Source organism: Streptomyces sp. NPDC039462, from assembly GCF_055639375.1.
This window is the reverse complement of sequence record NZ_JBVKAO010000005.1, coordinates 112,314-168,016: the sequence shown is the minus strand read 5'-3', so window position 1 is coordinate 168,016 and position 55,703 is coordinate 112,314. Positions and strand designations below refer to the sequence as shown.

48 protein-coding genes and 1 pseudogene (1 of these 49 only partly in view) are annotated in these 55,703 nt (G+C 72.5%); 23 read left to right on the top strand and 26 right to left on the bottom strand.

Going from position 1 to position 55,703, the window contains the following annotated elements; genetic code table 11:
* Positions 1-149: 149 nt before the first annotated feature.
* Complete coding sequence (locus tag ACZ7LU_RS26505; protein WP_471918211.1) at positions 150-1,805, bottom strand: FAD-binding dehydrogenase; 1,656 nt, start codon at positions 1,803-1,805, stop codon at positions 150-152.
* Between the two features lie 153 nt (positions 1,806-1,958).
* Between ACZ7LU_RS26505 and ACZ7LU_RS26500 the strand changes: the two genes are divergently transcribed.
* Positions 1,959-2,603: a TetR/AcrR family transcriptional regulator gene (locus ACZ7LU_RS26500; RefSeq protein WP_471918210.1), complete on the top strand. Its 645-nt coding sequence runs from the start codon at positions 1,959-1,961 to the stop codon at positions 2,601-2,603.
* Positions 2,604-2,644: 41 nt separating this feature from the next.
* The gene (locus ACZ7LU_RS26495; protein WP_471918209.1) at positions 2,645-3,415 is read left to right on the top strand and encodes a glucose 1-dehydrogenase; all 771 of its coding nucleotides are present in this window, start codon (positions 2,645-2,647) and stop codon (positions 3,413-3,415) included.
* Positions 3,416-3,453: 38 nt separating this feature from the next.
* On the opposite strand, the gene ACZ7LU_RS26490 is transcribed toward ACZ7LU_RS26495, so the two are convergent.
* Positions 3,454-3,633, bottom strand: coding sequence for a hypothetical protein (locus tag ACZ7LU_RS26490; RefSeq protein WP_471918208.1), 180 nt, complete (start codon positions 3,631-3,633; stop codon positions 3,454-3,456).
* A 134-nt stretch (positions 3,634-3,767) separates the two neighbouring features.
* On the opposite strand from ACZ7LU_RS26490, the gene ACZ7LU_RS26485 reads away from it, so the two are divergent.
* From ACZ7LU_RS26485 to ACZ7LU_RS26475, 3 genes are read left to right on the top strand one after another with little or no spacing between them, the layout of a single operon-like run.
* Positions 3,768-4,304 carry an NUDIX hydrolase gene (locus ACZ7LU_RS26485; protein ID WP_470983052.1) on the top strand — a complete coding sequence of 179 codons (537 nt, stop codon included), beginning with the start codon at positions 3,768-3,770 and terminating at the stop codon, positions 4,302-4,304.
* 38 nt (positions 4,305-4,342) lie between these two features.
* The gene (locus ACZ7LU_RS26480; protein ID WP_398309891.1) at positions 4,343-4,735 is read left to right on the top strand and encodes a YidH family protein; all 393 of its coding nucleotides are present in this window, start codon (positions 4,343-4,345) and stop codon (positions 4,733-4,735) included.
* On the top strand, positions 4,723-5,061 hold the full coding sequence (locus ACZ7LU_RS26475; protein ID WP_398309894.1) for a DUF202 domain-containing protein: 339 nt from the start codon (positions 4,723-4,725) through the stop codon (positions 5,059-5,061). The genes ACZ7LU_RS26480 and ACZ7LU_RS26475 overlap by 13 nt, the downstream gene beginning before the upstream one ends.
* Positions 5,062-5,135: 74 nt before the next feature.
* On the opposite strand, the gene ACZ7LU_RS26470 is transcribed toward ACZ7LU_RS26475, so the two are convergent.
* Positions 5,136-6,071 (bottom strand): NADP-dependent oxidoreductase, encoded by a 936-nt coding sequence (locus ACZ7LU_RS26470; RefSeq protein ID WP_471918207.1) that lies wholly within the window; start codon positions 6,069-6,071, stop codon positions 5,136-5,138.
* 200 nt (positions 6,072-6,271) lie between these two features.
* On the opposite strand from ACZ7LU_RS26470, the gene ACZ7LU_RS26465 reads away from it, so the two are divergent.
* From ACZ7LU_RS26465 to ACZ7LU_RS26455, 3 genes are all read left to right on the top strand, one after another.
* A complete protein-coding gene (locus ACZ7LU_RS26465) occupies positions 6,272-6,568 on the top strand; it encodes a hypothetical protein (protein WP_398309900.1) in 297 nt (98 codons plus the stop codon).
* 119 nt (positions 6,569-6,687) lie between these two features.
* Positions 6,688-7,710, top strand: coding sequence for a phosphotransferase family protein (locus ACZ7LU_RS26460; RefSeq protein WP_471150261.1), 1,023 nt, complete (start codon positions 6,688-6,690; stop codon positions 7,708-7,710).
* 6 nt (positions 7,711-7,716) lie between these two features.
* A complete protein-coding gene (locus ACZ7LU_RS26455) occupies positions 7,717-8,931 on the top strand; it encodes an acyl-CoA dehydrogenase family protein (protein ID WP_471918206.1) in 1,215 nt (404 codons plus the stop codon).
* Between the two features lie 88 nt (positions 8,932-9,019).
* Here ACZ7LU_RS26455 and ACZ7LU_RS26450 read toward each other — a convergent pair whose 3' ends face one another.
* The 4 genes and pseudogenes from ACZ7LU_RS26450 to ACZ7LU_RS26435 all read right to left on the bottom strand — a co-directional run bounded on the left by ACZ7LU_RS26450 (position 9,020) and on the right by ACZ7LU_RS26435 (position 13,308).
* Positions 9,020-9,616, bottom strand: a complete 597-nt coding sequence (locus tag ACZ7LU_RS26450) for a TetR/AcrR family transcriptional regulator (RefSeq protein WP_398309909.1) — start codon at positions 9,614-9,616, stop codon at positions 9,020-9,022.
* Between the two features lie 21 nt (positions 9,617-9,637).
* Positions 9,638-11,296 (bottom strand): annotated as a pseudogene (locus ACZ7LU_RS26445) (class I adenylate-forming enzyme family protein); the annotation flags it as partial.
* 443 nt (positions 11,297-11,739) lie between these two features.
* On the bottom strand, positions 11,740-12,507 hold the full coding sequence (locus tag ACZ7LU_RS26440; RefSeq protein WP_471918365.1) for an SDR family oxidoreductase: 768 nt from the start codon (positions 12,505-12,507) through the stop codon (positions 11,740-11,742).
* Positions 12,508-12,609: 102 nt separating this feature from the next.
* On the bottom strand, positions 12,610-13,308 hold the full coding sequence (locus tag ACZ7LU_RS26435; protein WP_398309912.1) for an alpha/beta fold hydrolase: 699 nt from the start codon (positions 13,306-13,308) through the stop codon (positions 12,610-12,612).
* Positions 13,309-13,444: 136 nt separating this feature from the next.
* Here ACZ7LU_RS26435 and ACZ7LU_RS26430 point away from each other — a divergent pair, with 136 nt between their 5' ends.
* The 3 genes from ACZ7LU_RS26430 to ACZ7LU_RS26420 all read left to right on the top strand — a co-directional run bounded on the left by ACZ7LU_RS26430 (position 13,445) and on the right by ACZ7LU_RS26420 (position 17,522).
* Complete coding sequence (locus tag ACZ7LU_RS26430) at positions 13,445-14,773, top strand: erythromycin esterase family protein (RefSeq protein WP_471918205.1); 1,329 nt, start codon at positions 13,445-13,447, stop codon at positions 14,771-14,773.
* Between the two features lie 155 nt (positions 14,774-14,928).
* Positions 14,929-16,182, top strand: coding sequence for an MFS transporter (locus tag ACZ7LU_RS26425; RefSeq protein WP_471918364.1), 1,254 nt, complete (start codon positions 14,929-14,931; stop codon positions 16,180-16,182).
* 68 nt (positions 16,183-16,250) lie between these two features.
* On the top strand, positions 16,251-17,522 hold the full coding sequence (locus ACZ7LU_RS26420; protein ID WP_468314792.1) for a serine-threonine protein kinase: 1,272 nt from the start codon (positions 16,251-16,253) through the stop codon (positions 17,520-17,522).
* Positions 17,523-17,532: 10 nt separating this feature from the next.
* Here the strand turns inward: ACZ7LU_RS26420 and ACZ7LU_RS26415 are convergent, their stop codons facing one another.
* Positions 17,533-20,358, bottom strand: a complete 2,826-nt coding sequence (locus tag ACZ7LU_RS26415; RefSeq protein WP_471918204.1) for a penicillin acylase family protein — start codon at positions 20,356-20,358, stop codon at positions 17,533-17,535.
* A gap of 305 nt (positions 20,359-20,663) precedes the next feature.
* Here ACZ7LU_RS26415 and ACZ7LU_RS26410 point away from each other — a divergent pair, with 305 nt between their 5' ends.
* Positions 20,664-21,272 carry a hypothetical protein gene (locus tag ACZ7LU_RS26410; protein ID WP_398309924.1) on the top strand — a complete coding sequence of 203 codons (609 nt, stop codon included), beginning with the start codon at positions 20,664-20,666 and terminating at the stop codon, positions 21,270-21,272.
* Positions 21,273-21,370: 98 nt separating this feature from the next.
* Here the strand turns inward: ACZ7LU_RS26410 and afsR are convergent, their stop codons facing one another.
* The 4 genes from afsR to ACZ7LU_RS26390 all read right to left on the bottom strand — a co-directional run bounded on the left by afsR (position 21,371) and on the right by ACZ7LU_RS26390 (position 27,074).
* Positions 21,371-24,343, bottom strand: coding sequence for an SARP-family global regulator AfsR (gene afsR / locus ACZ7LU_RS26405; RefSeq protein WP_471918363.1), 2,973 nt, complete (start codon positions 24,341-24,343; stop codon positions 21,371-21,373).
* A gap of 994 nt (positions 24,344-25,337) precedes the next feature.
* Positions 25,338-26,162 carry a S1 family peptidase gene (locus ACZ7LU_RS26400; protein ID WP_468561607.1) on the bottom strand — a complete coding sequence of 275 codons (825 nt, stop codon included), beginning with the start codon at positions 26,160-26,162 and terminating at the stop codon, positions 25,338-25,340.
* Complete coding sequence (locus tag ACZ7LU_RS26395; RefSeq protein ID WP_468314803.1) at positions 26,159-26,470, bottom strand: CU044_2847 family protein; 312 nt, start codon at positions 26,468-26,470, stop codon at positions 26,159-26,161. The genes ACZ7LU_RS26400 and ACZ7LU_RS26395 overlap by 4 nt, the downstream gene beginning before the upstream one ends.
* Positions 26,471-26,555: 85 nt before the next feature.
* The gene (locus ACZ7LU_RS26390) at positions 26,556-27,074 is read right to left on the bottom strand and encodes a hypothetical protein (RefSeq protein WP_468314806.1); all 519 of its coding nucleotides are present in this window, start codon (positions 27,072-27,074) and stop codon (positions 26,556-26,558) included.
* Positions 27,075-27,303: 229 nt separating this feature from the next.
* Between ACZ7LU_RS26390 and ACZ7LU_RS26385 the strand changes: the two genes are divergently transcribed.
* Entirely contained in the window at positions 27,304-28,371 is a 1,068-nt protein-coding gene (locus ACZ7LU_RS26385; RefSeq protein ID WP_471918203.1) for an RNA ligase (ATP), read from the top strand.
* On the opposite strand, the gene soxR is transcribed toward ACZ7LU_RS26385, so the two are convergent.
* On the bottom strand, positions 28,325-28,864 hold the full coding sequence (gene soxR / locus ACZ7LU_RS26380) for a redox-sensitive transcriptional activator SoxR (protein WP_398309933.1): 540 nt from the start codon (positions 28,862-28,864) through the stop codon (positions 28,325-28,327). The genes ACZ7LU_RS26385 and soxR overlap by 47 nt on opposite strands.
* Positions 28,865-28,971: 107 nt before the next feature.
* On the opposite strand from soxR, the gene ACZ7LU_RS26375 reads away from it, so the two are divergent.
* The gene (locus ACZ7LU_RS26375) at positions 28,972-29,436 is read left to right on the top strand and encodes a MaoC family dehydratase (protein WP_398309935.1); all 465 of its coding nucleotides are present in this window, start codon (positions 28,972-28,974) and stop codon (positions 29,434-29,436) included.
* Positions 29,437-29,489: 53 nt separating this feature from the next.
* Here ACZ7LU_RS26375 and ACZ7LU_RS26370 read toward each other — a convergent pair whose 3' ends face one another.
* The 3 genes from ACZ7LU_RS26370 to ACZ7LU_RS26360 all read right to left on the bottom strand — a co-directional run bounded on the left by ACZ7LU_RS26370 (position 29,490) and on the right by ACZ7LU_RS26360 (position 31,738).
* The gene (locus tag ACZ7LU_RS26370) at positions 29,490-30,128 is read right to left on the bottom strand and encodes a TetR/AcrR family transcriptional regulator (protein ID WP_398309938.1); all 639 of its coding nucleotides are present in this window, start codon (positions 30,126-30,128) and stop codon (positions 29,490-29,492) included.
* A 78-nt stretch (positions 30,129-30,206) separates the two neighbouring features.
* Entirely contained in the window at positions 30,207-30,494 is a 288-nt protein-coding gene (locus ACZ7LU_RS26365) for a YiaA/YiaB family inner membrane protein (protein ID WP_398309941.1), read from the bottom strand.
* A gap of 92 nt (positions 30,495-30,586) precedes the next feature.
* On the bottom strand, positions 30,587-31,738 hold the full coding sequence (locus ACZ7LU_RS26360; RefSeq protein WP_398309943.1) for an acyl-CoA dehydrogenase family protein: 1,152 nt from the start codon (positions 31,736-31,738) through the stop codon (positions 30,587-30,589).
* A 134-nt stretch (positions 31,739-31,872) separates the two neighbouring features.
* Here ACZ7LU_RS26360 and ACZ7LU_RS26355 point away from each other — a divergent pair, with 134 nt between their 5' ends.
* Both ACZ7LU_RS26355 and ACZ7LU_RS26350 read left to right on the top strand, forming a co-directional pair.
* Positions 31,873-32,523: a TetR/AcrR family transcriptional regulator gene (locus tag ACZ7LU_RS26355; protein ID WP_398309946.1), complete on the top strand. Its 651-nt coding sequence runs from the start codon at positions 31,873-31,875 to the stop codon at positions 32,521-32,523.
* A gap of 100 nt (positions 32,524-32,623) precedes the next feature.
* Positions 32,624-33,334, top strand: a complete 711-nt coding sequence (locus ACZ7LU_RS26350) for an ArsR/SmtB family transcription factor (RefSeq protein ID WP_471918202.1) — start codon at positions 32,624-32,626, stop codon at positions 33,332-33,334.
* A gap of 7 nt (positions 33,335-33,341) precedes the next feature.
* Here the strand turns inward: ACZ7LU_RS26350 and ACZ7LU_RS26345 are convergent, their stop codons facing one another.
* Positions 33,342-33,917, bottom strand: coding sequence for a TetR/AcrR family transcriptional regulator (locus ACZ7LU_RS26345; RefSeq protein WP_471918201.1), 576 nt, complete (start codon positions 33,915-33,917; stop codon positions 33,342-33,344).
* Between the two features lie 252 nt (positions 33,918-34,169).
* On the opposite strand from ACZ7LU_RS26345, the gene ACZ7LU_RS26340 reads away from it, so the two are divergent.
* Positions 34,170-35,111, top strand: coding sequence for an urea transporter (locus ACZ7LU_RS26340; RefSeq protein WP_471918362.1), 942 nt, complete (start codon positions 34,170-34,172; stop codon positions 35,109-35,111).
* Between the two features lie 61 nt (positions 35,112-35,172).
* Here the strand turns inward: ACZ7LU_RS26340 and ACZ7LU_RS26335 are convergent, their stop codons facing one another.
* Both ACZ7LU_RS26335 and ACZ7LU_RS26330 read right to left on the bottom strand, forming a co-directional pair.
* On the bottom strand, positions 35,173-36,252 hold the full coding sequence (locus ACZ7LU_RS26335; RefSeq protein WP_398310265.1) for a Zn-dependent alcohol dehydrogenase: 1,080 nt from the start codon (positions 36,250-36,252) through the stop codon (positions 35,173-35,175).
* A 60-nt stretch (positions 36,253-36,312) separates the two neighbouring features.
* Positions 36,313-37,701 carry an aldehyde dehydrogenase family protein gene (locus ACZ7LU_RS26330; RefSeq protein ID WP_471150274.1) on the bottom strand — a complete coding sequence of 463 codons (1,389 nt, stop codon included), beginning with the start codon at positions 37,699-37,701 and terminating at the stop codon, positions 36,313-36,315.
* A gap of 472 nt (positions 37,702-38,173) precedes the next feature.
* Here ACZ7LU_RS26330 and ACZ7LU_RS26325 point away from each other — a divergent pair, with 472 nt between their 5' ends.
* Positions 38,174-39,388 carry a S8 family peptidase gene (locus ACZ7LU_RS26325; protein ID WP_398309960.1) on the top strand — a complete coding sequence of 405 codons (1,215 nt, stop codon included), beginning with the start codon at positions 38,174-38,176 and terminating at the stop codon, positions 39,386-39,388.
* On the opposite strand, the gene ACZ7LU_RS26320 is transcribed toward ACZ7LU_RS26325, so the two are convergent.
* From ACZ7LU_RS26320 to ACZ7LU_RS26300, 5 genes are all read right to left on the bottom strand, one after another.
* Positions 39,372-40,694: an MFS transporter gene (locus tag ACZ7LU_RS26320; protein WP_471918200.1), complete on the bottom strand. Its 1,323-nt coding sequence runs from the start codon at positions 40,692-40,694 to the stop codon at positions 39,372-39,374. The two genes, ACZ7LU_RS26325 and ACZ7LU_RS26320, sit on opposite strands and share 17 nt — an antisense overlap.
* Positions 40,694-42,148: a CitMHS family transporter gene (locus ACZ7LU_RS26315; RefSeq protein ID WP_471918199.1), complete on the bottom strand. Its 1,455-nt coding sequence runs from the start codon at positions 42,146-42,148 to the stop codon at positions 40,694-40,696. Before ACZ7LU_RS26315 ends, ACZ7LU_RS26320 begins: the two co-directional genes overlap by 1 nt.
* 121 nt (positions 42,149-42,269) lie before the next feature.
* On the bottom strand, positions 42,270-47,711 hold the full coding sequence (locus ACZ7LU_RS26310; protein WP_471918198.1) for a caspase family protein: 5,442 nt from the start codon (positions 47,709-47,711) through the stop codon (positions 42,270-42,272).
* Positions 47,701-48,558: a hypothetical protein gene (locus tag ACZ7LU_RS26305; protein WP_471918197.1), complete on the bottom strand. Its 858-nt coding sequence runs from the start codon at positions 48,556-48,558 to the stop codon at positions 47,701-47,703. Before ACZ7LU_RS26305 ends, ACZ7LU_RS26310 begins: the two co-directional genes overlap by 11 nt.
* 105 nt (positions 48,559-48,663) lie before the next feature.
* Positions 48,664-49,338, bottom strand: a complete 675-nt coding sequence (locus ACZ7LU_RS26300) for a TetR/AcrR family transcriptional regulator (protein ID WP_471918196.1) — start codon at positions 49,336-49,338, stop codon at positions 48,664-48,666.
* 101 nt (positions 49,339-49,439) lie between these two features.
* Between ACZ7LU_RS26300 and hmgA the strand changes: the two genes are divergently transcribed.
* Genes hmgA through ACZ7LU_RS26285 form a run of 3 tightly spaced genes read left to right on the top strand, consistent with a single transcriptional unit; the run spans position 49,440 to position 52,795 of the window.
* A complete protein-coding gene (gene hmgA, locus ACZ7LU_RS26295) occupies positions 49,440-50,789 on the top strand; it encodes a homogentisate 1,2-dioxygenase (protein ID WP_398309978.1) in 1,350 nt (449 codons plus the stop codon).
* Positions 50,790-50,817: 28 nt separating this feature from the next.
* Positions 50,818-51,567, top strand: a complete 750-nt coding sequence (locus ACZ7LU_RS26290; RefSeq protein ID WP_398309981.1) for a GntR family transcriptional regulator — start codon at positions 50,818-50,820, stop codon at positions 51,565-51,567.
* 25 nt (positions 51,568-51,592) lie between these two features.
* Positions 51,593-52,795 (top strand): type ISP restriction/modification enzyme, encoded by a 1,203-nt coding sequence (locus tag ACZ7LU_RS26285; protein ID WP_471918195.1) that lies wholly within the window; start codon positions 51,593-51,595, stop codon positions 52,793-52,795.
* A gap of 20 nt (positions 52,796-52,815) precedes the next feature.
* Here the strand turns inward: ACZ7LU_RS26285 and ACZ7LU_RS26280 are convergent, their stop codons facing one another.
* Together ACZ7LU_RS26280 and ACZ7LU_RS26275 are read right to left on the bottom strand one after the other, a co-directional pair.
* On the bottom strand, positions 52,816-53,085 hold the full coding sequence (locus tag ACZ7LU_RS26280; RefSeq protein WP_398310267.1) for a DUF1905 domain-containing protein: 270 nt from the start codon (positions 53,083-53,085) through the stop codon (positions 52,816-52,818).
* 56 nt (positions 53,086-53,141) lie between these two features.
* Positions 53,142-53,873: a TetR/AcrR family transcriptional regulator C-terminal domain-containing protein gene (locus ACZ7LU_RS26275; RefSeq protein ID WP_398309986.1), complete on the bottom strand. Its 732-nt coding sequence runs from the start codon at positions 53,871-53,873 to the stop codon at positions 53,142-53,144.
* Between the two features lie 63 nt (positions 53,874-53,936).
* On the opposite strand from ACZ7LU_RS26275, the gene ACZ7LU_RS26270 reads away from it, so the two are divergent.
* Positions 53,937-54,869, top strand: a complete 933-nt coding sequence (locus ACZ7LU_RS26270) for an ATP-binding cassette domain-containing protein (protein ID WP_471918194.1) — start codon at positions 53,937-53,939, stop codon at positions 54,867-54,869.
* A 62-nt stretch (positions 54,870-54,931) separates the two neighbouring features.
* A protein-coding gene (locus tag ACZ7LU_RS26265; RefSeq protein WP_471918193.1) for an ABC transporter permease crosses the window boundary here: on the top strand, positions 54,932-55,703 show its 5' portion. It continues 11 nt past the right edge of the window; only the first 772 of its 783 coding nucleotides appear in the window; its start codon is at positions 54,932-54,934; its stop codon lies off the right edge, out of view.

The window sequence follows — 55,703 nt, the reverse complement described above, 5'->3', positions numbered from 1 at the left end:
AAAGCGGTAGGCACTGCTCCACGTCAAGGCCCGGCGGTGCCCCGCCTTCACCAACTCGTCTCAAAATCCGCAGACTTCGCCCGTCACCCGGGACGGGCTCCCCTACCCTCCGCCGGTCGAGAGCCGCTCAACCCCCGCTGGAGTCCTGGTCAGTTCACCGCTCGGGCGGCCGCGCGGCCCGCCGTGCGTCCCGAGAAGAGGCAGCCGCCGAGGAAGGTGCCTTCGAGGGAGCGGTAGCCGTGCACTCCCCCGCCGCCGAATCCGGCGGCCTCCCCCGCCGCGTACACGCCCGGCAGGGGCTCGCCGCCCTCGGTCAGGACGCGTGAGGAGAGGTCGGTCTCCAGGCCGCCGAGGGTCTTGCGGGTGAGGATGTTGAGGCGGACGGCGACGAGCGGGCCGGCCTTGGGGTCGAGGAGGCGGTGCGGGGCGGCGGCGCGGATGAGGCGGTCGCCGAGGAACTTGCGGGCGCCGCGGACGGCCGTCACCTGGAGGTCCTTCGTGAAGGGGTTGGCGATCTCGCGGTCGCGGGCGGCGATGGTGCGGTGCAGGTCGTCCTCGTCGATGAGGGCCTTCTCGGCCAGCGCGTTCATGCCGCGCACCAGGGCGCCGAGGTCCTTCTCGACGACGAAGTCGACGCCGTGGTCCATGAACGCCTTGACGGGGCCCGGCACTTCGGACCTGGCCCGGTCGACGACGCCGCGCACCGACTTGCCGGTCAGGTCGGGGTTCTGCTCGGAGCCGCTGAGGGTGAACTCCTTGCCGATGATGCGCTGGTTGAGCACGAACCAGGTGTAGTCGCAGCCGGTCTTCATGATGTGGTCGAGGGTGCCGAGCGTGTCGAAGCCGGGGAAGAGCGGCACGGGCAGGCGCTTGCCCTGCGCGTCGAGCCAGAGGGAGGAGGGGCCCGGCAGGATGCGGATGCCGTGCCGTTCCCAGATGGGGTTCCAGTTCTCGATGCCCTCGGTGTAGTGCCACATGCGGTCGCGGTTGATGAGGCGGGCCCCGGCGTCCTCCGTGATGCCGAGCATCCTGCCGTCCACGTGCGCGGGGACTCCGGAGATCATCTTCCGGGGCGGGGTGCCGAGCCGCTCGGGCCAGTTGGCGCGGACGAGGTCGTGGTTGCCGCCGATGCCACCGGAGGTGACGATCACCGCCTGGGCGCGGAGTTCGAAGCTTCCGGTCACCTCGCGGCTGCTGGCCTTGCCCCGCTCCACGGTCGACGGCTCCAGGATCTCGCCGGTGACCGTGTCGACGCTGCCGCCGGTGCGCGAGAGTCCGGTGACGCGGTGCCGGAACCGCAGCTCGACGAGGCCGCGCGCGGCCCCCTCGCGCACCCGCCGCACGAACGGCGCGAGCAGCCCCGGGCCCGTCCCCCAGGTGATGTGGAAGCGGGGGACCGAGTTGCCGTGGCCCTGCGCGTCGTAGCCGCCGCGCTCGGCCCAGCCGACGACGGGGAAGAACCTGACGCCCTGGCCGTGCAGCCAGGGCCGCTTCTCCCCCGCGGCGAAGTCGACGTACGCCTCGGCCCACTTGCGCGGCCAGTGGTCCTCCGGCCTGTCGAAGGCCGCCGTCCCCATCCAGTCCTGGAGGGCGAGCGCGTGGGAGTCCTTGATCCGCATTCGCCGCTGCTCGGGCGAGTTCACGAAGAAGAGGCCACCGAAGGACCAGTGCGCCTGACCGCCGAGCGATTGCTCCGGCTCCTGGTCGAGAAGGATGACCCGGCGGCCCGCGTCGACGAGCTCCGCGGTCGCCGCCAGTCCGGCGAGCCCTGCCCCGATCACGATCACATCTGCGTCGTACGCCATAGAGGTCGTCCTCCTCGACAAGGTCCCGCAAGGTTACTGGTGGGTCATGTGCCGTGCAGGTCGAATCCTGGGCAGCGGCGTGACGGACGTCAACCGGGCCGCGGACGGGAACCTCCCCTCGCTTTTAATAATGGCCAGCATTAACATGTGGGCATGGCAAGGACGTCGGGCCCGGAGACCCGGGAGAAGCTCATCCGCGCCGGCGAGGAGGTCTTCGCCGCCCAGGGCGTGGACGGTGCCCAGCTGCGCGACATCGTCCGGCTCGCGGGACAGAGCAACCCCTCCGCGGTGCAGTACCACTTCGGTTCCCGCGGCGGTCTCCTCGACGCCGTGATGGCCGCACGCCAGCAGCGCACCGAGCGGGTGCTCGCCGCCGAGCTGGAGCGCGCCGGAGGGGACGCGGCGGATCTGCGCGGACTGCTGACAGCTTTGGTGAACGCCGAGGCGGGCGAGTTGCGCACCGAGCGCGGGCGGCGCTGTCTGCGCATCTCAGCCCAGCTCAGCCACGAGAGCGGCGTGCGTACGCGCACTCCGCACCCCACCATCGCCGGCACCGTGTACTGGACCGTGATCGGCCGCCTGGAGGAGTGCCTCGCGCCCGGGCTGCCGGAGCCGTTGCGCCTGGAGCGGCTCGACCTCGCGCTCACGCTGATCGGCGCCGCCCTGGGCGACCGCGCCCGCCAGTACCTGGCCGGGACCACCCCCCTGACCGCCGAGGACGTCTTCCTCGCCGACCTCGTCGAGACCACCGCGGCGCTGCTGCGGGCCCCACGAACCACCCTTGGCACGACCCCATGACCCTGACCCTTGGCACGACCCATGCCCCTTGGAGAGACCCCATGACCCAGCACGACCTGACCGGCAGGACCGTCGTCATCACCGGCGCCGCACGCGGGCTCGGCGCCGAGGCCGCCCGGCAGGCCGTCGCCGCGGGAGCCAACGTCGTCCTGACCGACGTGCTCGACGAGGAGGGCAGGGCCACCGCCGCCGAGCTCGGCGAGCGCGCCCGCTTCGCGCACCACGACGTGACGTCCGAGGAGGACTGGCAGCGCGTCACCGACCTCGCGGTCGCCGAGTTCGGCGCGCTCCACGGCCTGGTGAACAACGCCGGCATATCCACCGGCCAGTTCCTGGAGTCCGAGTCCGTCGAGCACTTCCGCAAGGTCCTCGACATCAACCTCACCGGCGTGTTCATCGGCATGAAGACCGTCGTGCCCGCCATGAAGGAGGCGGGGGGCGGCTCGATCGTCAACATCTCCTCCGCCGCGGGCCTGATGGGCCTCGCGCTCACCGCGGGCTACGGCGCGTCGAAGTGGGGCGTGCGCGGCCTCACCAAGATCGGCGCCGTCGAGCTCGGCACGGCCCGGATCCGCGTCAACTCCGTCCACCCCGGCATGACGTACACCCCGATGACCGCCCAGGTCGGCATCGAGCGGGGCGAGGGCAAGTACCCCAACACCCCGCTGGGCCGCGTCGGCGAGCCGCACGAGATCGCGGGCGCGGTGGTCTTCCTGCTCTCCGACGCGTCCTCTTACGTGACCGGCGCCGAACTGGCCGTCGACGGCGGCTGGACGGCCGGGCCCACGGTCAAGTACGTCATGGGGCAGTGAGGCCGGAGCTCAGCTCTGGCTGAGCGTTTAGTCCTGTGTCACCGCCCGAGCTCGTCGCGCCGGTTGGCTCGGCGCTCGATCGCCGCCCAGCTCCGATCGGCGATGGTTCCGGTGATCAACGCTGCTACGGCGGCGACGTACCAGGGGAGGTCGAGGACCAGGCAGGGGACGATCGCGACTGCCAGCGCGATCAGGTTGAGCCACCCAGGCGTGCGCAAGACGAGGGGAGACCCTTCGTGACGGTTACCTGTCAGCACTTCTTCTTGCTCACCTTGCTCAGCTTCCCGTCGGTGTACAGCGAGCCAGCGTATCCGGTAGTGACCGAACCGCTCAGTCGGGTTGGATGGACGGCATGACGTCGAGCCATGGTCCCGTGTCCGATCCCCGTGCGGAGATGATCACTGTCGTCGACGAGAACGACGACGTGGTCGGTGCGGCGCCGCGCGGTGAGGTGTATGCGCGCGGGCTGCGGCACCGTTGCGTGTTCGTCCTGGCGCGGGACGCCGAGGGCCGCGTCTTCGTGCATCGGCGCACCCCGACCAAACTGGTCTTCCCCTCGCTGTACGACATGTTCGTGGGCGGTGTGGTCGGGGCGGGCGAGTCGTACGACGACGCGGCGTTGCGCGAGGCCGAGGAGGAGCTGGGTGTGCGAGGGCTGCCGCGCCCCACTCCGCTGTTCAAGTTCCTGTACGACGACGGCGCGGGGAAGTCCTGGTGGTCGTACCTCTATGAGGTCCGCTGCGAGCTGCCGGTGCGACCGCAGGTCGAGGAGGTCGCCTGGCACTCCTTCGTCACCGAGGACGAGCTGGAGCGACGGCTGGACGAATGGGAGTGGGTGCCGGACGGGCTCGACGCCTACCACCGGCTGCGGGCCTTCCGCGCGGGCTGAGCAGCGCGGCACCCCTGACCGCGGCTTATGGTGCGGCCGTGAGCAACTTCGTACAGAATCTGCGCCTGTGGTTCGCCCCGGAGCGCGTCCGCGAGGAGGGTGACACCCCCGACTACCGCTTCTCGCTCGCCAACGAACGCACCTTCCTGGCCTGGCTGCGCACCGCGCTGGCACTGATCGGCGGCGGCTTCGCCGTCGACCAGTTCCTGCCCGACCTGCGGTGGGGCTGGCGGATCGGCCTCGCCCTCGCGCTGCTCGCCGCCGGCGTCCTGTGCTCGCTGCGCGCGGTGAACCACTGGGTGCGCTGCGAACGCGCGATGCGGCGCGGCGACGACCTGCCGACCAGCCGCTTTCCGACCGTGCTGAGCCTGGTGGTCGCGGTGGTCGCGCTCGCCATGGTGGTGGTCGTGCTCTTCGGGTGGGAGGGGTGACGCGGCGGGGGCCGCAGGACGGGCAGGTCCGCGACCCCGGGCTGCAACCGGAGCGCACCCGCCTCGCCTGGCGGCGCACCACGCTGTCCTGCACGGTCGCCGCGGTGCTCGCCGCCCGCGCGGTGCTCCACGACGGGACCACCGCGCTCGGCGTACTGGCCTGCGCGGTGTGTCTGCTGCTCTGGCTCGGGTTCCTGGCGGTGGCGCACCACAGGATGGTCGCCCTGGCGGCGCACCAGCCGCGGACGATGTCGTTCCGGGCGGCGTGGACGGCGGCGCTGTGCACGTTCGCGCTCGCGGTGTGCGCGGCGCTGATGCTTCTCTGAGAGCCGCCCTGAGAGGGGAGCATCAGCGGCTCGTCTGAGGACCGCCCTGAGAGAGCCCTCGGTCCGCCGAGCCCTCAGTCCCCCCAGTCCACCGTCACCACGATCTTGCCGCGGGTCCGTCCCTCCGCGCTCCGCCGGTGTGCGTCGGCCGCCCGCTCCAGCGGGAACGTCTCGTCCACGTGGACGGTCACGACGTCCTGTTCCGCGAGCTCGGACAGGCGCTGGAGGTCGGCGGCGACGGGACGTACGAAGCAGTAGTGGCCGCCCATGCCGAGCACCGCGCCGTCCGCGATGGACGCCAGCCGGCCGCCGGGCGCGAGGAGTTCGGCGGACGCCTTGAGCGTGTCGCCGCCGATGGTGTCGAAGGCCGCGTCGACCCCCTCCTCGACCAGCGCGCGGACGCGTTCGACGAGCCCGTCCCCGTACGTGACCGGCTCGGCGCCGAGCTCCCGCAGGAAGTCGTGGTTGCGCTCGCTCGCGGTGCCGATGACCCGGGCGCCCGCGTGCCGGGCGAGCTGCACGGCGATCGAGCCGACGCCGCCGGCCGCCGCGTGCACGAGGACCACGTCCCCCTCGGTCACGCGCAGGGCCTGGTTGATGACCTGGTAGGCGGTGAGACCGGCGAGCGGCAGGCCCGCGGCCTCCTCGAAGGTGAGGTTGCGCGGCTTGCGGGCGAGGGTGCGCACGGGGGCCGCGACGTACTCCGCGAAGGTGCCGCGCGAGAGGAAGTCCTCGCGCACATAGCCGATGACCTCGTCGCCGACGGCGAACTCCGGGGCGGAGGCGCCCGGCTGGACGACGACGCCCGCGACGTCCCAGCCGGGGACCACGGGGAAGACCGGTTCCAGGAGACCGTCGAGATAACCCTCGCGGCACTTCCAGTCGACGGGGTTCACGGCCGCGGCGCGCACCTTCACCAGGACGGAGTCGGGCCCGACCTTGGGGTCGCGCACCTCGCCGTACTCGAGGACTTCGGGCCCGCCGTAGCTGCGGTAGCTGATCGCCTTCATCGGGTCGCCTTCATGGGGTCGCCTTCATGGGGTCGCCTTCATGGGGTCGCCTTCTTGGGTCGCCTTCGCGGAGGACAGGGAGACAGCGGAGGAGAGGACATGGAAACAACGTCAACGCTCCCATAAAGGAATTAAAGGGGCATAGGGGGCTAGCCTGAGAGAGTCACCCCAACCTCCCGAAGTCACAGAAGGTGCGCGTCATGACCACGCTCCACCACGAACACCCGGTGCACGACCACATCCACGGCCCGGCCTGCGGCCACCCCGAGGTGCCGCACGGCGACCACGTCGACTACGCGCACGACGGCCACCTGCACCGGCGGCACACCGACCACTACGACGAGTGCGAGCCCGCCGGTCACGTCGCCCACCAGAGCCACGACCACCGGCACGGCGACGGCTGCGGGCACGCCTCCGTCCGCCACGGCGACCACGTCGACTATCTCCACGACGGCCACCGGCACGCCGAGCACGACGGACACTGGGACGACCACTGACCCCTTCGCGCGAGGCCTGAGGCGGGGGCCTCTGGACGGCATACCGACTGGTCGGCATCATGGGGTGGCACGCCACGTCATGGTGTGGCGTGCCACCACCACGCCGATCAGGAGCGAAGATGAGCGCAGACCACCCGCCGGGCCTCGACCTCGACCAGTTGCGCGGCCACCTCGACCGCGAGCGGCCCGGCCTGGTCGGCGGACCGCTCACCGCGCGGCTGATCGAGGGCGGCCGGTCCAACCTCACCTACGCGGTCACCGACGGCGTCGCACGCTGGGTGGTGCGGCGGCCCCCGCTGGGCCACGTCCTCGCCACCGCGCACGACATGCGGCGCGAGTACCGCGTGATCGAGGCGCTGCACCCCACGGATGTGCCGGTGCCCGCGCCCGTGCTGCTCTGCCAGGACGAAGCCGTGGTCGGATCGCCCTTCTACGTGATGGAGTTCGTGGACGGGACGCCGTACCGCACCGCGGAGGAGCTCGCCCCGCTCGGGCCCGGGCGCACCCGGGACGCGGTGCTCGGCCTCGTCGACACCCTCGTCGACCTGCACGCCGTGGATCCGGCGGCCGTCGGGCTCGGCGACTTCGGGCGGCCCGAGGGGTTCCTCGACCGGCAGCTGCGCCGCTGGGGCAAGCAGCTCGACGCCTCCCGCAACCGCGAGCTCGCCGGCATCGACGAGCTGCACGCGGCGCTCGGGCGCTCCCTGCCCACCTCGCCCGCGCCGGCCGTCGTCCACGGCGACTACCGCCTCGACAACGTCCTGATCGGCGACGACGACCGGATCAAGGCCATCCTCGACTGGGAGATGTCGACGCTCGGCGATCCGCTCACCGACCTGGGCCTGCTCGTGATGTACAGCGCGAAGCTTGAGGTGCCCGACTCCCCCGTCAGCACCACGGCGGGCGCGCCGGGCCACCCCGACCCGGCCGAGCTGATCGAGCGGTACGCCGCGCGCTCGGGGCGCGACGTGTCGGCGATCTCCTGGTACACGGCGTTCGCGTGGTTCAAGCTCGCCGTGATCCTGGAGGGCATCCACTACCGCTACACGCTGGGCCAGACGGTCGGTGCGGGCTTCGACCGGATCGGCGAGCTGGTTCCCGTGTTCATCGAGCACGGCCTGACGACCCTTCAGGAAGGCTGATCCCCCGTGGACTTCGCATTCGACGCCCGCACCCAAGAGCTGCGGGAGCGGCTCCTCGCCTTCATGGACGAGCACGTGTACCCGGCGGAGGCCGTCGCCGACGAGCAGCGCGCGCAGCTCGACTCGCCGTGGCAGACGCCCGCCGTCGTCCGGGAGCTGAAGGCAGAGGCCCGCAGGCAGGGCCTGTGGAATCTCTTCCTCCCGGACGCCGAGCACGGCGCCGGGCTCACCAACCTCCAGTACGCGCCGCTCGCCGAGATCACCGGCCGCTCCCCGCAGTTGGCGCCCACCGCGCTGAACTGCGCGGCGCCCGACACCGGCAACATGGAGGTGCTCGCGCAGTTCGGCACGGACGAGCAGCGGAAGCGGTGGCTGGAGCCGCTGCTCGCCGGTGAGATCCGTTCGGCGTTCGCGATGACCGAGCCGGAGGTGGCCTCCTCCGACGCCACGAACATCACGACGCACATCGAGCGCGACGGCGACGCCTACGTCATCACCGGCCGCAAGTGGTACATATCCGGGGCGATGAACCCGGACTGCGAGATCTTCATCGTGATGGGCAAGACCGACCCCGACGGGGCCGACATCCGCCGCCAGCAGTCCATGGTCCTCGTCCCGCGCGACACCCCCGGCCTCGAAGTCCGGCGCGCCATGCGGGTGTACGGCTACGAGGACCACTACCACGGCGGCCACGCCGAGGTCGTCTTCGACCGGGTACGGGTGCCGGTCTCGAACCTCATCGGCGAGGAGGGCGGCGGCTTCGCCATCGCGCAGGCGCGGCTCGGCCCCGGCCGCATCCACCACTGCATGCGGCTGATCGGCATGGCCGAGCGTGCCATCGAGCTCATGTGCAGGCGGGCCGTGTCGCGTACGGCGTTCGGCAAGCTGCTCGCGCAGCAGGGCGTCGTGCAGGAGTGGATCGCGGACGCGCGGGTCACGGTCGAGCAGCTGCGGCTCCTCGTCCTGAAGACAGCCTGGCTGATGGACACGGTCGGCAACCGGGGCGCGCACACGGAGATCCAGTCGATCAAGATCGCGACCCCGCGCGCGGTGGTCGACATCCTCGACCGTGCGGTGCAGCTGCACGGTGCGGGGGGTGTGAGTCAGGACTTCCCGCTCGCCGAACTGTGGGCCGCGGCGCGCACGCTGAGACTGGCCGATGGGCCTGACGAGGTGCATCAGCGGTCGCTGGCGCGGCGGGAGCTGAAGCGGTACGTGTAGCCCCGTCAGGGCGCGGTCGCGTCTGCCGCGTCACGTCCCCTGGCGGGTACGGCTTGTACCTGGTTGCGCGCGCAGTTTCCCGCGCCCCTTACGGGGTCCGGAGGGCCCTCAGGAGGAGGTCTGCCAGGTGGTCGGCGACCTGTTGCGGGGTCAGGGGGCCGTCCGGGCGGTACCACGTGGACAGGTGGTGGACCGAGCCGAAGTGGTAGTCCACCACCAGGTCCGCGGGGGTCGCCGTGGAGAAGACGCCGGACTCCTGGCCCTCCTCGATCAGCGCCCGGAAGCGCTCGTGGTAGCGGCGCCGCTCGGCGCGGACCTGCTTGTTCTTCTCCGGGCTGAGGCTGTGCATGGAGCGGAAGAAGATCGACGCGTCGTCGAGGTTGTCGATGGTGGTGACCACGACGTCCGCGGCGGCGGCGCGGACCCGCTCGGCGACGGGGGCGTCCGCGTCGGCGATGGCGTCGAGCCGCTCCTGCTGGACGCGGAGCATCCGGGCGTAGACCTCGTGCAGCAGGTCGTCCTTGGAGCCGAAGTAGTGGTAGAGCGCGCCCTTGGTGACGCCTGCCGCCTCGACGATCTCCTGCACTGACGTGCGGTCGTAGCCCCGGTCGGCGAAGAGCCTGGTGGCGGCGGCGAGGAGTCGCTGCGGGACGGGCGTGCCGTCACCGTCCGTCGTTCTGGCCACTGCCGCCACCTGCCTTTCGCGTCACTTGCTGTGCTGTGCCCGGGAACGCAGTTCCCGTCGGAGGATCTTCCCACTTGTGGTCTTCGGCAACTCCGCCAGGATCTCGACCTCCCGCGGGTACTTGTACGCGGCGAGCCGCTCCTTGCAGTACGCGGCCAGCTCGTCGGGGGCCGTGCCGCTGCCCGGGCGGAGGCTGACGTACGCCTTCACGGTCTCTCCCCGGTAGCTGTCGGGGATGCCGACGACGGCCGCCTCGCGCACGGCGGGGTGGGTGTAGAGGACATCCTCGACCTCGCGGGGCCACACCTTGAAGCCGGACGCGTTGATCATGTCCTTCTTGCGGTCGACGACGTAGAGCCAGCCGTCCTGGTCCATGAACCCGATGTCTCCGGTGCGCAGTTCGCCGTCGGGGAAGGTCTCGGCGGTGGCGTCGGGCTGCTGCCAGTAGCCGGGCACGACCTGCGGTCCGCGGACGACGATCTCGCCCTGCTCCCCGAACGGCACCTCGTGGCCGTGGTCGTCCAGGATGCGTACGACCGTCTCGGGTCCCGGGACGCCGACGGCGAGGGTGCCGGAGACGGGGTCGACGGGGGCTTCCTGGCCCGGCGGCACGGAGGCGCAGGGCGCGGTGCACTCGGTGAGGCCGTAGCCGTTGTGGAGGTAGGGGCCGAAGGACGCGCGGAACTTCTCCACGAGGGCAGGGGGCAGCGGCGCGCCGCCCGAGGAGATCATCGCGAAGGAGTCGAAGTGGGCGCGGGTGACCGACGGGTGGGCGGCCAGGGCCATGAAGGCCGTGGAGGGGCCGACCGTGTACGCGGGGCGGTGCTCGGCGAAGGCGTCGAGGACGACGCCGGCCTCGAAGCGGTAGGCGAGCGCGAGCGTGCCGGCGTTGGCGACGCACGCGGCGAACTGCGCCACCATGCCGGTGATGTGGAAGAGCGGCGCCATCGCGAAGTAGCAGGCGCCTTCCGGTATTCCGGAGCCCGCGCGCTGGCGTTCGGCGTTGTAGGTGATGTTGCCGTGGGTGTTCATGGCGCCCTTGGGGGTGCCGCTGGTGCCGGACGTGTAGCTGATCAGCGCGATGTCGGAGGGGCCGACGGCGCGGTCGGCGGGGGCCGGGAGTCCCTGGCGCGCGACGGCCACCAGGTCTTCGGCGTCGGCGGCGGGCGGCAGGCGCTCGAAGTCGAGGACGCGCGGGTCGTTGCGGGTCTGGAGGTCGAGCTGGCAGGCGGTGAGGACGACGCTCACCGGGGAGGCCGCCGCCGTGTCGCGCAGATACGTCTCCCAGGCGCGGTCCGAGCAGATCAGCGCGGTCACCCCGGCGTCGGCGAGGACGTGTGCGACCTCCGCCGACCGGTACATGGGGTTGACGGGGACGACCGTCGCGCCCGCCTTCCAGGCGCCGAGGAGCGCGAGGACGAAGTGCGGGGTGTTCTGCAGGAGGATCGCGACGCGGTCGCCGCGGGCGACACCGCGCGCGGCCAGGTGCCCGGCGACGGAGTCGCTGAGGGCATCGGTCTCGCGGTAGCTCAGCCGCCCGTCGAAGTAGGCGAGGGCGGTGCGCTCGGGAGCGCGATCGACGGCCGCACGGAAGGCGTCGGGCACGGAGACGGCGGGCTGCACGGGGGCACGCTGGGCATCGCTGAGCCGCCCGAGCCAGGGCTTGGCCGCGTAGAGGGACCCGGCGGGGACACGGCCGTGACCGACGCCGCGCGCGCCGCCGCGCGTGCCTTCGCCGTTCGTACCGCCGCCATGTGTGCCTTCGCCGTGCATGCCGGCGTCGCGGGTGCCGACGCCGCGCGTGCCGACGTCGCCCGTGCCGCCGCCGTGCATGCCAACGTGGTCCGTGCCGCCGCCGCGGGTGCCGACGTCGTGCGTACCGTCGCCGTGCATGCCGGGGTCGCGGATGCCCTCGCCGCGCGCGCCGCCGTCGCGGGTGTCTTCGCCGTTCGTGCCGTCGTCGCGCGCGCCGGCGTCGCGCGTCCCGGCGTCGCGCGTGCCCTCGCCGCGCATGCCGCCGCCGTGCGTGCCTTCGCCGCGCGTGCCGTCACCGCGCGTACCGACGTCGCGCGTGCCGGCGTCCTGGGGGCGGTCGTCCTGCGTGAGGTCGTGCCTGCCGTCGTTCACCGGTCGGTCGCCTCCCACTTCTGCTGGATGTGGTTCATGCCCTTCAGCCACTTGTCGGGGGTCTCGGCACGGGCCCGGTAGAACGCGGCGACCTCGGGGTGCGGCAGGATCAGGAAGCGGTCCTCCGCCATGCCGGCGAAGAGCGCGGCGGCGACGTCGTCCGGCTCGATGGCGGTGGGCGTGAGCACCAGTTCGCCCGCGGTGCCGGTGGCGGCGAGCATGTCGGTGCGGACGCCCTGCGGGCAGATCGCGTGGACCTTGAGGCCGCGGTGGCGGTAGGTGAGCGAGAGCCATTCGGCGAAGGCGTACGCGCCGTGCTTGGTGACGCTGTAGGGCGCGGCGCCGATCATGGTGAGCAGGCCGGCCGCGGAGACCGTGGAGACGAAGCGGCCGCCGCCCCGCTCCAGCCAGTCGGGCAGCAGCGCGTGGGCCGCCCGCACGTGTGCCATCACGTTGACGTCCCAGGCCGCGGCCCAGACCTCCTCGGGCGCGGCCTCGCTGCCGCCGGAGCCGAGTCCGGCGTTGGCGCAGTACACGTCGACCGTGCCGCCGAGCGCCTCGCGGGCCTGCGGCACGATGCCGGACGCGTCGCCCGGTACGGCGATGCCGCCCACCTCGTCGGCGACGGCCTTCGCCTTGGCGCCGTCCAGGTCGTTGACGACGACGCGCGCCCCCTCCGCGGCGAAGCGGCGGGCGAGCGCGGCCCCGATGCCGCCGCCTCCGCCCGTGACGACGACTCCCTTGTCCCGCAAGGTTTCCACGATGGTTCTCCTTCGGCCCGCGGCTCGGCTTCGCTGGCAGACTAACCAGTCGGTATGTCGTCGCGAAAGGGGGGCGCCGCGGAGCGGGGCGGGGAAGCGGACGGCTCAGGTCCGCGCGGCGGCGTGCAGGATCCTCGCCAGCTCGCGCGGCTGGGAGAACATCGGCCAGTGGCCGGTGTCCATCTCGACGAGGCGCCAGCGCTCGCTCTTGAGGAGTTCGGTCACGTCGTCCGTCGGCTCGGCGCCGTCCAGCAGGCACTTGACGTACGTCGCGGGGATGTCGCCGAGCGAGCGCTCCAGGACGGCGGACTCGGTCAGGGTGGCGCCCGGATGCGGTGTCGAGCCGCCGGCGAACCGGGCGATCTGCTCGCTGTCCAGGTCCTGGCCGTCGAAGTCCGCGGCGCTGAGGGGCGGCCAGGAGCCGTCGCTCTCGTCGAGTGTGGCCTCGAACATCTGCTGGCCCTGCCACCACATCGACGCGAACGACTCGCCGTCGACCGGGACGCTCGCGTCGACGAAGACGACGCGCCTCAGCCGGTCACCGATCCGCTCGGCGGCCTGGCCGACGGGAATGCCCGCGTAGCTGTGCCCGACGAGGACGACGTCACGCAGGCCGAGCCGTTCGACCTCGTCGACGATGTCCCGCACATGGGTCTGCTGTCCGGCCGGTACGTCCTGCTTGTCGGCGAGCCCCGACAGCGTGAGGGGATGAGCGCCGTGCCCGGCGGCGCGCAACTCCCGCGCCACGTCCTCCCACGCCCACGAGCCGAGCCACGCGCCTGGCACCAGTATGAATTCCGCCATGGCGCCGAACGTACACGCCGTGGCGGCGGTGGGGCAGACCCCACCGGTCAGGGTGGTGTCAGCCGGATGGTGCGGCGCCCGGCCCGCGCGGGACCGTGATCTTCACAGGAAATCGGTCGGGTTCAGGAGGCACGACATGGCACGGGTGACGCGCCGCAGGGCTTCTCTTCTGCTGGTCACGGCGGCCGGGACGGGCGCGCTGCTCGCTCCCCACACAGCGGTGGCCGCGCCACCGCCCGCGGATCCGGTCGCGGCGATCGAACGCGCTGCCCACCCCCTGCGGTCGACCGATCCGGGCGGGAGCACGAAGGATCTGCGGCCGCTGGGCCGGATGGTCGGCGACGCGTCGGTGGTGGGTCTCGGCGAGGCGACGCACGGCTCGCACGAGTTCTTCACCATGAAGGAGCGGGTGTTCCGCCACCTCGTCGAGGAGAAGGGCTTCACCACCTTCGCGCAGGAGATGAGCTGGACGACCGGGGTGCGCTTCGACGCCTATGTGCGGGGCGGCGCGGGCGACGCGCGCGAGCTGGTCCACCGCGAGCTGGCGAAGACCCCGTGGGACACCGACGAGTACGTCCATCTGCTGCGCTGGATGCGCGCGTACAACGACAGACATCCGGAGCGCGAGCTGCGCTTCATGGGAAACGATCTCAACTACCCCGAGCAGGGCGCCGAGTTGTTCGACGGGGTGAGTGACTACGTGCGCGCCCACGAGCCGGATCTGCTGCCCCGGATCACGAAGCTGTACGCGCCGCTGCGGCGCCTCACGGACGGCGACACGTACATGGCACGGCCGCTCGCCGAGCGCGTGGCACTGGCGAAGAAGGCGCGCGAGGCGTACGACCTGCTGAAGGAGCGCGGTCCCGGGGCGCGGAGCGAGGCGTACGAACTCGCCCTGCACCACGCCAGGTCGGTCGCGCAGACCGGCAACGTGTACGCCTTCCCGCTCGATACGCCCGAGGGCCAGCGGGACGCGATGCTGTACCGCGATCGGATCATGGCGGACAACACGGCGTGGTGGCAGCGGCACGCGGGCGGCAAGGTGCTCCTCTCCGCCCACAACGCCCATGTCGCGTACGAGTCCTTCGATCCGCGCTATCCGAAGATGCAGGGCGCCTTCCTGCGCGACCGGCTCGGCAAGCGGTACACGAGCATCGGGTTCACCTTCAACGAGGGCGGGCTGATGGCGCAGAGCGCGGACTCCCAGGTCTGGAAGCCCCGTTGGCTCGCCCCGGCGGACCGCGGCACGAACGAGCACACGCTCGACAAGGTGCGCTTCGACGACTACTTCGTCGACATGCGGACCGCTCCCCCGGCCGCCCGCACGTGGCTGGGCGAGCCCCGGACCACCCGGAGCATCGGCAACGTATATCCGGACGGCCCGTACAAAATCCGCCTCAAGGCCTCGCACGACATCCTCATCCATCTGCACGACATCACACCGGCCCACCGTCGGTCTCAGTGACCGAGACCAGCCGTATCACCTATTGACTGCCCCCTACATCGACCACGAGAGTGCCGCTCGTGCACAGCGAAGCGACAGCAACAGAGAAGCAGCAGGCCCGGGCCGCGGAGGGCGACGCGGGCGGCACGGGCGGCGCGGAGGGCAGCGCCGAGAGCCTGCGCCGGGTGGCCGTGGCCTCCTTCATCGGGACGGCCATCGAGTTCTACGACTTCTACATCTACGGCACGGCGGCCGCCCTCGTTCTGAACGAGGCGTTCTTCCCGACCCTCGACCCGGTCAACGCCACCCTCGCGTCGTTCTCCACGTACGCGGTGGCGTTCGCGGCCCGGCCCATCGGCTCGGTGGTCTTCGGGCACTTCGGCGACCGGGTGGGACGCAAGTCGGTCCTGGTGGCCTCGCTGCTCCTGATGGGGCTCTCGACCGCCCTCGTCGGCCTCCTGCCCGGCTATGGAACATGGGGCGTCTGGGCGCCGCTGCTGCTGATCCTGCTCCGCTTCCTGCAGGGCATCGGGCTCGGCGGCGAGTGGGGCGGCGCCGCGCTCCTCGCGGTGGAGCACGCGCCGAAGAAGAAGCGCGGGATGTACGCGGCCTTCCCGCAGCTCGGTCCCTCCGTGGGGTTCTTCGCGGCGACCGGTGTCTTCTGGCTCCTTTCGGCCACGCTCTCCGACGACGCGTTCAGGTCGTGGGGCTGGCGGGTGCCGTTCCTGCTCTCGTTCCTGCTGGTCGCCGTCGGCCTGTTCGTGCGCCTCAGGATCAGCGAGACGCCGGTCTTCGCGAAGGTCATGGAGGCACAGGAGGCGAGCAAGGTGCCCGCGCTCGACGTGCTGCGCCGCCACCCGCGCGAACTGCTGCTCGGCGCGGGCGGCATGGTCGTCGCGTACGGCCTCTTCTACACCGCCACGACCTACTGCCTCTCCTACGCCACCGGCACCCTGCACATCTCGCGCAACACCATGCTCGGCCTCTCCCTGGTGGCCTGCCTCTTCCTCGCGGCCGGCACCTGGCTCGCCGCGACGCGCTCCGACGGGGCGGGGCGGCGCAGACTGGTCCTTGCGGGCACGGCGCTCGCGGTGGTGTGGGGGCTCGTGCTCTTCCCGCTCCTGGACACCGAGCAGCCGGTGCTCGTCGCCCTCGCGATCGGCGGCGCGCTGTTCTGCATGGGCGTCGTCTACGGCCCGATGGGCGCCTATCTGCCCGAGCTGTTCTCCACGAGCGTGCGCTACTCGGGCGCCTCGCTCGCGTACAACCTGGGCGGCGTGCTCGGCGGCGCCGTCTCGCCGCTGGTGGCGACCCGGCTGCAGTCGGCGTTCGGCTCCTCGTCGGTGGGGTGGTACGTGAGCGCGATGGCGGTCGTGTCGCTGCTGTGCGTCCTCGCGCTGCCGGAGACGCGGGAGCGGGAACTCGCCTGAGCCCTCGACGTGTTCGCGGGGCGGGTGCTGCGCGGCGTATGGCCAGGTGGCCCGGGCGGCAGGATCATATGGGCGTGGAGCCCTACTGGGAATTGACCTTCGACGCCGACGGCGACGTCGACACCGCGCAGCGTGCGCAGCTGCTGTCCGGCGCGGAACGCGAACGCGTCACCGATCTGCTGGTCTTCGCGCACGGCTGGAACAACGAGCAGAAGGACGCCAGGAAGCTGTACCGGCGCTTCTTCGGCCCCTGTCAGGACCTGGCCGGGCCAGGGGTGCGCCTCGGCTACGTCGGGGTGCTGTGGCCCGCCATCCGCTTCCCCGACGAGCCCATCCCCGACTTCGACCCCTCGGCCGCCCCCGTGCCCGCCACACCGCCCGGCGAGCCCGTGCTCGACGCGGCGACCCGGCAGGCGCTCGACCGGGCCTTCCCCGACCACGCCGAGACCCTCGACCGGATCGCCGAACTGCTCGCGGAGCGCTCCCAAGTGCCGTCACGGGTGTACGAGTTCGGGCGGCACGTCCGGGAGCTCGTCTCCCTGCGCGAGACGCACCCGGCACGCCACTTCGGCCAGGACACCGGCGCGGGCGAGCCCGCCATGCTCACCGACGACGCCGTCCAGGTCTGCGAGATCTTCGCCGCCGCGCGCGCGGACACCGGGGAGCCGCTGCTCCTCGGCGAACTGCGCGAGCGGCTGTGGGACGGCGCGCACGAGCTGCTGCGGCAGGGCACGTACTACGCGATGAAGCGGCGGGCCGGCGCGGTCGGCCAGCTGGGGCTCGGCCCCGCGATCGGGCTGCTCGCCGCCGATGTGCCGACGATCAGGGTGCACCTCATCGGGCACAGCTTCGGCGGCCGGCTCGTCTCGTACGCGCTGCGCGGGATGCCCGCCGACGTGCGTGCGGTGAAGTCGGTGACGCTCCTCCAAGGGGCCTTCTCGCACTACACGTTCGCCGAGCGCCTGCCGCACGACAAGTCGCGCGGCGGCGCCCTGCACGGCGTGCAGCGCCGCGTCGACGGCCCGCTGGTCTCCTGCTACTCACGCCACGACGACGCGCTCGGCCGCCTGTACCCGCTGGCGTCGAAGCTGGCCGGCGACTCCTCCTCCTTCCTGAGCCTGTGGGAGCGGTGGGGCGCCATCGGCTACAACGGCATCCGTGCCGTGGACGGCACCAAACGCATCAAGCTCGGCGACAAGCTGCCGGCCAAGGGGTGCGTGAGTGTCGACGCGGCGTCGGTGGTGCGGCGCGGCGGTCCGCCCTCCGGCGCGCACAGCGACGTGTGCCATGAGGAGCTGGCACGCCTCGTGTTCGCCGCGGGGCGGATCGCTCTCGCCTGAGGGGGCGCGCCTACCGGTGCCGGGGGAACTCGACGACCTGCTGGTACGTCGGGCGGTTCTGCCACTGGATCGGCTTGTGCGTGATGCCGCCGAGTGCCCGGTGGATGACGGAGTCCGCGCACCACTGATCGCCGGCCTTGCAGGAGTCGTCACCGGGGTAGACCTCGGTGGCGGGCTCGGCGACGGCCTGCGCGAGGGTGGTCAGCAGGGCGTCACGGCAGGCGTCGAGTTCGCCGCCGCCGCAGTAGGCGTCGGCGAGCCCGCCCTGCACCGGCTCCCCGAGGACCTTGCGCAGGTCCTTGTCGGCATAGCCCCACCAGCCGTACTGGAAGGCCGATCCGGCGTGCGCCCCGGTGGGTCCGTGGCCGGCGGACGGCGCCTCGTCGGTGGCGAGCTGTGACGTGAGGGCGGCGTAGAGGTCCTTGCCGAGACCGGGCTCGAACTCGGCCTCGATCAGCAGCGGCCACCAGGCGTCCATGATCCGCACGGCGTCGGGGTGGGCGTACGTCTTCGACCCGGCCGACGTCTGGTTGCGCTGCGCGCCCGCCTTGCGCCACGCCTCCAACTGCTGGAGCGCCTTGGACAGCTGCGGATCGGTGACCGGCTTGCTGCGGAGCACCTTGAGCAGCTCGGGCAGCACCTGTTCGCCGCGCAGGTCGGTGACGGCCGCCTCGGACATGGCGCGGGTGAGGGAGGCGCGGGTGACGCCGCCGTCTTCGGTGAGCTTCCTGACCCGCCCGTCGAGCAGGTCGCCGCGGTGCACGGCGCTCACGCCGAAGCCCGCCGTGCTGAAGTCCTTCGCCTGCTTGTTGTTCCAGGAGATGTAGTAGTCCTGGTTGACGGACTGCGGGTGCTCGGCGGGCGGGGTCTGCGCGGAGGTGTTGTTCTCGGGGTCGAAGTCCCGCCACTCGTAGGCCTGTCCGGCCTTGGCCGGCAGGGCGGGGTCGACGCCGTCCGCGCGCTCGGGGTTGGCGCCGCTGTTGTAGTACGCGATGTCGCGGGAGTCGGCGTAGAACCAGTTGAAGGCGTAGCTGATGTGCTGCGCCGCCCTCTGGAAGCTCGCGGCGTCCTTGACGTACGACGGGTCGTTGAACATCTGGAAGCCGATGATGGAGTCGGCCTCGTGGCGGTAGGTGGAGCGCAGCGAGACGTACGCGACGGGCTTGCCGTCGACGCTCGCGCGGTGCGTCACGATGCCGTACTTCGTGCGGAAGACCTGCATGCGGTAGGAGCCGGCGGCCGTGGAGTCGGCGAGGGTCGGCTTCCAGGCGTTCTTGCGCTCCAGCTTCTCCATGGGGGTGCAGGTGCCCCGGTGGAGGTAGCCGGCCGACTGCTTGGTGGGGGTGCCGCCGCCCGGTTCGCAGAGCTCGACGGCGTACGTGTCGGTGATGTCCTGTCCCGCGGAGGTGGCCGACCAGGCGTAGTCCTGGCCGCGCCCCAGCTGGACGTACATGCCGACGCCCGCGAAGGAGACGCCGCGGGCGCTGATGCCGGGGCCCTGGAGTTCCTGCTGCATGAGGAGCTGGGGCGCGAAGTAGCCGGTCTGCGGGCCGAAGACGGCGACGGGGTTGCCGCTCGCGGTGTGCTTGCCGGAGACGAGCAGGGCGTTCGACATGCCCTTCTTGTGGCCGTCGGCGCGGAAGAGGTGAGCGGGCAGGACGCCCTTGTCGTACATGCCCTGGAGCGGCTTGAGCTTCTCGGGGGCCTTCACCGGGTCCTTCGCGCCGCTATTCGCGCCGCCCTCTCTGTCGTACACCAGCTGCTCGCGCTCGACCGAGCCCGGGTCGGGCATGGCCGTGCCGCGCGCCTTCTCCGGCTTGCCCGCGTACGGGAAGCTCGTGCCGTCGTGGATGGTCTGCACGGCCTCGGGGTCGTTGCGGGCGCGGAAGGACTCCCAGACCTTCGTGCCCTTCTCGACGCCGTACTTCTCCTGGGACTTCAGGAGGGAGAGGGCCGACTCGACCTCTCCGCCGCCGCCGTTGCCGAAGAGGCCGCCGACCACGGAGGCCAGCGCGATCATGTCGGTGACCTTGAAGGGTTCGATCTCACCGGCGTTGGTGATCGCGTCGATCTTGCCGGTCAGGACGTATTCGCCGGGGAAGTAGCGGCCGTTCTTGGACTTCACGCGGTAGGCGTTGAGCCCGTCTATGTAGGCCTGCGCGTCCTCCATCGCCTGCCTGCCGCGCTCGCCCTGCGTCGACTTGATGTACTCGACCTGCTTCTCCAAGTCCTTCTCGGTGTACGGGGCCTGCGGCCAGAACTGCTGCTCCAGGCCCTGGTTGGCGAGCGCGCCGCCCGCGAACGAGGTCAGCTGGCCGCGTCCGATGTGCCGGAAGAGGTCGATCAGCCAGAGCCGGTCCTGTCCGGCGGCGAAGCCCGCGCCGAACTCGGTGCCGTAGCGCGTGGTGCCCTTGATGTGCGGGATGCCGTACTTCTTGTCCCGGGTGATCGTCACGTCGTCGCGCGGCCTGGTGACGGAGGCGACTTGGCCCTCCCGCACGCCGAAGGAGGCGTCGTTGAAGAACTCGGTGAGCCGGTCGTCGGTGAGTGAGGGGTAGCCGGAGGAGAGCGCCTCGTAGGGCGCCAACTGGTCGTCGGCGTGCGCGGGCTGGGTGCCGAGGAGCCGGTGGGCGAGGATCTCGGCGAGCGTCGCACTGCCGTTCGCGCCGGGCGGCAGGATGTCCGCGCACTGGCTTCCGCAGTGGTCGACGGCCTCCTCCTTCGGCGCCGGGTCCCGTGGGGCGGCGGCGCCCGCCTGGGGCGTGAGCAGGGCGGCGCCGAGCGCGAGCACCGCCCCCGACGTGAGCGTTCTGAGCCTGACGGTGCGACGTCGCATGGGTGCTCCTCCGGTTTCTGCGGAAGGCCGATGCGGCGGAGGCTACTGGCGGGTTGCCGAACCCGAAAGATGAACAAGCGTCGCCTTTGCCGAATCACCACAACGCGCCCCCCTTGTGTCGGCATCACCCCAGATGAGGCGGGCAGGCGAAAAACAGTCGCGCGAAGAGGGAGCCGAATCGCGTGTCGATACGTCTACTCGGCAACGTCGTTTCGAACTCGATCGACTTGGCTCGACATCGACGCAGGCGAATGCGGAACACGGGGTACCAGTACGCGAAGCATGTGTGACGGAGGTGCAGGGCGATGGCCGGATTCCGGAGTCTCGCGAGACAGGTGCGCGATCCGAAGAGCGATCTGGCGCTGCGACGCTACTCGCTGCGCAAGTGCCTGGAGAGGTTCGCCCCCTACGGACACCGGGCGACCTGGGACCATCTGTGCGCCAGGGCCGGGTTCGGGCCCGAGGACAGGTCCCCCGACCCGGCACGGCTGGTGTCGGCGCTGAATGAGCTGGAGGCGGCCCGCGCGGTCTGGCTCGCCTACGAGGCGGGCTTCGCGGAACGCCGCCGCAAGGAGAAGCACGACGGGCTCAGGCGCCCGGGCAGCGTCGACGACTGGCACCGCTGCACCTGGGGCGGGTTCGGGGTCGCCTGGTGCGACGACCCCGACGTCCACCCGCACGAGCCCCTCGCCGAGGTGCTGCGCCGGCTGATCGCGGCGCTGGAGAGGGAGCCGGGCACGGCCTGCCCCGTCTGCGCGGACACCGCCCTCGCCTGGAAGCACGGCCTGGCGCACGAGCCGTCGTCGGGAGCGGTCTGCACGGGCTGCGGCATCGTCGTCCCCGGCCCCGTCCTCACACCGGAGGCGGTCACCCAGGCACGGTCGAGGTCCCTGCGCCCTCTGGTGTCCGTGTGACCGTCCCTCGGTGAACTCCGTACCGGGTGGACTCTGTACCGGCGCGGCCTGGCAGCTCCGGGCCGCACCGGCCGGGACGCAGGCTCGTAGGGTGGCCCCTAGGCGCTCCTGAGCCGCCGCGAGATGAGGGAGTGGAGTCCCGCCGTCTCCGCCTCCTGCCGGGTTCCGGCCTGCTCGTGGATCGCCAGCGCCTCGTGCCAGCAGGCCCGGGCGCGGTCCGACTGGCCGAGGGCGTTCAGCGAGCGGCCGAGCACCGTGAGCACACCGGCCCGTACGGACTCACCCCCGACGCAGCCCGTGGCGAGGGCCTGTTCGGCGTGGAGCGCGGCCTCGGTCGGGTGGTGGGCCGCCAACTGGACCGCTGCCAGGCGGTAGTGCGTCGTGCCCTCCCACAGCCGGTGGCCGCTCTCCCTGAACACCGCGAGGGCCCGGTTGAGTTCTTGGACGGCCTCGGTGAGCCGGTCGTTCGCCGCCAGGGCGAGACCGAGCGTGTACCGGCTGCCGGCGGCACCCACCACGTGGCCCATGTCGTCGAAGATGGCGGTGCTCCGCTCGGCGAGCACGAGGGCGTGGATGGTGTTTCCGGTCTGGAGGCGCAACCGCGCCTGGCCGCTCAGAGCACGGGCCTCACCCGCCCGGTCCCCGATCTCGCGGAAGCCTGCGACGGCCTGGTGGAAGTGGGTCTCAGCGGCCTCGGGGCGCTGCCGCTGCACGGCGATCAGGCCAAGGATGTGGGTGGCCCAGCAGACAGACAGGCGGTCTTGGTCCGCGCCGCTCAGGGAGAGCGCGAGCTCCGCCTCGCTGCCGGCCTCGTCGAGGCGTCCTGCGAACTCGTGGGCGCTGCTCAAGGCGACGAGGATGCGCCGCTCGGCCCGGACGTCGGCCTGTTCCAGCGCCGCGTCGCGCAGTGCCGTCGCCGTCACCTCGAACTCCCGGGAGTTGGCGCCCGACTCCGCCAGGTCGAGGGCGGACCACAGCAGGTCGGCAGCCCGCCTCAGGGTGCGCGGCGACGTGGCCTGCCGGGCACACGCCAGCAGGCAGCTCGCCTCGGTGTAGAGCCAGTCGCGGGCTTCGTTCCGGTCCGTGAACTCCAGTCGCTGGACGGATGTCGGCTCCAGGTGGCCGGCCAGGGCGTCTCCCGGCCGCTCGATCGCGTAGGCGTGCGCCGCGGTCGCGAGGTAGAAGTCGAGGAGCCTCGCGAGAGCCGCCTGGCCTTCGGACGGAGGCTGTCCGCCCGGTCCCTGGTCGGCTCCCGCCCGGTGCATCTCGTAGACGGCGCGGGCGTAGAGACGTACGAGATCGTCGTACCGGTAGCGGCCCGGGCCCGCCGATTCGAGGAGCGACGTGTCGACGAGGGCCTCCAGGAGGTCTTCCGTCTCCTCGAGGGGCAGATCGAGCATCGCTGCCGCCGCGGCCAGCGAGACGTCCGGGCCTTCGGCGAGGCCGAGCAGCCGGAAGGCGCGGGCCTGGGCGGGCGGCAACTGGCCGTACCCGAGTTCGAGGGTCGCCTTCACCGCCAGGTCACCGGCCTGAAGCTCGTCGAGGCGGCGCCGTTCGTCGGCGAGCTTCGCCGCAAGGACCGAGACCGTCCAGGTGCGGCGAGCGGCCAGCCGAGAGGCGGCGATGCGGATGGCGAGGGGCAGGAAACCGCAGGCCGCGGCCACGTCGAGGGCGGCCTTGCGCTCTGCGAGGACCCGCTCCTCCCCCACGATCCTGGTGAAGAGCTGGAGCGCCTCCTCGGGAGACAGGGCACCCAGGTCGACGAGGTGCGCGCCCGCCAGGTCGACCATCCGGACCCGGCTGGTGATCAGCGCCGCGCAGCCCGCCGTGCCCGGCAGGAGGTGGCGGATCTGGCCGGCGTCGCGGGCGTTGTCGAGGACCACGAGGACGCGCCGCCCGTCCAGGACGGAGCGGTAGAGCGCCGCCCGGTCTTGGAGCCCGTCCGGGATGTGGGCATCGGGGGTGCCCAACGCCCGCAGGAAGGAGCCGAGGACGGTTTCGGGCGAGTCCGCCTGCGCGTATGCCCCCTGGAGGTCGACGTACAACTGGCCGTCGGGGAAGTGCTGACGGGCCTTGTGGCCGACGTGCACCGCGAGAGTCGTCTTGCCGACACCGCCGATTCCGGCGATCGCGGCCACGGCCATGACGGACGCATCAGCGGCGTACAGCGCCTCGATCAGATCACGGACGAGGGAGGTGCGGCCGGTGAAGTCCGGCACGGTCGCGGGCAGTTGTGCGGGCCGTGCGAGTGCGGTGGCCGGGGCCGCTTCGTCCGCGGGCCGGCCGAGCTCCGGGTCGGCCTGGAGGATACGGGCCTGTAGCTCGTTCAGAGCGGGACGCGGGGCGACGCCGAGCTCTTCGGCGAGGAGGCGGCGCGTATCGGCGTACACGGCGAGGGCCTCGGCCTGGCGTCCGCAGCGGTAGAGCGCGAGCATGAGCAGTTCACGCAGGCGCTCGCGCAACGGGTGCTTCGCGGTGAGGGCCGTCAGTTCGGAGACGGCCTCGGCGTGCGCACCCGTCTCCATGTCCACGTCGAGCCGCGTCTCCAAGAGCTGGAGGCGCCACTCCTCCAGGCGCAGGCGCTGGGTCTCCGCGTACGGTCCCGGGATGCTCGCGAGCGGTTCGCCGTCCCACAGCGCGAGCGCCTTGCCGATGAGCGCGCGGGCTCTGCTCCGCTCACCCGCGGCCCTGGCACGTTCCGCCTCGGCGGCGAGGTCCTGCGCCACATTGAGATCGAGTGAACCGGCCGGAACGCGCAGCGCGTAGCCGCCGGACTCGCTGACGAGGAGACCGGGTTCCAGCGTCTTGCGCAGCCGGGACGCATAGGTCCGGATCGCGGCGAGCGCCTGACTGGGCGGGTCCTCTCCGTAGAGGGCGTCGATGAGCTCCGAGGCCGTGGCCGTGCGGCCCTCACGCAGCAGCAGGACGACGAGGAGGGCGCGCTGCTGCGGGGAGCCGGTCGGCACCGTTTCGCCTTCACGCCAGATCCTGACGGGCCCGAGGACGCCGAAGCGCAGGATCTCCGCTCCCTCCGCCGCCCACTTCGGCGGCCCCGTCGGTTCGGCGGTCACGGTCCCCTGCACGGCGGACGCCGGACCGGGGGGCGCGCCGGGCTGCACCGTCGGCGGTGGTGTCGGCAGCCGCACCGCGGGCCGCCGCTCCCCGTCCGCCTGCTCCGCCGCGGCCCGGACCAGTGCCTCGGCCTCCTCGATGCGCCGCGCGTCGCCCGTGGCCCGGGCCGCCTCGAACTCCGTGGCCGCCAGGTTCGCAAGGATGGAGCGGCACAAGGGGTGGCGCGGTCCCAGCATGGCGGAGGCCTTCTGCGCGGCGACCGCGATGACGTCGACCGCCCGCTCCATCCGCGCGTGGTCGCCCGCCGCGAGTGCCGAGCCGAACTCGGCCCTCGCCAGGGTGACGAGCGCGGAGAGCGAGGTGGGATGGCCGTCTCCGAGGCGCCGCGCCAGTTGTCGCGCGGTGTCGGCGATGGCGTGCACGAGGCGGTCGGCGTCGTCGTCGCGGCCCTGCCTGCGGGCGGTCTCGGCGAGCACCGACGTCGTCAACAGCTCGGTTTCCAGCCGGATCTGGGCCGGCTCGTCGGAGGCGCCGAGGCGTTGCGCCCGCTCGGCCGCGCTCCGCGCGCCGGTGAGGTCGCCGAGCCGGAGCTTGACCGCCGCGAGATTGGCGAGGGAGCGGGAGCCGACCGGCTCACCGTCGGCGTGCGGGCCCATGGAGACAGCCGTGGACAGCAAGGTGGCCGCGGCCGACAGGTGGCCGCGGTCCGCAAGGGCGACGGCGAGTTGGTCGCGGAGGTCTCCTGTGGCCGGGAGGGACTCCGGGTCCCACAGGAGCCTGGAGACCACATGTTGCAGCAGGGCGTGGGACGCTTCGGTGTGGCCGAGCGTCTCGAGCAGCGTCACCAGATAGGTGAGGTCCCTGCCCAGCCCCGGCCGTCCGAGCTCGACGGGTGAGCCGCACAGGGCCAGCGCGGCGGCCCAGGCGCGACGGCGGGCATCGGTGTCGCCGCTCAGTGCCCGCTCGGCGTCGGTGATGGCCTGCTGCCACGGGTCACTCATGGTCGTCTCCGCGCAGTTGGCGTTCGATGGCCGCTTTGGCGGCCATGAACTTGAGCTCGGCGATCTGCGAGGCGTCCAGGACGTGGCGCTGGGACCACTCGTCGATGCGCCGGAACCAGGACTCCGCGGCGCCCGCCGCCTCGTCGACGGTCAGGGTCTCGTCCTGCCGGTCGCGCCCGGCCCCGGCGCTCACCGGGTGGACCACGTCCATCAGGTGTTCCACATCGAACTGGTCGAAGCGGCGCATGGCTTCGGCGACCGTCGCGGCGAACAGCACGTTGGCGGAGCGGCGCACGTCGGCGCGGTCGGGTGCCTGCTCCAGGAGGATGCCGATGACCACCGGGTCACCGGACTCCGGGACGCCTTTGACCACCGGGCCCCCGGAATATCCCGAGTAGTCGCCGAGGTACTGGTGCGCCGTCAGCTGGAGCGCCTGGATGACCGCGCCCCCTTCGCAGAGATATTCGGCCGAGCCGCTGTCCACCTGGCCCCTGAGGTAGACCTCGGCGGACGCGGGACGGTAGGGCCCGTGCCAGTGGTCCCCGCCGTGGGCCACGCCGGCCCGGGGGATCGGCAACCGCACGTCGTGGGCGGCGGCGATGGTGATCAGTGCGAGGTCGGCGGCCTCGTCACGCCGGCAGACCTGGCCGACGAGGCGGCTGCCGTCCGCGAGGACGATGTCCACTCGGTCGTCCGGCGCGGTGAGGCTCCTCAGACAGTGCAGCGCCGTGAGCACATACCGGCGGGTCAGCAGGAATCCGCCGCCGAGGCGCTGCTCGGACTCGAAGAGTTCGACCCAGTAGCTCGCCCCGGTCACCGCTGCTCCGGCGCTCGCTCCACGGTGAGGGTGACCTCGAACGAGGCCTCCGCCGAGGCCTTGGAGAGGATGACCCCGGCTTCCGCCGCCAGGGTCAGACCGAAGGTGACGCTCATGCCGGACACCTGCCAGCCGTCACGGTGTCCCACCTGGGAGAGGGACCGCTGAGCGATGTCCGAGGCCTGGACGATGGCCTCTTCCAGCTCAGGTGCCCGCTCTCCCAGTGAAGCGCTGGTCCTCGTGCGGCTGGCGATCTGGCGGCTGCCGGTGGCGTCCAGAGCCACTGTCTCGACCCTGACGTCCGCCATGCGTCCCCCTGTCGGTGCGGTGCTCGTCGCACCGGATCTCCGTCGCCGACCGCAGCCTAACCAGCGGGGCCACCGGGCCGGAAGACTAGGGCGTCTTCACGTCCGTGTGGATGGCCAGCTTGAACTGGGCGTGGATCAGCGGGGTCCGGAGCTTCACGTCGCCCGCGCCGCGGGTCGAGATCTTCAGGCCCACGGGTGTGTCCGGGTGCACGAACATCTGCCAGAGGTAGGTGCGGTACTGCCCTCCTCTGGTCGGTGCCGCGTCCGTCGTCGCGGTCGAGTCGTAGCCGGTGGTCAGGTTCAGCGGGTCGCGGACGTAGCGCGAGCGGTGTTCGGTGGCCTTGGCGTCGGCCGTCCAGAAGACCATGGCGGAGAGCATGCCCCAGCCGTCGTGGCTGGGCCATATCAGCCCCGAGCGGGCGTCCGGGAACTTCGACGGGCTGGTTCCGCCCTTGGAGGGGTCGTGCATGCGCCACGGGTCGTAGGACTCGTCACCCGTGCCGTACGGGAAGCGCACCAAGTAGTAGCCGTCACTGTCGTACTTGATGGACTGCGGCCCGTGCCGTGCGGCGTCCCACAGCAAGGAGCAGATGGCGACAGACATGTGATCCCCCGATCCGCGTCGATGTGCTCTGCGTTCTTCCTTCTGCGTACTTCCTTCTGCGTACTTCTCTCTGCTTTCTCTCTTGCTTGCCCTCTGCAGAACACGTTGGTGCCTCGCGGGCGGTTGCGGGAGGCCTAGCACAGGGAAATTCCGGTGGTCACGTCGATTTGCGGGACGGCAGAGTGATCGTCGATGACGGACACCGCAAGCACTTGAGGAGAACGGCCCCATGTCGACGCTGCGCGTCACCGCCGAAACACTGACGATCCATGAGCATCCGGGCGCCGACGCCCTCGAACTGGCCCAGGTGGGCCTGTACCGCGCGGTCGTCGCCAAGGGCGCCTACCGCACCGGTGACAGCGCGGTCTACATCCCGGAGCAGTCGGTGCTGCCCGCCGCGCTCATCGAGGAGCTGGGGCTCACCGGACGGCTGGCGGGCGGCAACCGCGATCGGGTCAAGGCGGTGCGGCTGCGCGGTGAGCTGTCGCAGGGCATCGTCTGCCGCCCGGCCTCGCTGGCCGGCGTCGACCTGGCGCGGGCGGCGGCCGACGGCACGGACTTCGCGGAGCGGCTCGGCATCACCAAGTGGGTGCCGCCGATCCCGCCGATGATGAACGGTGACGTGGAAGCCGCGCCCGACCTGCTCCCATGGGTCGACATCGAGAACATCCAGCGCCATCCGGACGTCTTCGAGGCCGGCGAGCCGGTCGTCCTGACCGAGAAGCTGCATGGCTCGGCCTGCCTGCTGACGTACGTCGCCGACAGCGGCCGGGTGCACGTCTCCTCGAAGGGGTTCGGCGCCAAGTCCCTGGCCCTGCGGGAGGACCCGCGCAATCTGTACTGGCGGGCGGTCCACGGCCACGGCGTCGCAGCCGCGGCGGCCAGGCTCGCGGAGCGGCTCGGGGCGCGCCGGGTCGGCATCTTCGGCGAGGTGTACGGGGACGGGGTGCAGGACCTGGCGTACGGCGCGGACGGCCGGCGCGACACGCTCGGGTACGCCGTCTTCGACGTCAGCGCGGACATCGACGGGCAGGTGCGCTGGCTGGACGCGGCCGAGCTGCTCGCCGGCGAACTGCCCCTCGTGCCACGGCTGTACGAGGGGCCCTACGACGCCGAGCGCGTCCTGGAGCTCGCGACGGGCCGCGAGACCGTGTCCGGACGGGCACTGCATCTGCGCGAGGGCGTCGTGATCCGGCCGGCCGTGGAGCGGTACAGCCCGGTGACCGGCGGGCGGGCCATCGCGAAGGCGGTCAGTCCGGCGTATCTGACGCGCAAGGGCGGCACGGAGTACGAGTGACCGCGGGCTCCGGCGGGCGCCGCACACTCGTCGGGGCCTTCCGGTCCACCAGCAGCCGGGAGCCGCTGTGCCGCTCGCCGAAGACGTCGTCGGGGTTGGAGAGGACGCAGGTGTCCAGGGAGAGGCAGCCGCAGCCGATGCAGTCCGTGAGGTGGTCGCGCAGCCGGCCCAGCTGCTTGATGCGCTTGTCCAGCTCCGAGCGCCACCCCTCCGAGAGGCGCGCCCAGTCCTCGCGGGTGGGGGTGCGCTCCTCGGGGAGCGAGTCGAGGGCCTCGCGGATCGTGGAGAGCGGGATGCCGACGCGCTGGGAGGCGCGGATGAAGGCGACGCGGCGCAGCGTGTCCCGGTGGTAGCGGCGCTGGTTGCCGGAGGTGCGGCGGCTGGTGATGAGGCCCTTGGACTCGTAGAAGTGCAGGGCGGACACGGCGACGCCGCTGCGGTCGGCCAGCTGGCCGACGGTGAGTTCGTGGACCTTCTCCGGTATCTGGGGCACACCTCAAACCTACTGGCTGGTCCGTTGACACGCGTCGGCCCACACCCCATGCTGAGCAAGCGCTTAGTCTGCGTACGTTTCTTGCATACGTCTAGGAGGCCAGGGACATGGCGGAGCCGAGGATCTTCACGTCGCCCGAGGAGCTGCGCGCCGCGGTCGGCGAGCAGCTCGGGTACAGCGACTGGCTGGAGATCGACCAGAAGCGGATCGATCTCTTCGCGGAGGCGACCGGCGATCACCAGTGGATCCACGTGGACGCGGAGAAGGCGGCGCAGGGGCCTTTCGGCAAGACGATCGCGCACGGCTATCTGACGCTGTCGCTGCTGCCGAGCCTGGTGCCGCAGACCATGCGGGTCGAGGGCATGAAGATGGGCCTCAACTACGGCACGGAGAAGGTCCGCTTCCCCTCCCCCGTGCCGGTCGGCTCGCGGCTGCGCGCGACCGCCGTGCTCACCGACGTCACGCCGACGAAGGACGGCGGCGTGCAGGTGACGGCCAAGGTCACCGTGGAGCGCGAGGGCGGCGACAAGCCCGCCTGCGTGGCGGAGTCGGTGTCGCGCTACTACTTCTGAGGCCGGGCTGCTTCCGGTTCTGAGGCCGGGCTACTTCCGGGTCTGAGGCCGGGCTACTTCCGGGTCTCCGCGGGCCGGGCGCCCACCATCCGCAGCACGAGGTCGGCGTAGAGCGCGCCGACCTCGTCGGGCGTCCGGTGGCCCGCCACGTTGAACCAGCGGGCGACGTCGATGCAGAGCGAGAGCACGGCGAGCGTGGTGCCCGGCACGTCGGGGACGTCGAACTCCCCCGTCCGCACCCCGTCGTTGATGATGTCCCGCACGGCCGCGTCCGACTTGCGGCGCAGCGCGACGATCTCCGTGCGGTGCTCCTCGCCGAGCGCGTCCAGCTCGTACTGCACGACGCGCGCGGTCGTGTGGTGGGCGGCGTGCCAGCCGACGAAGGAACGCACGGCCGCCGCGAGCCGCTCGGCGGGGCCGCCCTCGCCGTCCGCGGCGGTCCGCAGGATGGCCAGGGCCTTGTCGTGGCCGATCCGGCTGATGCGGTGGAGCAGCTCTTCCTTCGTCTTGTAGTGGATGTAGAGCGCGGCGGGGCTCATGCCGGCGCGGCCCGCGATGTCCCGGGTCGTCGTCGCGTGGTAGCCGCGCTCGGCGAAGGCCTCGACGGCGGCGATCAGCAGTCGCCTGGCCGCGTCGGGGCTGACCTCGCCCCACGGCTGCTCCTCGCCGCCGGTCTCCTCCGCCGCACCCATGTCCGCTCCTTCGTGCCTGACCCGTCTGCCGGGAGGGACACCATACCCCCGACGGTGAGCAAGCGCTTAGAGCGACGGTCAGGGCTTGGCGAACGGGTCGTGTTCGGCGAGGAGCCTGTCGACGCGGGCCTGGTCGACCCTGCTGACGATCTGTTCCAGCTCCTGGCGGTCCCTGATCACCTTGGCGAGGGTGAACGCGGAGGTCGTCAGATAGAGCACGGCGATGGCCAGGAAGCCCCGCACCCAGGCGGAGGCGTCGAGGTAGCCGATGCCGACGGTGACCGCGCCCAGGGCGATGGAGAAGGAGGCGATGGCCTGGCCGTAGTAGGCGGTCGTTGTCTGCTGTTTGACGGGTGAGTCGGTCATGACCGAAGCTTCCGGGTCAGCCGGGTCCCGCCGCATCCGCTCGCGTACTCAGACGCGTACTCAGTCGGACACGTACACATGCAGAGACGCGTTCAGAAGGCCGAAACTCCCGTCAGGGCACGGCCGATGACGAGCTTCTGTATCTGGCTGGTGCCTTCGTAGAGGGTCATCACCCGGGCGTCGCGGAGGAGCTTGCCCGCCGGGTACTCGTCGATGTAGCCGTAGCCGCCGAAGACCTGGAGGGCGTTGTTGGCGGCGCGCACGGCGGCCTCGGAGGCGAACAGCTTGGCCTTGGAGGACTCCGTGGCGAAGGGCTGCCCCCGGTCGATGAGGTCGGCGACCCGCCAGGTCAGCAGGCGCGCGGCGTCCACGTCCACCGCGATGTCGCTGATCAGCTCCTGCACCAGCTGGTGGTGGGCGATGGTCCTGCCGAACTGCTCGCGCTCGGTGGAGTACCGCACCGCCGCGTCGAGGGCGGCCTGCGCGATGCCCACACAGCCGGCGGCCACCGACATGCGCCCCTTGGCGAGGGCCGACATGGCGACGGAGAAGCCCTTGCCCTCGGGCGCCATCATGGCCGACGCGGGGACCCGCACGTCCTCAAGGACGAGTTCGGCGGTGGCCTGGCCGCGCAGGCCGAGCTTGCCGTGCAGGGTGCGGCGGGTCAGGCCGGGGGTGTCGGCCGGGACCAGGAAGGCGGAGACTCCCTTGTGTCCCGGGGTGTCGTTGGTGCGGGCGAAGAGGAGCACGACGTCGGCCCAGGTGCCGTTCGTGATGAACATCTTGGTGCCGTTGAGGACGTACGCGTCGCCGTCGCGCACGGCCCTGGTCGTCAGGCTGCCCGCGTCGGAGCCGGTGCCCGGCTCGGTGAGCCCGAAGCACCCGACGTACTCGCCGGAGGTGAGCCCCGGCAGCCACTGCCGCTTCTGCTCCTCGCTGCCCCAGTGCGCGATGGTCTTGGCGACCAGGCCGAGCGAGACGGAGACGATGCCGCGCACGGAGGAGTCGCCGCGGCCGAGCTCCTCGGTCACCAGGCAGTACGCGAGGTGGTCGCCGCCCGAGCCGCCGTACTCCTCGTCGATGGTGAGCCCCAGGAAGCCGACCTCGCCGAGCTTCTTCACGAGGGCCCGGTCGACGCTCTCGGCGCGGTCCCACTCGACGACGTGCGGTGTGATCTCGCGTGCGACGAAGTCCTCGGCCAGTGCCCGGACGGCGGCCTGCTCGTCGCTGAGCTCCAGGTTCATCGGGGGCACCTCTTCACATCGGTACGGCGGGTACGTCTCGTACGGGTCGGGCAGGGGCAGAGCGGGTTACTTCAAGTTAGGTCGCATTTAAATTAGCACTGCTAGTTTGTTGCGGCAGCCCTACTATGTGCCGCATGGCCCGACCGCGCAAGCCCCTCCTCAGCCGAGAACGCATCGTCGACACGGCCCGCGCCCTCGTCGACGCGGAGGGACTCGCGGCCGTCTCCACGCGCCGCCTCGCCGCCGAGCTCGGGGTCAGCGGGCCGTCCCTCTACAACCACTTCCGCACCAAGGACCAGATCCTGGAGGCGGTCGCGGACTCGGTGAGCGCCCAGGTCGACCTGTCGATGTTCGAGGCCGCCGACGGGCGCGACTGGCGCACCGCGCTGCACGACTGGGCGGTCTCCTACCGGGCCGCCCTCACGCGGCACCCGAACATCGTTCCGGTGCTCGCGCGCGGCCCCGGCCGCCGGCCGGCCGGACTGCGGCTCGCGGACGCGGTGTTCGGGGCGATGGTCGACGCGGGCTGGCCCGCCGCGCAGGCCACGTCGATCGGGGCGCTGATGCGGTACTTCATCATGGGTTCCGCGCTCGGCTCGTTCGCCGGGGGCTTCGTGGACGACGAGGCCGCCTACGACCCCGCCGACTACCCGCACCTGGGACAGGCCCACCTGCTCGCCGAGCGTCAGCAGGTCATCGACGAGCGGGCCTTCGAGGCGGGCCTCCAGGCGCTGCTCGACGGGCTCGCGCTGCAGTACGAACAGGTGGCGGCCCAGCGGCTGTGACGCATCGGCGCGCGCCCTGCGGCAGCGGCGCCCGCCCCGCCGCGCGGACGCCTGCGACACTTCGGCACGCGCCGAAGTGTTCCTGCCGCATCCTGAGGGCATGAAGCCGAGATCCACGAAGAGCGCCGGCGCCCCCGCCCTCGCCTCCCTCGCCGCGCTGTTCGCCGACGAGACGCGGGCGGCCTGTCTGCTCGCGCTGCTCGACGGGCGGGCCTGGACGGCGGGCGAGCTGGCCCGGCACACGGGCGTCGCGCCGTCGACGGTCAGCGAGCACCTGGGCAGACTGGTCGCGGGCGGTCTGCTGGCCGAGGCCAGGCAGGGCCGCCACCGCTATGTGCGGCTCGCCGACGCGCGCGTGGCCCAGCTCGTCGAGGACCTCGCCGCCCATGCGGCGCCCGGCGCGCCGGCCGGGCCCCGCACGCTGCGCGAGGCCGGTGCCGCAGGCGCGATGGCGCGCGGCCGCACCTGCTACGACCACCTGGCGGGACGGCTCGGGATCACGATCACCGGGGCGATGACGGAGCGGGGGCTGCTGCGGCAGGACACCGGGTTCGCCCTGACCGACCAAGGGGTGGACTGGTTCGGGGAGATGGGGATCGAGCTCGCGCGCGGCGGGCGGCGCCCGCTGGCCAGGGCCTGCCTGGACTGGACGGAGCGCAGACCCCACCTCGCCGGGGTCGCGGGGGCGGCGTTGTGCCGGCACGCGCTGGCCACGGGCTGGTGCGAGCGGATCGGTTCGGAGCGCGCCGTGCGGGTGACCCCGGCCGGGGCCCGGGCCTTCGCCACGTACCTCGGCATCGACGGCCTCTGAGACCCCGTCACCCCTCGACGATGCGCTCCACCGCGGCCGCGACGAGGGCGTCGCGCTCGGCCTCCGAGAGGACGTCGGGCAGGGTGAGCTGTTCGACGATGAGCCAGTTGAAGGCCATGTACAGGAGCTTGACCGCCGTCGCGTCGCCCGGCAGCCCGGAGTCGGCGTGGTACGAGAGGTTGGCGGCCAGGTCGGCGCGGACGCGCTCGGTGAGAACGGCGCGCAGCTCCGGGCGCCGGGTGGCCTCCAGGCGCAGTTCGAGCAGCGCCAGATAGCCCGTACGGAAGCCGCTGACGCGCCCGACGACCTCGCGCATCAGCGTCACGTAGGTCTCCTTGTCGGGCTTGGCCGTGCGCTGCCGTTCGACCTCCGCCTCGTCAGGCGTGAGGCGTTCGTATACGCGGGCGCCCGCCTGAGTGAGCAGGTCGTCGCGGTTGCTGAAGTAGTTGGAGGCCGTGCCCGTGGGCACCGCGGCCTCCGTGTCCACCGCCCGGAAGGTCAGCCCGCGGGCACCCTCTCTGGCCAGCACTTCGATGGCGGCGTCCACCAGAGCCGCCCGCCGCCCGTCGTTCCTGCGCACCATCGCCACCACTCCATCCGAAGTACTACACCTTGACCACTATGAGGAGAGTACTGGATCGGGCCCCACCCCGGGCGAAGTAGCTGTAATCTGCATCCGTCCTGCCGGACGAAACACGGACGAAACAAAGGACCTGGCACGGGAGTGGCCGTGGGGTACGCGACGGATGCGCTGGGCGCCGGGGGCTCGACCGACGGTGCGGGAGGGGCGACGCGAGGGGCGACGGGACGCGGGGGCGGGCCGCCCCTCGCCCGGCTGGCCGCGGCCCGCCTCTTCGCCGCTCAAGTGCTGCGCGGCCAGGCGCAGGTGACCTTCCTGCCGAGCGTTGCCGCGGGCGCCGTCTTCTGCGTGGCGCTGTTCGCGGCGGGCTGGGAGTACGGGCTCTACGGCCTGGCGGGCACCGCCGTGGGCACGGCCACCGCGCGGCTCCTCGGCGTGGACCGCGACCGCGTCGCGACCGGCCTCGAAGGGTTCAACGCCTGCCTCACCGCGCTCTCTTTCGCGGTCTTCCTCGGCGCGTGGCACGTGTCGACGGCGCTGCTCGCCGTCGCGGGCTGCGTGGTCGTCACCGTCGTGACCGCGGCCGTGGTCCGGTTCCTCGGGGCCTGGGAGCTGCCCTCGCTCACCCTGCCGTTCTGCCTGACCGCCTCCGCCGCCACCGTCGCCGCGCCCGGCTTCCGGCACGTCTGGCACCACGGCGACGCCCCGGCCGCGCTCGCCCGGGCCGCGACGGGCTCCACCACCCTCCAACCGGCCGACGTGGTCCGGGGGTTCTTCGCCGGCTTCGGCCAGATCTTCTTCATGCCGCAGTGGTACGTGGGCGCCCTGCTGCTGCTCGGCCTCCTCGTCGCGGGCCGCCGCACCGCGGCCGTCGCGTGCCTCGGCAGCGCCGTCGGGATGGCCACGGCGTGGGCCCTCGGCGCCCCCGCCGCACAGCTCGCCGACGGCACGGCGGGCTACAACTCCGTCCTCGTGGCCCTCGCCCTGTGCGGCGTGTTCCTGCCGGTGCGGGCGGCGACACTCGCGTACGCGCTCGTGGGCGCCGCCACCGCGACGGCGCTCGGCCCGGCCGTCGCGGCGTTCTTCGCACCGGCCGGCGGGCACGCCTTCACCTGGCCGTTCGTACTGACCACGCTCGTTTTCCTGGCCGCCGCCAAGTCCTTTCCCCGGCTGACGGGTTCGGCCGCCGGGGACTGACGGCAGCCTGACAGTGGCCCGGCAGCGGTCTGACAGTGGCCTGGCAGCGGCCGGGCGCCGATCAGAACACGACGAGCGCCCGCCCGCCCTTGCCCGCGACCATGTTCTCGAAGGCGGCCGGGATGCCGTCGAGGCCGATCCGGTCGGTCACCAGGGCGCCGAGGTCCAGGCTTCCCGCCCTGATGTGCCCGGCCAGGACCGGCAGGTCCACCGCCGGGTCGCAGTTGCCGTACACACAGCCGGACAGGGTCCTGCCCCAGTGGAAGAGCTCCAGGGCGTTGAAGGTGACCTGCTGGTCCTTGCCGCCGATGCCGACCACCGTGGTGCGCCCGCCGCGCCGCGTGGACTCCCAGGCCGAGCGGATCGTCACCGCGCGGCCCACGCACTCGACCGCGACGTCGGCGCCGTTGCCGCCGGTAAGCTTGCGGATGTCGCGGGCCGTGGTCTCCGAGGCCACCACGTAGTCGGTGGCCCCTGCCGAGCGCGCCAGCTCCTCCTTCGCCGGGGAGACGTCGACCGCGATGATCTGCCCGGCGCCCGCGATCCTGGCCGCCTGCAGCGTGGCGAGGCCCACCCCGCCGACGCCGAAGACCACGACGCTCTCGCCCGCGCGGACCCGCGCCGAGTGGTGCACGGCGCCGTACCCGGTCAGGACTGCGCAGCCGAGCAGGGCCGCGTCGGTGAGCGGGACGCCGTCCGGCACCGGCAGGACGCAGTTGGCGGCGACCACCGTCTCCTCGGCGAACGCGGCGACGTTCAGACCGGGGTGCAGGTCCGAGCCGTCCGGCCGCCTGGCGTAGACGTCGGCGGCGCCCGCGAGGGCGTTGCCGCAGAGCCACACCTCGCCGAGCGAGCAGGCGTGACAGCTGCCGCACGACGGCGCCCAGTTCAGGACGACGCCGTCGCCGGGCGCGAGGTGCGTGACCCCCTCGCCGACGGAGACCACGGTGCCCGCGCCCTCGTGGCCGAGGACGGCGGGCACCGGCACCCGCATCGTGCCGTTGGTCAGGGACAGGTCGGAGTGGCAGACCCCGGCCGCGGCGAGGCGCACCCGGACCTGGCCGGGGCCCGGCTCCGGCAGGTCGATCTCGGCGATCTCCAGCGGGGAGCCGACGGCGGGGAGGATGGCGGCGCGGACCACGTTCACGTACTCCTTGGGAAGGTTGGCGGACTCGGGGCGGCCGAGCGGGTCGGAACTGCGTCAGAACTGCAGGGATTTCGTCTGGAGGTACTCCGTCAGGCCGTGCGCGCCCAGCTCGCGGCCGACGCCCGACTGCTTGTAGCCGCCGAAGGGCGCGAGGGGGTTGAAGCTGCCGCCGTTGATGTCGACCTGGCCGGTGTCCATGCGCCGGGCGAACGCGACCGCCGCCGCGTCGTCGGCTGCCCACACCGCGCCCGCGAGCCCGTACACGGTGCCGTTGGCGATGCGCAGGGCGTCGTCCTCGTCCTCGTACCGGATGATCGAGACGACCGGGCCGAAGATCTCCTCCTGGGCGATGGTCATCTCGGGCGTGACGTCCGCGAAAACCGTCGGCTGGACGAAGTAGCCCTTGTCCTTGGGTGCTTCGGGGCCGCCCGCCACGATCCGGGCGCCCTCCTCGACGCCCTTCTCGATGTAGCCGCGCACGCGTGCCTGCTGCTTAGCGTTGACGACGGGGCCGATGCGGTCGCCGTACTTGGCGGCGGCGGCCGCGGCGAGCTCCACCGCCTCGTCGTACCGGTCGGTGTGCACCAGCATGCGGGTCCAGGCGCTGCACGTCTGGCCGGAGTTGGACATGACGTTGGCGACGCCGACGTTGACGGCCTTGGCGAGGTCGGCGCCGGGCAGGATGACGTTGGCGGACTTGCCGCCGAGCTCAAGGGCGACGCGCTTGACGGCCGCGCCCGCGGTGGCGCCGATCTGCTTGCCGACCGCCGTCGAGCCCGTGAACGAGACGAGGTCGACGCCCTCGTGCTCGGCGAGCGCCTGGCCCGCGACCGGGCCGAGGCCGGTGACCAGGTTGAACACCCCGGCGGGTACACCCGCCTCGTGCACCGCCTCGGCGAAGAGCTGGGCGGTGAGCGGGGTGTCCTCGGCGGGCTTGAGCACGACCGTGCAGCCCGCGGCGAGCGCGGGGGCCACCTTGTTGACGATCTGGTGGAGGGGGTAGTTCCAGGGTGTGATCGCGCCGACCACGCCGACCGGCTCCAGGTAGACGGTGGAGTTGCCGACCCGCTCCTCGAAGGGGTGGGTCGCGGCGAGTTCGGCGTACGAGCCGGAGACCAGGATGGGCACCCCGGCGTGCACGGCCTGCGAGAACGGCAGCGGGGCGCCCAGCTCGGCGGTGACGGTCTCGGCGACCTCGTCCTTGCGGGCGACGAGGCGGTCGCGGAGGGCGCCGATCAGGGCGGCGCGCTCGGCGGGCGGGGTGGCGGCCCAGCCGGGCAGGGCGGCCCGGGCGGCGCGGACCGCGGCGTCGACGTCCTCCGCGGTGCCCGCGGGGACCTGGCCGATGGGCTGTTCGTCCGCCGGGTTCAGGACCGTGATGGTGTCGGTGCCCGCGGCCGGCCGCCAGGCGCCGTCGATGTACATCCCGTCGTGGGCCTTCATCGCATTCCTCCAGGTTGTCGTCCGCGCTACAAACTAGCGCTGATAGTTTTCAGACACCAGGGGCCCCGGCCCCGACGCTGCCGCCGGCCTCTGCGACCGCGCCCCGCGGGCCGGTTCCAGCTCCGGTCGAGGCCCGGTCCACCCCGTTTCCAGACCGCCCCGAGGCCTACACCAGGCCGCTGACCAGCGCGCGAAGGGGCGGCGTGGCTCATGCCTGCTCCGCGCACCCCGCCCCGCCCTCAGCTGTTTTCCGGACACACCCCACCCATTCGCCCTGCATTCGATTTCGAATACGTGACGGACGCATGACAAGGCGTCGACTCTCTTGATCTGGACACGTCGAACAGTCAATCTTCTGATCGCGACGGGAGCGGCACGCACCGCTCCCTTCTGTGTGTGCGATCCCGTGCACACCCCCCACAGTCGCGCGCCCGACCCCGGGCACGCCGCCAATGAGGAGGACTCCCTCGTAATGGCCATGCTTCGCAGCAAGAAGACTGTGATCGCCGCGGCGATCTCGACCGCCACCGCCGCCGCCGTCATCGGTACGGTCACCGCCCTGCCCGCCCAGGCCGCCCCCGCCGAGGGCACCGTGCTCGCGGCCGGTTCCGCCGACGCGATCAAGGGCAGCTACATCGTCACGCTGAAGAACGGGTCGGGCCTCAAGGCCGCCACGAGCCAGGGCAAGGACCTCATAGCCGAGTACGGCGGCTCGGTGCAGAAGACCTTCAAGTCCGCGCTCAACGGCTACTCCGCGAAGCTGACCGAGACGGAGGCGAAGAGACTCGCCGCCGATCCCGCCGTCGCCTCCGTCGAGCAGAACCAGAGACTCCAGTCCTCCGCGACGCAGACCGGCGCCCCCTGGGGCCTGGACCGCATCGACCAGACGAAGCTGCCGCTGAACGGGTCGTACACCTACCCGGACACCGCGGGCTCCGGCGTCACCGCGTACGTCATCGACACCGGCGTGCGCATCTCGCACTCCGAGATCAGCGGCCGCGCGGTGAACGGCTACGACGCCGTGGACGGCGACAGCACCGCCCAGGACGGCAACGGCCACGGCACGCACGTCGCCACGACCATCGCCGGCAAGACGTACGGCGTGGCGAAGAAGGCCAAGGTCGTGGCTGTCCGCGTGCTGGACAACAACGGCTCCGGCACCACCGCCGGCGTCATCGCGGGCATCGACTGGGTGACGAGCAACCACGCCGCCGGCGCGCCGGCCGTGGCCAACATGTCGCTCGGCGGCGGCGCGTCCACCTCGCTGGACAACGCCGTGAAGAACTCCATCGCCGACGGCGTCACCTACGCGGTCGCCGCGGGCAACGAGAGCACCAACGCCGCGAACTCCTCCCCCGCGCGCGTCCCGGCGGCCATCACCGTCGGCGCGACCAGCAACACCGACGCGCGGGCGAGCTTCTCCAACTACGGCTCGGTCCTCGACATCTTCGCGCCGGGCGTCTCCATCAAGGCGGGCTGGCACACCGGCGACACGGCGACCAACACCATCTCCGGTACGTCGATGGCCACCCCGCACGTCGCGGGCGCGGCGGCGATCTATCTGGCGGGCCACACCTCGGCCACGCCGGCGCAGGTCGCCTCCGCTCTGGTGAACGGTGCCACGCCGAGCGTGGTGACCAACCCCGGTACGGGTTCGCCGAACCGGCTCCTCAAGATCGTTCAGTGATCCGCGGGTCCTTGGGGTGAGCGCACCCCGGAGGCCGACGTGTCCGCATGCCGCGGGCCGTCGGCCTCCGGCGGTCGTCGGTGGCCGGGCGCGCAGTTCCCCGCGCCCCTGACGGGGCGCACCCGGTCTCGGCCGCGCGAGGCCCGCGTACGCCGAGACCCGCCGCGACCAGCAGCAGTCCGCCCAGCATCACGAACGGCGCGGCCACCCCCGCGACACCGGCGACCAGTCCCGCGGACGCGGGCGCCGCCACCTGACCGAGCCGGTTGCCGGTGAGCCGCAGGGCGAGGGCCGTGGAGCGCGCGTCGTCGGGCGCCGCCTGGACGACCGTCGTCATGGAGAGCGGCTGCCCGACGCCGAGGCAGAAGCCGAGCACGGCCAGCATCAGGGCGAGCCCCCACACCGGCACCGGCAGCGCAAGCCCCGCGCACAGCAGCCCGCCGAGCAGGCACGTGCAGGTCAGCAGCGCGGCCCTGCCGAGCAGCCGGATCATCGGCGTCATCACCAGACGGCACGCGATGGTCGCCGCGGCCCGCAGCGAGAGCAGCACGCCGACCGTGGCGGGCGCGATGCCCCGGTGCTCGCCGACCACGGGCAGGTAGGCCGTGAGGATGTCCGTCGCGGAGAGCACGGCGAGGCTGATGAAGATGCCCGCGGGCACGCCCCGGGTGCGCAGGATGCCGAGCACCGGCACGCGGCCGGCGCGCTCGGGGGCGGCGGACCGGGGACGCTTGTGCTCGATGCGCCACAGCGAGGTGAGGGAGACCGCGCCGACCGCCGCGGAGACGATGAGGGCGAAGGCGCTCGTGCGGCCCGTGTCGGCACCGATCAGGGCGCCCGCGGCGATCGGCCCGATCAGCTGGCCGAGGGAGGCGCCGATGGTGAAGTGGCCGAAGTTGCGGTCCTGTTCGGCGGGCGCGGACTGCCGGGCGACGATCGACTGCGCGCCGATCACGAAGCAGAGGTGGCCGAGCCCCATCACCCCGCTCCAGGCGGCCATCGCCGCGAGCGAGTCCGCCGTACCGCTGAGGGCGCAGCCACCGGAGATGAGCACGACGCCGACGGGCAGCAGCGGCGCGCAACGGCCGTGGTCCGTCCGGCGTCCGAGCGGTACGGCCGCGAAGAGCGGCAGCAGGGCGTAGACGCCCGCGATGACGCCGATGGCCCGCTCGTCGGCGCCCAGCGACAGGGCCCGGTAGGAGACGGCGGGCCGCGCCATCGACACCGCCCCCTGCGCGAAGCAGAAGGCGATGACGAGGCGGAGCAGCCAGCCCCTGCCACCGGGCCCGGACGACGCGGCAGGCATCAGATGATGCCGAAGAGGATGCCGGAGCCGAGCACGACCAGCGAGGTGAGAACGGCCCATTTGACGGTGAACTTGGTGTGGTCGCCGAACTCGACCTTGGCCATGCCGACGAGGACGTAGACGGCGGGCACCAGCGGGCTCGACATGTGCAGGGCCTGTCCCGCGATGGAGGCGCGGGCGATCTCCAGGGTGCCGACGCCGTGCGCCTGGCCCGCCTCGGCGAGGACCGGCAGGACGCCGAAGTAGAAGCCGTCGTTGGACATGAAGTAGGTGAGCGGGATGGAGAGCAGTCCGGTCACCAGGCCCATGTGCGGGCCCATGCCCTCCGGGATGGCGTCGACGAGCCAGTCGGCCATGTGGTCGACCATGCCGGTGCCGGTGAGGACGCCGGTGAAGACGGCGGCGGCGAAGACCATGCCGGTGACGTTGAGGACGTTCTCCGCGTGGGCGGCGATGCGGGCCTTCTGGTCCGGCATGTGCGGGAAGTTGACGGTGAGGGCGAGCGCGGCGCCGAGCAGGAAGAGGACCGGGATCGGCAGCCACTCCATGATCATGGCGGTGAGCAGCAGGACGGTGAGGGCGGCGTTGAACCAGTAGAGCTTGGGGCGCAGGGTGGCGCGGTCGGGGTCCAGCCCCTGGAAGCCGTCGTCGTCGGACTCGGGGTCGGAGTCGGAGTCGGAGTCGGCCTCCGCGTGCGCCTCGGCGTCGGTGCCGGTCCCCGCTCCCCCGGTGGTCTTCTTCGTGAGCGACGTACGCCCGTCGGCACTGCCCCCGCTGCCCACGAGGACGGTCTCGTCGGCCGGCTCCGTCTCCTTCTCCAGGACCTCGTCGAGCGACAGCACGCCGAGCCGCTTGCGCTCGCGCAGACCGAGGGCGTACGAGAGGAGGAACACGGCGACCAGGCCCATGGCGAGCGCCGGGATCATGGGGACGAAGATGTCGGCGGCGTCGACCTTCAGCGCGGTCGCGGCACGGGCCGTCGGGCCGCCCCAGGGCAGTGTGTTCATGACGCCGTTGGCGGTGGCGGCGACGCCCGTCATCACGACGAGGCTCATCTTGAGGCGCTTGTACAGCGGGTACATCGCCGAGACCGTGATCATGAAGGTGGTCGAGCCGTCGCCGTCGAGGGAGACGATCGCGGCGAGCACGGCGGTGCCCACCACGATGCGCATCGGGTCCGCCTTGCAGAAGCGCAGGATGCCCCGGACGATCGGGTCGAAGAGGCCGACGTCGATCATGACGCCGAAGTACACGATGGCGAACATGAGCATGGCCGCCGTGGGCGCCAGATTGCCGACGCCGTCGAGGACGTAGTCCCCGAGATGGGCTCCCTTTCCTACGAAAACGCAGAAGAGCGCGGGGATCAGCACCAGCGCCGCGATCGGCGACATCTTCTTCATCATGATCAGCACCAGGAAGGTGGCGATCATGACGAATCCGAGGATTGTCAGCATGGGGGCTACCTAACGTTCACCATCGAACTCCCACCAGGTCTGGCGGTCCGGACGACGTTAGGACCCGCCATCCAGCGTTAACAAGATGTTGACGCGCGAGCAATAAGCGCAAAACTCCTGGTCACAGCCGTGTGTCGGGCACATCGAGGAGAATCGCGCCGTTGCGGGTCGCGACGGCGAGCTCGCCGCCCGGGCCCGCGGCGAGGCCCGTGCAGACGGAGGGGAGTTCGAGGCCCGTCCGCAGGGCACCGTCTCTGGCCCCGACGACCACGAGGTGCCGCCAGGCCGCGACGGCGTACGCCGCCCCGCCGGGCAGCACGGCGGCGTACCGCACCCCGAGGAGCGCGGCCGGATGCTCGTGGGTGGCCCGCACGTCCAGCCGCGGCCCCGGTCCCGGCCCCTCGGCGAGTCCCGCGAGGACCGGGGCGGCGGGCAGCACCGAGGTGCCGGTCCTGCCGACGAGGATCAGCTCGCCGGGGCCGTCCGGGGCCGCGCCCAGCGCCAGCACCGCATGCTGGCCGGGTACCAGCGCCCGGTGCCCGGTCTCGGCGTCCACGAGGCTGAGGCCCTTGGGCAGCGGAACCCCGATGAGCCACCGGTCACCGCAGCGCACCGCGGCCGCGTCGCCGGTCAGCGGGTACGGGGACCGCCCCACGGACGGCCAGTCGTGGCTCACGGCGCGGCCCGCGCCGATGGAGTGCACCCGCACAGGGATCCGGCCGAAGTCGCTCCGGAAGTCGAGCGCCAGCGCCACGTCACTGTCGCGCGGGCCCCGCCCCGCCAGCCGCACGAGGCCCGACAGCGCGCCCCCGTCGGACAGGACGACCTCGCGCAGCACCGTCCTCCCCGGCCGCTCGCCTTCCGGGCCCCCGAGGTCCCATCGCTCAAGGACCCCCAGCTCGCTCCGCGTGAACAGCACGGGCCGCGGCGTGCCGCCGGGCCCTGCCCCGCTCGCCGCCATCAGTTCCACGACCGCGCTCTCGCAGGCGGGCCGCAGCTGGTGCCGCAGCGCACCACTCGTACCGTCGCGCACCTGGACCGTGCCGTCGGAGCCGCCGACCGCGACGGCGGTGCGCCCGCCCGCGGTGAACGCCGAGACGGCCGTCGCACTCGGCACGGCGTCCAGCGCCTCGGTCAGCTCCCAGCCGCCGGCGCGCTCGTCGAGCCGCCACAGAGTGCCCCGCTCGTCGCCGCCGAGCAGGCCTCCGCCGTCCGCCCGCACCAACGACCGAAGGGGCAGCGGGAGTCGGCGCTCCCATGTCTCGCTCCGGACGGCGACGAGGCGGCGGTCACCGCCCGCGCTGAAGACCCGCGTGCCCCGCGCGCCCTGTGCGAAGGCGAGGGCGTGCACGGGCGCCTCGTGCAGGAGGAGCGGCTCGCCGAGCGGGCGGCAGGCGGGCAGGGCCCACTCCCGTACGGTGCCGTCGTCGGCGCCCGCGAACAGCCGCCCCGACCCGGCGGGGTCGAGGGCCAACGCCGTGGTCCACGCGGGGTGTTCGGGTTCGGGTCCGAGTCCGTACCACCGGCCGTGCGTGACGTCCCAGCAGGCGACGCGCCCGCTGTCGGTGGCGGCCACGACCACGTCACGGCCGCTCACCGTGCCCGTCGTCACGGCGGTCACGATGCCCGGGACGGTGAACTCCCCTTCTGCCAGGGGCACTCCGCCGATCAGCGTCAGGACGGCCACCCGGCCGCCGATCTCCCCGGTCACCACCAGAGCGTGTCCTTCGCGGGTGCGGCCGACCGTCGCGCAGACCACCAGCGAGTCCGTCCACGGTTCCGTGTGGGGCAGCCGTCGCCGCCACAGCTCCCGCTGCTCGACCACGTCCCAGCAGCGGATCAGATGGTCCCGGCCGACGCTCACCAGGGCGCTCCGCGTGCCCCGGACGCGCACCGCGCCCACGGCGAGCACGGGCGCCTCGTGGGCGTTGATCCGGGTGGAATCGGCGGCGTGCACACCGGGCCAGAGCCGGATCACGCCGTCGTCGCCGCCGATGGCCGTCGTCCCGTCCACCGCGCACACCGCCGAGGCCTCGTGCAGCCCCTCCTGCCCGCCGACGCGGTCGCCGGTGACCAGGTCGTACAGCTGTAGGCCGCGCCCGGCCCCCTGCACGCCCACGCACTCCGTCGAGCCGAGCCGGAACGTCGAGAGGCGCACCCTTCCGCCGCTGCCGATCCGCAGCGGCAGCCCCAGCGGGCGCCCGCTGTCCAGGTCGACGCGGTGCAGCAGCCCGTCCGACGTGGCGACGGCCACGACCCACTGGCGGCCCACCCGGCGCACGGCGAGCGCGCGGGGCGGCGGCGTGTGTTCGAGCAGCGTGCGCACGGGTGCCTCTTCGGTGAGCGAGGTCAGGCGGACCGTGCCGTCGAGGCCCATTGTGACGACGAGGTCGCCCTGGGCGTGCCCGGGCACGTACGTGAGGTCGAGGATGTCGCCCTGGTGTCCGGTGGCCGTGGAGGAGCTCGACTCGACGAAATCGGTGACCGCCACGGTGGCGTCGGAGTAGGCCGCGAGCAGCTTGTGGTGGTGCTCCGCGGGCAGCGCGGCCAGCGCGGTGATCCTCCCCATGCCGTCCCACCGCGGTTCGTCCGGCCTGATGTAAGCCGCCCACCTGGTGTCGAGCTGCAGCTCGAGACGTTCCTGGCGCCGTCTCTCGAAGTCGAGCAGGGCACGCCGACGGCGCCTGGACATCTTGGGCTCTGCGCTCCTCGTGCCCAGCGCGTACGTGAGACAGGCGCCGTTGTCGAAGTGGAGCACCGCGTGGGTCGGCGGGCCGTGGCCCGCGGCTGCGCGCCACACGTGCACCCGCTGGACCCGGCGCCGCCCCAGCCGCTGGTGCTCCGCGTCGGCCTCGGGGTGAAGATGGAGCCGCCAGCAGCGGTACGTTCCCTCCGACACGTCGAAGACGTGCAGCAGCCGCCACTCACTGGAGCGCATCTCGCCCTGGACCCACACCGTGTGCCGGTAGCGCGACAACGCCACCGCGCAGCCCGGCAGTTGCGGCGTCGCCGACCAGGAGTCGCCCTGCAGGAACTCGCCGGTGGCGGGCTGCTCCACGCGGTCGCCGGTGTCCAGGTCCCAGACCGCGGCGTCGGTACGGTGGGGCCGCTTCTCCAGGAAACAGGCCCCCCTGTCCAACGGCACCACGATGCCGCTGGCCGGCAGGGCCTCCATGCCCTCGTAGAGGCGCGCCCCACCATGCGGATTCCACGCCGCCCACCGCGCCCGCCACGGCAGATCCCCCCGGTCGCACGACGCGGCGAGCCCCGTCGCCTTCCGGCAGACGGCGGCGAGCCGCAGCCGCGCCCGGCTCCCGGGGTCGGCGGCGCGCGCCCGGCTCCCGCGCAGCAGCTCCTCCACGTCCCGCACGGCACGTCCGGCCCGCCGTCCCTTCGCGGTACGCAGCCGGGGCAGCGCGGCGAGCAGCTGGTCCGGGTCGGCGGTGAGCACGAAGTCCGCGTCCTCCACCAGTGGGTCGAGGACGCCGCCCTCGGCCGCGTGCAGGGCGAGGTAGCGCCGTACGTAGGGGTGGTCGAGGCCCTTCAGCACGTCCGCGACCACGGCCTGCACCCGCGCGGCGTCCTGGCCCTCGCGCAGGTACTCGACGAGGGCCCGGTGGTAGATGCGGTACACGGAGACGCCGTCCTCGACGGACTCGACGTCCTCGACGAGGTACGACCCCGCGGCCTTCCGCAGCCAGACGATGTCCTCGTCGCCGTAAGGGTGGCCGCCGATGGCCGCCGCGAGGCGCGGCCACACCCCGGCCCAGGGCAGGCCCACGCCCTGCGCGAAGGCGAGCGGGCGCAGCAGGTCGCGGGCGCGGCCGGCGAGCGGGCCGAGGCGCTGCTCCAGGTCGCGCTCCATGGCCTGGCCGGGCAGGCGCGGCAGTTCGTCGCGCCAGCGCCGGTCGTCCGGGTCGGGCACCCGGGTCTCGCGGGCCGTGGTGCGCGCGGTGATCCGGGCCACCAGGAAGGAGCGTCCGGCCGCCTCCGCGATGGCCCGGGCGACGGCGTCGACCCGGTCGGGCGGCGCCGTGCACAGCACCGACCCGGGGGTGGTGAGCAGGGTGCGGGTGTAGGCGCGCACGGCGTCGGGGTCGCCGTGGCGTTCGTCGTCGAGGTCGATGCGGCTCGCGGTGCGGGGCAGCAGGCGGGCGATGTGGGGGCGGGCGCCGACGAGGAGGCGCACGGGCAGCCGGCGGCGCGGGTCGGTGAGCGGGGCGATGAGTTCCTCGACGGTCTCGTGCGGGTCGAGTGCCTCGTCGAGGGAGTCCATGAGGACGACGAGGGGTGCGGGCCTCGCCTGGAGGTGGGCGGCGAGCACGCCGAGGGACGCGGCGGCGCAGCCGGATGCGGCGGCGAGCGCGTCGAGGAGCTGCCGCTTCGTCTTGTGGCTGGCGTTGACGGCGACGTCCACGGCGCCGGGCCCGGGCAGCCTGGCGGGCAGTCCTGCGCGGGGCACGGCGGCGCCGTGGGCCGCGTCGGTGAGCACGGTGACCATGCCGAGCAGGGAGGACTTGCCGGAGCCGGGGTCTCCGGTGACCACGCAGAGCCGGTCGGCGGCACGGTGGGGTGCGAGCCAGTCGGTGATGTCGGTCAGCGCGGTGTGCCGGCCGGTGAAGTCCCAGACCTCCTCGGTGGGCACGTCGGTGCCGCGCGCCCTGGGCAGGAAGAATCCGGTCAGTTCGGCTTTCCTGGCCCGGCGTTCGCGGCCGGCGAGGTCGACGATCCGGTCGATCTCCTCCAGCTTCAGGCCACAGGCGCCGGGGACGTGCCGGGGGTTGGGCAGGAAGTCGGGGATGTCGGCGTCGGCGTGCGTGACGGACCAGATGGCCCGCTGCGTCGCCGGCAGCCGGGGGTCGGCCTTGATGGCGCGCATGACCTGACCGATGCCGATGTGGGCGGGTGCGTGGCCCGCTGTGGCCTGGCTGCGCACGGCCCGGTCGAAGGCCGCGGAGAGGGCTCCGGCCAGCGCTTCCTCCTTGCGCCGGGTCGCGGCGACGATCACCAGGCCGGTGGCGCCCGCGCCGGTGGGCCCGGGGTCGGAGCGGCGCGCTTCGAGGGCGGCGCGCAGTGCGCTGTCGGCGCCTTCCTCGGCGTAGCAGGCATCGATGAGGACGAGGAGCCGGGCCACGGGAGTGTCCTCCCACAGGAGGGTCACGAGGTCTTCGGTGGGCAGGGCGGTGCCGGGCAGGTCGCGCGCGTCGCTGTCGGCGAGCAGCAGGTAGTGCCGGCCGCTGCCCTCGGCGGTGACGCCGTGGCAGGTGAGGTAGAGGACCACGTAGTCGTCGGGGGTTCGCTCGGGGTCGGTGGCGAACTTCCGCAGGGTCTTGGTCAGTTGTTCGCGGGTCGGGTCGAGGCCCAGGTCGGCGCCCCTGCGGTAGTCGAGTTCGCCGAGGAAGAGGCGGTCGATGCGGGCCACGTCGTCGGCGAGTTCGGGGCGTGCCGCCTCGGGGTGCGCGTGGACCTCCGTGACCGCCGTCGACAGCAGGAAGCGGCGGGCGGGAGCGGGCCGGTCGGCGGGCGCGTCCGCGGGTGCCGTGCCGGACCCGTCACCCCGCACCGCGCCCCTCGCTCACCGCTCTGCCCGCCTCCGCCGTGCACAGGTACCGGGTCACGTCGTGGGCCTTCGCGCCGTTGTGCACGAGATGGCCGCGCACGCGCTCGCCGAAGAGCGGGCGCAGGTCCTTGACGAGGGCGACGACGTCTCCTTCGTCCGCGATGTTGGTCCAGTGCTCGACGCGGCCCGGCCAGTCCCCCGGCCTGCCGTCGGCGCCGGCCCTGAGCCGGTCGAAGACGAGGTGGCGGATGCCCAGCGGGGAGCCGAGCGTCAGCAGCGCGCGGGCGGGCCAGTCGGGGTGGGCGCACAGGGCTTCGTAGGCGACGACGCTGCCCAGGGAGTGGCCGATGACGACGCGTGTGTCGGGGGTGACGGCGGCGGCGACGCGGCGCTGGACCTCGGCGTGGACGGCCGCGTCGGTGAGGTAGGCGCGCACCTGTTTGAGGTCGAGGATCAGGGAGCGCAGGGCCACGTCGGCGAAGAAGCGGGAGCGGCTGAGCGCACGGAGGGCGCGCTGCACGGCGCCTGGGGTGCTCGTGAGGCTGCGAGCAGTGGGCGGCATGACGGCGGGGTCGGTGCGGGCGGCCTCCGCCCACCACTGCAGAAGCAGTTCGCTCTCCAGCCCTTCGGCCACGTCGGAGGCGTCGAGCGGTGCGTCGAGCAGGCCGAGCGTCTGGCCCGCGGGCCGGAACAGGTCCCCGTAGAAGACGCAGGTCATGTCCGAGGGGTCCAGGGGTGGCGCGGCGGCGCGGGTCAGGCCGTCGGCGAGCGCGGGATGCCATGTCGCGAGCAACTGGCGCTCACCCAGGTGCTGTTGGCCGATCCCGTGGACGCACACCACACGTGCCATGTTCCCCCTCGTGGCCGCAGGCGGGTTCGATCACCTTAGCAACGGAGCGTTCCGCGGGGGCCGTTCACGCGGCAAACCGGCGCGGCCCGGGCCGCCGGGCGGCGTTCAGTCCAGCGACCGCGCGAAGTACGCGTGCAGCAGGATCCGCGCCTCGTCGACGAGCGCGGGGTCGCCCGCCGGGTCGGCGCGGAACGCCAGCTGGAGGACGGCGTCGACGGCCTCGACGCCGACCAGCATCGTGCGGCGCAGCCCGGCGTCGAGCGGGCGGTCCAGATGACCCGCGAGCAGGGCCGCCACCCGCTCGGCAACCTGCGAGTTGGCGTCCGGCATCGCGTCGGGGGCCGAGGGGATGCCGAAGTCGACGAGGCCGAAGCCGGGGACGGTGCGCATCATCGCCAGGTACTCGTCGAAGGCGGCGTCGACGGCGCCGCGCCAGTCGCCGCGCTCGACACCGGTCACGCGTGCGGCCACGCGCTCCGCGTACGCGTCGAGGTTGCGGTGGGCGAGGGCGTCGGCGAGGGCCCGTTTGTTGCCGAAGAAGCGGTAGACCGAGCCGATCGGGACGCCCGCGCGCTGGGCCACGGCGCGGGTGGTGAGGCCTTCGTAGCCGGTCTCGTCGAGGACGGCGGCGCAGGCGTCGAGGATCCGGGTCAGGCGCTCGGCGCTGCGCTCCTGCACGGGGACGCGGCGCAGGGAGGCCGGGGTCCTGGGGTCCTTGGGCGGGTTCGGACGGCCCTCGGACGAGTGCGGGCGGTCCTCGGACGGGTTCGGGTGGCGCATCCCGGGAGAGTAGAGCACCGCTCACATTCCCGGCTTCCTCTTGCGGAAGGAAAACGTGAATCCTACGGTGTCCCATAGGAATCGTTGACGAGGGAGCTGTGATGCGCGGGGACCACGCAAGCAACGCTGGCCGAGCGGGCGCGAGCGACGCCAGGAAGGCCGCCGAAGGGCTGACCTACCTCTCCGGCTTCGGCAACGAACACAGTTCGGAGGCGGTGCCCGGCGCCCTGCCGCACGGCCGCAATGCGCCGCAGCGCGCACCCCTCGGGCTCTATGCCGAGCAGCTGAGCGGCTCGGCCTTCACCGAGCCGCGCGCCCACAACCGCCGCTCGTGGCTCTACCGCATCCGCCCTTCGGCGGCGCACCCGCAGTTCACCCGGGCCGACAACGGCGCGCTGCGCACGGCCCCCTTCACCGAGACGGTCCCCGATCCGAACCGGCTGCGCTGGAACCCGCTCCCGGAGCCCGCGCCCGGCACGGACTTCCTGGCGGGCCTGTGGACGCTCGGCGGCAACGGCGACGCGACGCAGCGCACCGGCATGGGCATCCACCTCTACCACGCCAACTCCTCCATGGCCGACCGGGTGTTCAGCGACGCGGACGGGGAGCTGCTGATCGTGCCGGAGAGCGGCGGACTGCTCCTGCGCACCGAGTTCGGGCTGCTGCACGCCGAGCCCGGCGAGGTCGCGCTGATCCCGCGCGGCGTCCGCTTCCGCGTGGAGCTCCTGGAGGCGACCGCGCGCGGGTACGTGTGCGAGAACTACGGCGCGCCCTTCCAGCTCCCCGACCTCGGCCCGATCGGCGCCAACGGCCTGGCGAACGCCCGGGACTTCCGGGCCCCCGTCGCCGCCTACGAGGACGTCGAGGGCCCGGTGGAGGTGGTGAACAAGTTCTGCGGCAACCTCTGGCGCGCGACGTACGACCACTCCCCGCTCGACGTGGTCGCCTGGCACGGCAACCACGTCCCGTACGTCTACGACCTGCACCGCTTCAATGTGATCGGCTCGATCAGCTACGACCACCCGGACCCGTCGATCTTCACCGTGCTCACCTCCCCGTCGGACACCCCGGGCCTCGCCGGCGTCGACTTCGTCGTCTTCGCGCCGCGCTGGCTGGTGGGCGAGGACACCTTCCGGCCGCCGTACTTCCACCGGAACGTGATGAGCGAGTACATGGGCCTCATCGAGGGCGCGTACGACGCGAAGGCGGAGGGCTTCGTGCCGGGCGGCGGCTCCCTGCACAACATGATGTCCGCGCACGGTCCCGACCGCGAGACCTTCGAGAAGGCGTCGGCCGCCGAGCTCAAGCCGCAGAAGATCGACGACGGCCTCGCCTTCATGTTCGAGACGCGCTGGCCGGTGACGGCCACGGAGCAGGCGGCCACCGCGTCCCACCTGCAGCGCGGTTACGACGACGTATGGCAGGGTCTGGAGCGCCACTTCCGCAACTGACGCATTACCACGCTGATTCGGAGAGACCGTGACCGCTTTTGCCCCGGACTCGATCGTCCTGAATCGGAAACTGCCGCTCTGGTACCAGGTGTCGCAGTCCCTGCGCGCCTCCATACTGGGCCGCACCCCTGACGCCCCGCTCCGGCTGCCCACCGAGGAGCAGCTGGCGGGGCACTACGGGGTGAGCGTGCTGACCATGCGGCAGGCGCTGAAGGAGCTGGAGGACGAGGGGCTCATCACCCGCCACCGGCGGCGCGGCACCTTCATCGAGCCGAGCGCGCGGCGCGGCTCCCCGGTCCGGCTGCTCGGCTCGGTCGACGCGATCGTGGCCCAGCAGTCGGGCATGACCACCCGGCTCCTGGACCACGGCACCGCGCCGCTCCCCGCCGACCTCGCCGGGCACTTCCCGGGGTCGGCCGAGGTGGCGACGTACCACCGGCTGCGCAGCGACGAGAAGACGGGCGAGCCCACCAACCACGCCCGCAACTACGTCCGCCCCGAACTGGCCGCCCGCATCGAGCCGGCCGACCTCGCGCGCTGGCCCATGACAAAGGTCCTGCGCGACGTGGTGGGCGTGCGCATCAGCCGCATCACCGACACCGTCGAGGCGACGCTCGCCGACCCGGAGACCGCGCGGCTCCTCGAAGTGCCGCTGCTCAGCCCGATCCTGCACTACACCGGCGTCACGTACGACGAGGAGGGCCGCACCCTGGACGTGGCCCGCATCCACTACCGCGGCGACCGCTTCTCCTTCTCGGTCACGCTCGACGCGACGTGACGGGCCCGGGCGGACACGTCGTACGATGCCGGGCGTGACGCACGACGAAGCGCCGCTGCTCGCGGACCTCATGCCGTGGTCCGTCGCACCGCTCCGGCCGGGCCGCGGGTGGCCGATGGGTCCGGATCCCGCATCCCTGAAGGCCCGTTGGGGCGCCCTCGTCCGCGCCGAGGGCCAGGACCGCGAGGCCCTGTTCCGGCCGACCCGCGCCCGCACCCTGCACACCGCGGTGGCGCAGCTGCCCGGCCACGCCGGCGGGACGGGCCGGCTGGCCAAGGAGACCGGCCCCTGCCCCGAGCCCGTGCGCGTCCTGCACGGACCGCTCGACGAGCAGTGGCTGATCCCCGACCACCGGCTGCTCGACGTCGCCCGGCCCGAGCTGTGGCGGGTGGCGGGCGAGGGCCAGCTCTTCGCCGTCGAGCAGGGTCACGTCCCCGGGTCCGCGGGGCCCGCCGTCCTCGCCTCGGCGGTGCTGCCGGACGGCCGCTCGCCCGCCGGGCGGCCGGGCAGGATACGGCCGCTGTTCCGCCGCCCCGGCGGCCTGGAGCCCAATGTGGCGCCGGGCCTGCTCGCGCACCTTTCGGAGCTGCTCGGCCAGGAGGTCACCGCGCGCGCCCTGCTCGCCTGGGTGCTCGCGGTGGGCACCGGTTCCGCGGCGGGCTGCCGGGTGCCGCTCACCCACGACGCCGGGGTCTGGGCGCGGGGCGTGGAGCTCGGGCAGCGTCTCCTGCGCCTCCAGCTGCGCGGCGACGGCGAGCGCCCGAAGCTGCCGGGCGGACGCAGGCCCTACGTCCGGGCGCCGCTCCCCGCCCGGCCCGACACCCTGGAGTACGACGCCGAGGACGAGGTCCTGCGGGTCGGCGAGGAGGGCGTCATCTCGCCGGTGTCGAGGGAGGCCTGGGAGTACGAGGTGAGCGGGGTGCGTGTCGTCGAGCGCTGGTTCGCGCGGCGCACGGAGCCGGCCGAGGCGGGCACGCTGGAGGCGATCCGGCCCCCGGCGTGGCCCCAGCCGTGGACGTCCGAGCTGCTCGAACTGATCACGGTGCTCGCCCTCCTCGCGGAACTCGGCCCGGAGCGGGCGGAGTTGGCGTCCTCGCTCGACGCTCCCCTCACCGCGGCCGACCTGCGCGCCGCGGGCGTGCTGCCCGTGCCGGGCGCCGCGCGGCGCCCGGCGTCCGTCCTCGACCACCACGAAGAGGGCCCGGACGGACAGTTCGCCCTGCTCTAGCCCAGTTCGCCCTGCTCTAGCTAGCTCTCCAGCCGCTCCTCCAGGCGGACGGTCACGGTGTCCCCCTCCTCCTTCCCGATCGCCTTGCGCACCTCCGCCTTCACGGGCAGCTTGTGTGTGCCGTCCCCCAGGGCCATGAAAGACCCCCGGAACGGATGACCGTCGATCGTGCCCCTGACCTTCACCAGGCCGCGGGTGCGGAAGTACGCGGCCGACTCGGGCCACACCACGTACGTCCAGCCACCTTTGTTCGGACTCTTCCGCAGCGTCGCGGTGAACTGCTCGTCCATCCTCATGCCTCCGCTTCTGGGGGTTCACGGAATAGGACGGGAGCGGGCCGGGAAACTCATCGGCCGCCGCGCGTGTCCGGGCGGAACGAGTCGAGGAGCCTGCGCAGCGCGCGTTCGAAGCTCTCGTCCGCGTCGCCGGGCGGCGGCGCCTGCGCCAGCATCCCCGCGAGCCGCGGATACGCCCCGCTCGCCACCTGCGCGGCCAGATAGGCGAACCGGACCTCTTGCTCCTGCTCCGCCGACCAGGGCAGGCCCCGGGTGCGCTCGGCGATGGCGATCTCGTTGGCCACGGCGGTCATCGCCGTGCCGTTGACCATCGCGATGAGCTCCATCTTGGTGCCGTAGGGCGCGTCGAGGCCCTCCAGGACGCCGAGGCAGTGCTCCAGATACCGCAGCGCGTTCGGGCTGGAGCCGTAGACCGTCGACATGACGTGCACCAGCCACGGGTGCCGCCGCAGGATCGCCCGGGTCTGCCGGCCGAGGGCGAGCATCTCCGCATACCAGTCGCCGCCCACGGCCTCCTCGGACAGCTCGTACTCGCCGCTGGCCATGTCGACCATCAGCTCGTACAGGTCCTCCTTGCGCGGCACGTAGTTGTACAGCGACATCGTGCCGCAGCCCAGCTCGGCCGCCACGCGCCGCATGGACACCGCGGCGATGCCGTCCGCGTCGGCGATGCGGACGGCCGCCCGGGCGATGTCGGCCCTGCTGTACGCGGGCTTGGGGCCGCGGCCCGCACGCTCGGGGCGCGCCCAGATCACTTCGGGAGTGGCCGCTCGGCCCGCCATTGATCATCACCTCGACCCCCATGTTAGTTACGTACAGCGTACGTAGTGGGGTACCGTGACGGCATGACTACTACGTACGCTGTACTTAGTGAGGGTCTGGAGAAGCGGTACGGCTCCGGCGACTCGGCCGTCACCGCCCTGCGGGGCCTCGACCTCGCCATCGCCGAGGGCACCGTCTGCGGGCTGCTCGGCCCCAACGGCGCGGGCAAGACCACCGCGGTCCGGGTCCTCACCACCCTTCAGGCGCCGGACGCCGGGACCGCGCGCGTCGCGGGGCACGACGTGGTGCGCGAGCCGGCCGCGGTGCGCCGGCACATCGGCGTCACCGGGCAGTACGCGTCGGTCGACGGCGATCTGACCGGGCGTGAGAACCTGCGGCTCTTCTCCCGCCTCCTGCGCGCGCCGCGCGGACGCGCCGACGAACTCCTCGGACAGTTCGGGCTCACCGACGCGGCGGACCGCCCGGCCCGTACGTACTCCGGCGGCATGCGGCGCCGCCTCGACCTCGCGGCGAGCCTCCTCACCCGGCCCGCCGTGCTCTTCCTCGACGAGCCCACCACCGGCCTCGACCCGCACAGCAGGAACGGCATCTGGGAGGCCGTGCGGAAGCTCGCGGGCGAGGGCACGACGGTGCTGCTCACGACCCAGTACCTGGAGGAGGCCGACCAGCTGGCCGACGACATCGTGCTGATCGACGGCGGCCGGGCGGCCCACCACGGCACGCCCACGGAGCTGAAGGCGCAGATCGGGAGCTACGCGGAGGTCGCCGTCGCGGAGGGCGCGGCGCTGCCCGCGGCGGCCGCGGTCCTGGACCGGCTGACGGGCGCGGAGCCGGTGCTCGACGCGGAGTCCCGCACCGCCGGAGTGGTCTCCCTCGATCCCGCGCTCACGCTGCCGCGGCTGGTGCGCGAGCTGGACGCGGCGGGCGTTCCCGTCGTCGACGTGAGCCTGCGCCGCCCGTCGCTGGACGACGTCTTCCTCCGGCTCGTCCCGTGAGCCAGGACGTCGCTCCCGCCCCGGGCCACAGGCCCGCTCCCCGACTCCCGGAGGTCTCCCCCATGAACACCATCCTCTACGACGGCACGGCCATGCTCGGCCGGCACCTGCAGCGCGTCCGGCACGCGCCCGCGATCCTGGTCATGACCCAGACGATGCCGATCGTCTTCCTGCTCTTCTTCGGCTATGTCTTCGGCAGCGCCCTCGCGATGCCCGGCTCCGACTACCGGGCCTTCCTCGTGCCCGGCATGCTGGTCGCGACCGCCGCCAACGGCATCATGACCGGCATGTTCACCGCCGCCCAGGACACCCACCGGGGCGTGATGGACCGGTTCCGGACGCTGCCGATGAGCAGGGCCGCCGTGCCGCTCGGGCAGGCGCTGGCCGATCTGGTGACCACGGCGGCGGGGCTCGTGCCGCTGGCGCTCGTGGGGTTCGCCATGAGGTGGCGCGTCGAGGGCGGGCCGCTCGCGGCGGCCGGCGCGTTCGGGCTGCTGATGCTCTTCCGGTTCGCGACCACGTGGATCGGGATCCTGCTGGGCCTCGCGTCGCGGAGCGAGGAGGCGGCGGGGCAGCTGGGCAGCGCCACCTTCATGCTGCCGCTGCTGTCGAACGCGTACATCCCCACCGACGGGCTGCCGTCCTGGCTGCGGTTCGTCGCGGAGTGGAATCCGATCAGCGCGGTGGCGACGGCGGTGCGCGACCTGTGCGGCAACGCGCCCGTCCCGGCGGACGCGGCCTGGCCCGTCACGCATCCGGTGGCGGGGTCGGTGCTCTGGTCGCTGGTGCTGCTGGCGCTGTGCGTGCCGGCGGCCGTCCGGCGGTATGCCCGCG

What these genes read in the sequence shown, in the direction of transcription:
- ACZ7LU_RS26370 (WP_398309938.1), bottom strand. Translation starts at nt 30,128, where the DNA reads ATGGGTGCGGCGGAGGAGACCGGCGGCGAGGAGCAGCCGTGGGGCGAG.
- ACZ7LU_RS26410 (WP_398309924.1), top strand. Translation starts at nt 20,664, where the DNA reads ATGGCCGGATTCCGGAGTCTCGCGAGACAGGTGCGCGATCCGAAGAGC.
- ACZ7LU_RS26435 (WP_398309912.1), bottom strand. Translation starts at nt 13,308, where the DNA reads ATGGCGGAATTCATACTGGTGCCAGGCGCGTGGCTCGGCTCGTGGGCG.
- ACZ7LU_RS26470 (WP_471918207.1), bottom strand. Translation starts at nt 6,071, where the DNA reads ATGAAGGCGATCAGCTACCGCAGCTACGGCGGGCCCGAAGTCCTCGAG.
- ACZ7LU_RS26500 (WP_471918210.1), top strand. Translation starts at nt 1,959, where the DNA reads ATGGCAAGGACGTCGGGCCCGGAGACCCGGGAGAAGCTCATCCGCGCC.
- ACZ7LU_RS26395 (WP_468314803.1), bottom strand. Translation starts at nt 26,470, where the DNA reads ATGGCGGACGTCAGGGTCGAGACAGTGGCTCTGGACGCCACCGGCAGC.
- ACZ7LU_RS26420 (WP_468314792.1), top strand. Translation starts at nt 16,251, where the DNA reads ATGGGCGTGGAGCCCTACTGGGAATTGACCTTCGACGCCGACGGCGAC.
- ACZ7LU_RS26355 (WP_398309946.1), top strand. Translation starts at nt 31,873, where the DNA reads ATGGCCCGACCGCGCAAGCCCCTCCTCAGCCGAGAACGCATCGTCGAC.
- ACZ7LU_RS26280 (WP_398310267.1), bottom strand. Translation starts at nt 53,085, where the DNA reads ATGGACGAGCAGTTCACCGCGACGCTGCGGAAGAGTCCGAACAAAGGT.
- ACZ7LU_RS26375 (WP_398309935.1), top strand. Translation starts at nt 28,972, where the DNA reads ATGGCGGAGCCGAGGATCTTCACGTCGCCCGAGGAGCTGCGCGCCGCG.
- ACZ7LU_RS26285 (WP_471918195.1), top strand. Translation starts at nt 51,593, where the DNA reads ATGCCGGGCGTGACGCACGACGAAGCGCCGCTGCTCGCGGACCTCATG.
- ACZ7LU_RS26365 (WP_398309941.1), bottom strand. Translation starts at nt 30,494, where the DNA reads ATGACCGACTCACCCGTCAAACAGCAGACAACGACCGCCTACTACGGC.
- ACZ7LU_RS26505 (WP_471918211.1), bottom strand. Translation starts at nt 1,805, where the DNA reads ATGGCGTACGACGCAGATGTGATCGTGATCGGGGCAGGGCTCGCCGGA.
- ACZ7LU_RS26415 (WP_471918204.1), bottom strand. Translation starts at nt 20,358, where the DNA reads ATGCGACGTCGCACCGTCAGGCTCAGAACGCTCACGTCGGGGGCGGTG.
- ACZ7LU_RS26315 (WP_471918199.1), bottom strand. Translation starts at nt 42,148, where the DNA reads ATGCTGACAATCCTCGGATTCGTCATGATCGCCACCTTCCTGGTGCTG.
- ACZ7LU_RS26345 (WP_471918201.1), bottom strand. Translation starts at nt 33,917, where the DNA reads ATGGTGCGCAGGAACGACGGGCGGCGGGCGGCTCTGGTGGACGCCGCC.
- ACZ7LU_RS26390 (WP_468314806.1), bottom strand. Translation starts at nt 27,074, where the DNA reads ATGTCTGTCGCCATCTGCTCCTTGCTGTGGGACGCCGCACGGCACGGG.
- ACZ7LU_RS26350 (WP_471918202.1), top strand. Translation starts at nt 32,624, where the DNA reads ATGAAGCCGAGATCCACGAAGAGCGCCGGCGCCCCCGCCCTCGCCTCC.
- ACZ7LU_RS26325 (WP_398309960.1), top strand. Translation starts at nt 38,174, where the DNA reads ATGGCCATGCTTCGCAGCAAGAAGACTGTGATCGCCGCGGCGATCTCG.
- hmgA (WP_398309978.1), top strand. Translation starts at nt 49,440, where the DNA reads ATGCGCGGGGACCACGCAAGCAACGCTGGCCGAGCGGGCGCGAGCGAC.
- ACZ7LU_RS26275 (WP_398309986.1), bottom strand. Translation starts at nt 53,873, where the DNA reads ATGGCGGGCCGAGCGGCCACTCCCGAAGTGATCTGGGCGCGCCCCGAG.
- ACZ7LU_RS26320 (WP_471918200.1), bottom strand. Translation starts at nt 40,694, where the DNA reads ATGCCTGCCGCGTCGTCCGGGCCCGGTGGCAGGGGCTGGCTGCTCCGC.
- ACZ7LU_RS26485 (WP_470983052.1), top strand. Translation starts at nt 3,768, where the DNA reads ATGACGTCGAGCCATGGTCCCGTGTCCGATCCCCGTGCGGAGATGATC.
- ACZ7LU_RS26305 (WP_471918197.1), bottom strand. Translation starts at nt 48,558, where the DNA reads ATGGCACGTGTGGTGTGCGTCCACGGGATCGGCCAACAGCACCTGGGT.
- ACZ7LU_RS26300 (WP_471918196.1), bottom strand. Translation starts at nt 49,338, where the DNA reads ATGCGCCACCCGAACCCGTCCGAGGACCGCCCGCACTCGTCCGAGGGC.
- ACZ7LU_RS26270 (WP_471918194.1), top strand. Translation starts at nt 53,937, where the DNA reads ATGACTACTACGTACGCTGTACTTAGTGAGGGTCTGGAGAAGCGGTAC.
- ACZ7LU_RS26460 (WP_471150261.1), top strand. Translation starts at nt 6,688, where the DNA reads ATGAGCGCAGACCACCCGCCGGGCCTCGACCTCGACCAGTTGCGCGGC.
- ACZ7LU_RS26330 (WP_471150274.1), bottom strand. Translation starts at nt 37,701, where the DNA reads ATGAAGGCCCACGACGGGATGTACATCGACGGCGCCTGGCGGCCGGCC.
- ACZ7LU_RS26465 (WP_398309900.1), top strand. Translation starts at nt 6,272, where the DNA reads ATGACCACGCTCCACCACGAACACCCGGTGCACGACCACATCCACGGC.
- ACZ7LU_RS26430 (WP_471918205.1), top strand. Translation starts at nt 13,445, where the DNA reads ATGGCACGGGTGACGCGCCGCAGGGCTTCTCTTCTGCTGGTCACGGCG.
- ACZ7LU_RS26385 (WP_471918203.1), top strand. Translation starts at nt 27,304, where the DNA reads ATGTCGACGCTGCGCGTCACCGCCGAAACACTGACGATCCATGAGCAT.
- ACZ7LU_RS26495 (WP_471918209.1), top strand. Translation starts at nt 2,645, where the DNA reads ATGACCCAGCACGACCTGACCGGCAGGACCGTCGTCATCACCGGCGCC.
- ACZ7LU_RS26360 (WP_398309943.1), bottom strand. Translation starts at nt 31,738, where the DNA reads ATGAACCTGGAGCTCAGCGACGAGCAGGCCGCCGTCCGGGCACTGGCC.